Raw genomic sequence first — 45,034 nt, 5'->3', positions numbered from 1 at the left:
GATGACATCGCCCACCGCGATGTCCGGGTAAGGCGAGCCGCTGCCGGACGCGGACCTGATGACAATCGGCACTCCCGCTTCGGCAACGTCTTTGTCCACCCCGCCGTTGACGATTTCCGGGGGAATGTACATGTACAGGTTGGAGTGACCAAGGCCCGGGTCGATGTCCTGGCCACCGGGGAGTTCCAGTTTGACGAAGAGGTTGAGGGGCTTGTCCGGACGCTCTTCTTTTTGATTGGGCTGTTTGATTTCGTAGGTGAGTTCGTAAGAACCTGACTGCAGATGACGGGGAGCCACCCACAAGAGGGTCGGTTGCTTGAGCTCGGCTTCGTCAATGATGGGACGCCCGTCGACCTCACGGTCATTGAGCAGCAGCTTGACGGTATCTCCAACGGCCTTGCTGGCCCAGACGGGGATGACAACAAGCAGGCCGAGGTCGGGAAAAGTGAACACCGCCGCCCGGTTGATCCCCCACTGGCCGGAAGGCAGGAGGCGCCCGAGCACTAGCGGGTCCAGCAATGAATGGGGGGCAGAGATTTTCATCTTGGGCTGAACGAGCATGGTCGGAACTCCAAGCGAACTGTCGGGAGACAAAGGGCGTGGAGTTATTCAGCGCTGAAGATGACGGCTCTGGCTACTGTCAGAAATTACAGGTACGAGGCCTTTTCGGATGAGCGGTAAGGCATGGCCCGACGGATAAAAAGACGCTTCCCGGCCTCCCTTGGCGCCTTCTGTGTCAGTCGCGGGCAGTGCCTGCAGGGCTTGAATGAGAGGGTTGCCAGCCGTACCGGCCTCTTCGCGAGCAAGCCCGCTCCCACAGTTTTAGCCGGGTGTTGCTGTAACCATCGGCTCAGCGCATTTCGATGTGGGCGCGGGCTTGCTCGCAGCGGCAGTTCCTGCCGATCAGGCACTATCAAGCGGCGTGGGGTGAGCCGGGCAGGGTGGCGGTATGTTCAGGCGAATACATCCAGCGCATCAACGAATGCCGGCCGCTGATCCCCAGTTTGATTGCGGCGCGCTTGAGGTAACTTTCCACCGTGTTGACCTTCAACTGCAACTGCTCGGCCAGCTCCGGTGCGGTACGCCCGGCGAGCAGGCCGATGCACACCTCGGTTTCGCGATTGGACAGGCTCAGGCCCAGTTGCTGTAAACGCTCGTTGAAACGCAGCCGCAGGTTTTCCAGGCCCTGGTGCGCGCCATCAGCGCTGGGCGACGGGTCTTCGGTGTTGGTCTGCTGGGGTTGCAGGGCGTGAATGTGTTTTTCCACCATCGGCAACAGCACCGGAGATATGTCCTGCAACAAACTCTGCTCCTGAGCCGAGAATCGTTGCGACTGGTCGTTGCGATACACCGAAATCACGTAGCGGTAGCCGTCCTTGCGCCGGGTCAGGTGTAGCTGCGAGGCGTCGGCGCTGGCCGCGTCTGGCGTGTCTATCGGCTCGCTCGAGCGTGCGGCAATCTGTTCGCAGAATACCGTTTCAGCCTGCTGGGCCGAGTCTTGGCAGGTTTCCGGCGAGTTGCGATGGACGGGGCGGCCCACCGGCTCGACGCGCATCTGGCGAATGTGTGTGGCGTCCACCGCCAGTTGTGTCTGGATCAGGTCATGCAGCATCCGCGGAAAGTGCCGGCTGCCGGTGCTCGCAATGACTTTACCGATGTGGGGAAACAGGTGTGAATTCATAAACATCATCCATGAGTTGCAGGTGAAACAGTCCCATTCCTGACCTGCGTCGAGCATGTTCCCTGGTCGGCGCAAATGTCAGGATGTGGATCCTATCCTAGTACAACGTTTGAAAGACGGTTTAATGAAGGTGTTATTAGCTCATAACCCGTCGCCATCGACTTTGCTTGCAATCAAGTTTACGCGTCACTTGATTGTCCGCTTCAAGTTGACAGTGAAACGCTTTTCAACCGATTTATCGGTTCCGGTCGTGTCAGTAATCTGTGCCCATGTTCAACGCAACGCCAACTACCTCAACCAAGAAAAGGGATTCAAACATGAGCACTGCAACCTACAACCGCCTGAACAAAGACGACGCCGTAGTCCTGCTGGTCGACCACCAGACCGGTCTGATTTCTCTGGTTCAGGACTTCTCGCCGAACGAGTTCAAGAACAACGTCCTGGCGCTGGCCGACCTGGCAAAATTCTTCAACCTGCCGACCATCCTCACCACCAGTTTCGAACAAGGCCCCAACGGCCCACTGGTTCCGGAACTGAAAGAAATGTTCCCCGATGCGCCGTACATCGCCCGCCCAGGCCAGATCAACGCCTGGGACAACGAAGACTTCGTCAAGGCGATCAAGGCCACCGGCCGCAAGCAGATCATCATCGCCGGTGTCGTGACCGACGTCTGCGTCGCATTCCCGACTCTGTCGGCACTGGCCGAAGGCTTCGATGTGTTCGTCGTCACCGACGCCTCCGGCACCTTCAACACCACCGTCCAGCAAGCCGCGTGGAGTCGCATGACCCAGGCCGGTGCACAAATGATGAACTGGTTCTCGGTCGCCTGTGAGCTGCACCGCGACTGGCGCAACGACATCGAAGGGCTGGGCAATCTGCTGTCGCAGCGGATTCCGAACTACCGGAACCTGATGAACAGTTACTCGGCGTTGACCGCGCAGCGAAAGTGACTGCAGCGTTGTGAACGTGAAAGCCTGCCCTGAAAAGCAGGCTTTCTTTGTTTGCGCCGCGGCATCAACGTTACTACCCGGCGCGATGAACCGAGCGCTGGCTTCTGCGGTTTTTTTGATCAGACTCAGCTGGGTTTTCCCTGACGTTTACGGCTAATCTGCGCACTCGCTGACGACAACAAGACAAAAACAGGAGTCACTGATGCAACCGATCCGTCTCGGTCTGGTGGGCTACGGCAAGATTGCCCAGGATCAACATGTTCCGGCGATCAACGCCAATCCCGGATTTCGTCTGGTGGCGGTCGCCACGCAAGGTAAACCCTGTGCCGGGGTGGAGAACTTTCACTCGTTGAGCGAGTTGCTGGAGAACGGCCCCGAGGTGGATGCGATTGCGTTTTGTACGCCGCCGCAAGGTCGGTTCGCACTGGTGCAGCAGGCGCTGGCCGCCGGCAAGCATGTGTTGGTGGAAAAACCGCCGTGCGCCACGCTGGGCGAGGCGCTGGCCCTGGTCAGTCAAGCGCAGCAACAGGGTGTCAGTGCGTTGTTCGCCTGGCATTCGCGCTACGCCCCCGGCATTGAAGCCGCCCGCGACTGGCTCGCCAGCCGCACATTGCAAAGCGTGCAGATCGACTGGAAGGAAGACGTGCGCAAGTGGCATCCCGGGCAGACGTGGATCTGGCAACCCGGTGGTCTGGGCGTTTTCGATCCGGGCATCAATGCCTTATCGATAGTCACCCGTTTGCTGGCGCAGCCATTGTTTGTCGAAGCCGCCGAACTGCGCGTACCGGAAAACTGCCAGTCGCCGATTGCCGCGTCGATCAAGATGTCCGACGCGAACCGACTCGACGTGCAGGCCGAGTTCGATTTCGACCACGGTCACGACGAACTCTGGAGCATCGAGATGCGCTGCGCCGAAGGAGTGCTGCGCTTGGATAACGGCGGGGCGCTGCTGAGCATCGACGGCGTGCGCCAAGTGGTGTCGGAAGAGGGCGAGTACACCGCGGTGTATCGGCACTTTCAGCAACTGATTGGCGATCGGGCCAGCGACGTCGATCTGCAGCCTCTGCGGCTGGTGGCTGACAGTTTCTTTGTCGGCAGCCGGGTGGCAGTCGAACCGTTTTATGACCCGGCACGTTGATCAGTTGAAGCGGGAGAGCTGTCGCGTGATGACCGCGAACCTGAGCGTCAGGCCTAAGCTAATGCAAAAAGGGTATTTGTTCGTGGTTTTTAAGATCGTTTAGTTTTGTCTCACGACGAATCAAACGCATCAAACCGATAGACCCCCGATTGCCATGACGGCACACGCTGAATCGATCAAAGGCTCTTCAGGTTTGGTTCACACGGGAGTGAATCATGCCGCATACCCTCGATATCACCACGCTGCCGACGCTGGACCTTTCGTTGTTCGAAGGCACCGCGCAACAGCGTTATGAATTTCTTGAAAACCTGCGTCACGCCGCGCGTGACGTCGGCTTTTTCTATCTCACCGGCCATGGCATCGACAGCCACCTGCTCAAGCAGGTGCAGGATCACGCCCGGCAGTTCTTCGCCTTGTCCGAGCACGAAAAGACCGCCGTCGGCATGATCAATTCGCCGCATTTTCGCGGTTACAACCGTGCCGCTTCCGAGATCACCCGTGGTCAACCCGACTGGCGTGAGCAGTTCGATCTCGGCGCCGAGCGCGAAGCGTTGCCGCTGGACGCGGACAGTCCGTTGTGGGCGCGCTTGCAGGGGCCCAACCAATGGCCGGCGGCGCTGCCAGAGCTCAAACCGCTGCTGCTCGAATGGCAACAGGCGATGACGCGCATGGCGTTGCGCCTGCTGCGTGCCTTCGCCCAGGCGCTGTCGCTGCGGGCGGACGCGTTCGATCAGTTGTACGGCGACAAGCCCAACGAACACATCAAATTGATGCGCTATCCAGGCCAGGCCGCCAGCGCGAGCCAGCAGGGCGTCGGCGCGCACAAGGATTCCGGGTTCCTCAGCTTTCTCCTGCAAGACCAGCAGGCCGGGTTGCAAGTGGAGGTCGAGGAGGGGCGCTGGATCGATGCGCTGCCCCGCGACAACACGCTGGTGGTGAACATCGGCGAACTGCTGGAACTGGCCACCAACGGCTATCTGCGCGCCACGGTGCATCGGGTGGTGTCGCCGCCCGCAGGCAGCGAACGCTTGTCCATCGCCTTCTTCCTCGGCGCGCAACTCGATGCTGTGGTGCCGCTGTATCCGTTGCCCACCGCGCTGCTGCGCGAAGCGCGTGGCCCGGCGAGTGATCCGCTCAATCCGTTGTTTCGCGATGTCGGCTGGAACTACCTCAAGGGTCGGTTGCGTTCGCACCCCGACGTCGCCCGGCGCTTCTATGCCGACGCGCTGATGCCCGCCGCACCGGCTCGTAAAACCGCCAACGCCTGATTCATCACTCGCTCAAGGACTCCGCTCATGTTGAAAAAAGCAGGTTTGACCCTGGCCGTGCTCGGCGCGCTGGTGACTTCGTTCGGCGCGCACGCACTGGAGCCGTTGCGCGTGGCCGCCGACCCGGTGCCCCACGCGCAGATTCTCGCGTACATCCAGACAATCGATCCGCAACTCAAGCTCAAGGTCATCGAGATTCCCAACGGCGTGAACTCCAACGAGCTGTTGGTGCATGGCGATGTCGATGCCAATTACTTCCAGCATCTGCCGTACCTGAAATCCCAGGAACAAGCGCTGGGGCAGAAACTCGCGGTGGCCGCCACGGTGCATATCGAGCCGTTGGGCATCTATTCGCGCCGGCACAAAAGCTTCGCCGAGGTGCCGGAAAAAGGCACCGTCGCCGTGCCCAACAACGTCACCAACCTGAGCCGTGCGCTGTACCTGTTGCAGGACAACGGCCTGATCAAACTCAAGCCCGGCTTCAAGGATCCGGCAGCCGATCAGGCCACGCCCAAGGACATCGCCGAGAACCCGAAACAGCTGAAGATCCTTGAAATCGAATCGCCGCAAATTCCTCGGGCCCTGGACGACGTCGACCTTGCGGTGATCAACGGCAACTACGCGCTGGGAGCCGGACTGGTGCCGGCCCAGGATGCGCTGGGGCTGGAAAAGGCCGAGCACAATCCGTACGCCAACATTCTGGTGACCACGCCGACACTGCAGAACGATCCGCGCATTGCGCAACTGGCCAAAGACCTGACCTCGCCGCAAGTGGCGAAATACATCACCGATAACTTCAAGGGTTCGGTGATTCCGGTGGAGGATGGCAAGCCATGATCGTCGTCGAGCAGTTGAGCAAGACCTACCCGTCGGCGCCGGCACCAGCACTGGATCAGGTGTCGCTGAGTATTCCCGACGGCGCGATCTACGGCATTCTCGGGCGCAGCGGGGCGGGCAAGTCGACCCTGTTGCGTTGTCTCAATCTGCTCGAACGCCCGGACAGCGGGCAAATTCTCATCGACGGCGTGGACCTGCTGACCTTGTCGCCCAGCGACCTGCGCCGCCAGCGGCAGCGCATCGGCATGATTTTCCAGGGCTTCAATCTGCTGCACTCGCGTACCGTCTTCGACAACATCGCCGTGCCGCTGGAAATCGCCAACGTCGGCAAACCGTGGCGCCATGTGCGGGTGCGCGAACTGCTGGAACTGGTCGGTTTGACGGACAAGGCGCAAGCCTTTCCCTCGCAGTTGTCCGGTGGGCAAAAACAACGGGTGGGGATCGCCCGCGCGCTGGCTGCCGAGCCTGCGTATCTGCTGTCGGACGAAGCCACCAGTGCGCTGGATCCGCAAACCACGGCGTCGATTCTTGAGCTGCTGCGCGACATCAATCGGCAACTGGGCGTGACCATAGTGCTGATCACCCATGAGCTGGAGGTGGTCAAGTCGATCTGCGATCACGCGGCGTTGATGGCGGACGGGCGCCTGGTCGAGTCCGGCCCGGTGCCGCGTTTGCTCGCCGATGCGCAATCGAGTCTCGGCATTTCGTTGCGTCCGACCTGCGGCCTGCCGCTGGGCCACGACATTCCCGGGCTCAGCTTCCTCAAGCAATACGGCGTGCGGGCGGCCCAGTCATGAACCGCACGATCAACTGGGATGAAATCCTGCAACTGGTGTTCAACGCCACCGGCGAAACTCTGTACATGGTCTTGCTCGCGGGGCTGTTCACGCTACTGATCGGTTTGCCGCTCGGGGTGTTGCTGTTTGTCAGTCGCCGCGACGGCCTGTGGCCGCTGCCACGGCTCAATGCCGCGCTGGGTTCGCTGGTCAATCTGGGGCGCTCGCTGCCGTTTGTGGTGATGTTGATTGCACTGATTCCGCTGACCCGACTGGTGGTCGGCACCACCCTCGGCAGCACCGCTGCGGTAGTGCCGATCACCATCGGCGCGTTTCCGTTTTTTGCGCGGATCGTCGAGAACGCGCTGGATGAAGTCGACAAGGGCCGAATCGAAGCGATCCTCGCCATGGGCGGCGACATCCGTCATGTGATTTTCAAAGTGCTGCTGCCCGAAGCGCTGCCCGCGTTGCTGGCGGGGATCACTCTGACGCTGGTGATGCTGATCGGTTTTTCATCCATGGCCGGGGTGATTGGCGGTGGCGGCCTCGGTGATCTGGCGATCCGTTATGGCTATCAGCGTTTCAACAATGAAGTGATGGTCGCCACCGTGGTGGTGCTGGTCATTCTGGTGCAGGGCGTGCAGAGCCTGGGCGACCGGCTGGTGCGTTCGCTGGCCCATCGACGTTAAGGAATTTTATGAGTGTCGTCGTGGCCCGCGCGCCGCTGATTCAGGTGCGTGAACTGAGCAAAACTTTTGGCTCGAACCGCGCACTGGATCGCGTCAGCCTGCAGATTCATCCCGCCGAAGTGGTGGCGTTGCTCGGTGCCAACGGTGCCGGAAAATCGACGCTGGTGAAAATTCTCGCCGGCAGCCAGCGCGCCGATGGCGGCGAGATTTACATCGACGGCCAGCCCCGGCAATTCAGTTCGCCGCTGTCGGCACGCCGGGTCGGGATTGTCGCGGTGCATCAGCAGATCAACGAGGGCATTGCGCCCGGTTTGAGCGTGGCGGAAAACCTGCTGCTCGATGAGTTGTGCAAGCCCGACGCAGACTTCTGGCTCAATCGCCAACGCTTGCTGGAACGCGCCGCGAGTATCGCCGCCGGGCTGGGTCTGGTGTTGCCGCTGGAGCAGCCGATTGAACACCTGGGCCAGGCCGAACGGCAGTTGGTGGTGCTGGCGCGGGCCTTTGCCTTACAGCCGCGCCTGCTGATTCTCGATGAACCGACCGCAGCGTTGTCGGATGCCGAGGCGCAGCGCCTGTTTGGTCTGATCGACACTTTGCGCGGTCGTGGGGTGGCGATTATCTACATCTCTCATCGCCTGTCCGACCTGCAACGGGTAGCGGACCGCGCCATTGTCCTGCGCGATGGGCGACTGGCCGGAGAATTCAGCGCACGGCGGTTACCCGAGGCGGTGCAGGCGATGCTCGGGCAGGCGCTGGACGGGCATGTCTACACGCCCGGCAGCGTGGGCCGAAAAGTCCTTGGTGTGCGCGGTTTGCAGATTTTGCCGCGCTCCAGGCGTTTCGATTTCGACCTGCACCAAGGCGAAGTGGTGGTACTGACCGGGCTGCTCGGCGCTGGCAAAAGCGAGATCGCCGAAGTGCTGTTCGGCTTGCGCAAAGCCGTGGCTGGCAGCCTGCAACTGGACGGCATGGACTGGCTGCCGGGTTCGCCAAGGGCGGCGATTCGCAGCGGTGTGTTTCTCGCGGCGGAGGATCGCGCCAGTCAGTCGCTGGTGCCGGATTTCTCTCTTCGCCGGACCCTGACGCTGCCGTTTCTGCAGCGCTTCACCCGTGCCGGGTTCATTCGCAACCGCGCCGAAGCTGCAGCGGTCGAGGCGCAAGTCGCGGCGCTGGGGATCAAGACCGCCGGCATCGAGGTGCCGATGAGCGCGCTGTCCGGCGGCAATCAACAGAAGGTCGTGCTTGGCCGCTGGCTGCTCGGGGACGGGCGGGTGTTGATTCTCGACGAGCCGTTTCAGGGCGTCGACGTGCGCGCTCGCCGCGAGATCGGCCAACTGTTGCGCGACAGTGCCGGCGGCCGCGCGACCCTGGTGATTTGCGCCGATGTCGATGAAGCTCTGGAAATCGCCGACCGCATTCTGTTGGTGCGCGATCACGCGGTGGTCGCCGAATACCCGCGCGCCGGTCTTGAACGCGCGACCCTGGTCGCTGCGCTGGCCGGCAGCGACGCTAGCGAAAATCCCTTTCATGCCACGCCAAGGAGCAGAGCGAGTGCCTGATTCGAGTTCATTGTTGTCGTCCGCTACGGCACCCGCCGAGCGCCTGTTGCACGCGCTGATCCGCTACGGCCTGTTGTGGCTGCTGGCGCTGATCGTGGTGTTTTTCAGTGTCGCGGAGCCGGCGTTTTTGCGCGTCGGCAATCTGTTCAGCATCTTGCAGTCGGTGTCGATCGTCGCACTGCTGGCCCTCGGTGTGACCCTGACCATGGCGGTCGGCGGACTTGATCTGTCGATTGGGGCGGTGGCGGCGATGAGCCTGATGATCGCCAGTTACGTGATGGTGGTGCTCGGTTGGGGCGCGGTGCCGGCGGTGCTGATCAGTCTGGCCGGTGGCGCACTGGTCGGGCTGCTCAATGGCTGGCTGATCGTCAAGCTGCGGGTGCCGGACATTCTCGCGACGCTGGGCAGCATGTTTCTGGTGATCGGCGTGCAACTGATTCCCACGGGCGGACGCTCGATTGCGGTGGGCATGACCTTGCCCAGTGGCGTGGAAACCGAGGGCACGTTCAGTACGGCGTTTCTCGCCCTCGGCCGCGGACGCTTGTGGGAAGTGGTGCCGGTGCCGGTGTTGATCACCGCGCTGGTGGCGCTGGCGGTGTGGCTGTTTCTTGAGCGCACGCGCATCGGCCGGTTGTTTTATGCGATTGGCGGCAACGAGCAGGCAGCGCGATTGGCAGGCGCGCCAGTGCAGCGCTTCAAGTTGCTCGCGTACGTGCTCTCGGCGTTGCTCGCCTCGCTCGGCGGGTTGCTGTTGGCGGCGCGCCTGGGTCGGGGTGATGTCAGCTCCGGCAACGGTCTGGTGCTCGACGCCCTCGGCGCGGCGCTAATCGGTTTTGCCGTGCTCGGAGCGAAGAAGCCCAATGCGTTCGGCACGTTGGTCGGCGCACTGTTGGTGGCGTCGCTGCTCAACGGTCTGACCATGCTCAACGCGCCGTACTACGCGCAGGATTTCGTCAAGGGACTGGTGCTGGTGCTGGCCCTGATGTTCACCTTCGGCCTCGCGCATCGGGCGCGCTGAGCCGGTTCATTTGTCGCTGCAAGGAAGATGTATGCACGGTTCAATCAAGCAGTTCGCACGCCATTGCCTCGCCGGCGCGGTGCTCTCGGCGTTGGCTTTGAGCGCTCAGGCCAAGGCATTGCCGGGTGCTCCGGCGCCGTTCGATAAAGGTCAGGTGCAAATCGCGCTGGTCGGCTATCTGTTTTCCGGGGACTTTCCCGAGGCGTATCTGCGCGGCGTGGAGAAACAGACCGAGGCGCTGGGGGCCAATCTGCGGGTGTTCGATGCGCGGCAGCAGGCGGCGAGTCAGGGCGAGATGATCGATCAGGCGATCGACCTCGGCGTCGACGGGATCATCGTGCAACTGGGCCTGGCGGAAACCCTCAAGGGACCGATTGACCGGGCGATCGCCAAAGGCATCAAGGTGGTGGCGTTCGACGTCGATCTGAACAGCCCGCAAGTGACTCAGGTCGAGCAGGATCACCATGCACTGGCGCGACTGGCGCTGGATCAGGCGGTGAAGGACAACGGCACGCGGTTCGATGCCGGTTACGTGTACATCAGCGGCTTCACGCCGATGGAGCGCCGCGACGAGATCTGGAGTCAGGTGAAAAAGGCCAATCCGGGCATCATCGAGAAGGCGCGTTTCGGCACGCTCAACCCGCCGATTGCCAACTCGGTGGCGGATCAGGCCAGCGCGGTGTTGCGCGCCAATCCGGATATCAGCGTGATCTTCGCGCCGTTCGACGAGTTTGCCAAAGGCGCGAAGATCGCCGTCGACGAGGCCGGGCTGGGGCGCAAGGTGAAGATCTACAGCGCCGACATCTCCACCGCCGACATTCAGATCATGAAAGAACCGGACAGTGCCTGGGCGGCGACCGCCGCGGTCAATCCGCAAGTGGCGGGGGCGATCAGCGTGCGCAGTCTGGCGATGTTGATTGCCGGCGAAAATCCGGGACATCAGGTGTTGGTGCCACCGACCCTGATCACCCGTCAGCAGTTGCTCGATCTGGACGTGAAAAACGTCCGCGACCTGGCGCAGAAACTCCCGGCGTTCGGTGATACCGCCAACGTGGCGCGGGCCGAGTGGATTCCTGTGGCGAACTGAATGCCGCCGTTATCAGCGGGTGATGCGCTGTATGCGCGGCAGGCATTCTGGCGCGCTTGGGAGTGAATATGCACAACAAAGCCATGCGCTTGCGCAACAGCCGCGCACCCAAGGCTGATCCGGCGCTCGGTCAACGCTTGCCGCCGGGGCAGGTGTTGACGGAGCGGTTCCCGATCCTCCACGAAGGCACGGTGCCGGAGTATGAGTTGGCAACCTGGTCACTGCGCCTGTTCGGCAAGGTCGGGCGTGGCGTCGAGTTGAGTTTTGCCGACCTGCAGGGTTTGCCGCAACGCCAGTTGCAATGTGACATTCATTGCGTCACACGCTGGTCGAAGTTCGACACGCAGTGGAGCGGGGTGCATCTGCAGGATTTGCTGAGCGAGCTCGATATCCAGCCCGCTTCACGTTTTGTCATGGCCCACGCCGATCACGATTACCAGACCAACCTGTTGCTGGACGACCTGCTGCACCCGGACAGCCTGCTCGCCACCCATTACGCCGGCCAACCCTTGACCGCTCGGCACGGCTGGCCGCTGCGGCTGGTGGTCGCCGGGCGCTACTTCTGGAAGAGCGCCAAATGGTTGCGCGGTCTGGAGTTTGTCGACGAAGAACAACCCGGTTTCTGGGAGCGCAACGGCTTTCACCTGCACGCCGATCCGTTTGCGGAACAACGCTTCAGTGCGCAGGCCCTGGACATCGCCGCGGATGCCTGGCTGGAAAAGGAATTCGACTAAAGGTTTGCGCATGTTTGCAGTCAACATCTCGGGTGACTGGACTGGCCCCTTCGCGAGCAAGCCCGCTCCCACATTGGATCTGCGGTGGATGAAAGCAATGTATTCACCCCGATCAACCTGTAGGAGTGAGCCTGCTCGCGATGGGGCCCGGACATTCAACTGCTTCGGTGGCTGATATACCGCTATCGCGAGCAGGCTCACTCCTACATTGGATCTGTGATGGATGATAACTATGCGTTTACCCCGATCAACCTGTAGGAGTGAGCCTGCTCGCGATGGGGCCCGGACATTCAACTAATTTGGTGGCTGATACACCGCTATCGCGAGCAGACTCACTCCTACATTGGATCTGTGGTGGATGAGAAGTCAGTGTTCACCCAGTCAAACCTGTGGGAGCGGGCTTGCTCGCGAAGGGGCCAGCCCAGTCGATATTTTCGGTGACTGAACGATAGCTATCGCGAGCAGGCTCACTCCTACAAAAGATCTTTGTCTGATCTCGAGTTAGTTGGTGTTAGTTAGGGTTTAAGTGTTTGCCCAGCAACACTTGTGTTGCTCAAAAAACAAATAGTCGGCCCGATCTAACCTAAGTGTTATTGGTTCTTTTACGGCGGGCCTCCGCCCATCTAGCATCGGTGTTCAAGGGGAAATAACTAACTTTGGGGATTCTGCGCTTAACCAACTCAATACGTTTAACCAGTCTTCACCGCCTTCCTGATTTCTACAACTACAGCAGACATTGCCGCGCATTGATTGCCGACCCTTTATTGTCGGCAACGGCCGGGTATTAGCTGCGATAAAGGAGCTGTCCCATGTATCAGCGTTCCCGTTCATTACTGGCCATCGCGGTGGTCGGTGCGATCTGGCAAGTTCCGGCGCAAGCCGAAGACACTTCCACCCGCGTTGACGATGACACACGGCTGGGTACCGTGCTGGTCACTGGCACCCGTGGCACTGCTCGCACGGTTCTCGATTCTCCGGTGCCGGTTGACATATTGACTGCCGCCGACCTCAAGTCCACCGGCGCGGCCGACGGTGAACTGGGCCAGGCGCTGCAAACGTTGCTGCCATCGTTCAGCATGCCGCGTCAGTCCAACTCCGGTGGCGCCGACCATGTGCGCGCCGCACAGCTGCGCGGCATGAGCCCGGATCAGGTGCTGGTGCTGGTCAACGGCAAGCGCCGTCACACTTCGGCGGTGGTCAACGACTCGTCGAAAATCGGTCGCGGCACGGCACCAGTGGACTTCAACTCGATCCCCATCAGCTCGATCAAACGCATCGAAGTGCTGCGCGACGGCGCCGGGGCGCAGTACGGTTCCGACGCGATTGCCGGGGTGATCAACATCATCCTCGACGACGCGCCCGAGGGCGGGGAAGTGTCCACCAGTTACGGCGCGTTTCACACCCATCAGGACGCCATCGGCAGAACCACCACCGACGGCCAGAACAGCGTGACCACCGCGAAGATCGGCACGCGCCTGGGAGAAGAGGGCGGGTTCATTCGCGGCGGCACCGAGTACAAAAATCGCAACCCGACCAACCGCGCCGGTTTCGACGGTTTTGCCGATACCCCCGAGCAGCGCAACTACGTGATGGGCGACGGCCTGGCGCGGGACGTCAACCTGTGGTTCAACAGCGAACTGCCGCTGGCCGGCGGCAAAGCCTACAGCTTCGGCACTTACAACCAGCGCCACACCACCGGCGCCGAATTCTATCGCTACCCCTACGAGCAGCCGCAGTTCTATCCCAACGGCTACCTGCCGCAGTCGCTGGGCGACAACAAGGACATTTCCGCCACCGCCGGCTTCAAGGGCATGATCGGCGAAAACTGGGACTTCGACAGCAGCGTCACCCATGGCCGTAACCGCTTCGACGGATCCACCCGCCGCACCCTTAACGTCAGCCTCGGCGAGGACTCGCCGACGAAATTCGACACCGGCGATTACGAGCTGCGCCAGACCACCACCAACCTCGATTTCAGTCGCGAGCTGCGCTTGGGCGGACGCTCGTTCGTGCTGGCGCTGGGCGGTGAATATCGCTACGAAAACTACCTGACCTACGCCGGTGACGCGGCCTCGTACATTGGTTCCGGCGCTGACGGCGCCAACGGCCTGCGCCCCAGCGAAGAGTCGGACCTGGACCGCAACGTGTTTGCTACCTACGCCGAGTTGTCGGGCGATCTGACTGACCGCTTTTTCGTCGACGCCGCCACCCGCTGGGAACATTACGATGATGCCGGCAGCAAACTCACCGGCAAGCTCAGCGGTCGCTACAAACTGACCGAGCAGTGGGCGCTGCGCGGTGCGGTGTCGAACAACTTCCGCGCGCCGTCGCTGGCGCAGAGCGGGTTCCAGAACACCACCAGCAACTTTGGTGAAGGCGGCACACTCACCGACATCCGTGTGCTTTCGGTCAACGATCCGATCGCCCGCGCGCTGGGGGCCGAGAAGCTCGATCCGGAGACTTCGAAGAACTTCAGCCTCGGCGTGACCTTCCAGCTCAACGAACGCTTCGACGCTTCGCTCGATGTGTTCCGCATCGACGTCAAGGACCGCATCACCCTGTCGCAGCGCATTGGCAGCGACGCCATGGAGCAATACATCAACGACAACTTCGGCGTGGCCGGGGTCCATGACGTCAACTTTTTCACCAACGCCGCCGACACCAGCACCCACGGTGCCGAACTGGTGCTCAACTACCATCAGCCGCTATACGAAGGGCAACTGGGCCTGACCACCGCGTACACCTACAACCACACCAAAGTCACCAGCACCAAAGGCACTCCATCGCAACTGACGGCGTTGGGCATCGGCAACGATGCACTGGTCGGCGTTGAAGAAACCAACACCCTGACCGACGCCGCGCCCAAGGATCGCTTCGTGTTCAGCGCCAACTGGGCCAGCGAACACTGGGGCCTGCTCGGGCGTCTGACCCGTCAGGGCGAGACCACTCGCGTGTTCGACTTTGGCGACTCGCAACCGGAGCAGACCTATGGCGCGGTGTGGCAACTGGATGCCGAGGTGACCTACAAATTCACCCCGAAATTCAGCGTCGCCCTGGGCGGCAACAACCTCACCGACAACTACCCGGAGCGCTCCGGCTCGGCGATCAATTACGGCGGCAACCTGCCGTATGACGTGCTGTCGCCGATCGGCACCAACGGCGCTTATTACTACGCCAGCGCCACTTACGGCTTCTGAGCCGATTCGCCATGGATGGCGGATCTTCTGCGGGACTCTGCATGAATCACTCCAACGGTCCCAAGCGTCACCTGCCGGTAATGCAGGCGTTGCTGATCACGCTGGGCATGGTGATCACCACCGACATCCTCAAGACCGCGCCGACCGTGGCGCTGAACGTCGGGCCTGCCTGGTTCTACTGGATCTGGGTGCTCGGCGGCCTGGCGTCGATGGCCGGGGCGTTGTGCTTTGCCGAAATGGCCACGGCATTTCCACATCCTGGCGGCGACTATCACTTTCTGCGCACGGCCTATGGCGAGCGCATGGGTTTCCTGTTCGCCTGGTCGCGCTTTTCGGTGATGCACACCGGCTGGATCGCCTTGTCGGCGTTCATGTTTGCCGATTACGTCAATGCCGTGGTGCCGCTCGGTCGGTACGGCTCGGGCCTGTTTGCTGGCGGAGTCATCGCTGCGCTGGTATTGCTCAATCTCACTGGCAAGCACATCGGTTTCATCACCCAGACCTTGCTGGTTGGCTTGTTGGCGCTGGGCTTTCTGAGCATCGCCAGCGCCGGTGTGTGGCTGGCGTGGCAGGGGATTGAGGCAGCGCCACCGAACATTTCGGTCACGCCGGAAAACACCGGTATGGCCGGGTTTTCGGCGGCGATGATTTTTGTGTTTCTGGCGTTCGGCGGCTGGAGCGATGCGGCGACCTTGTCGGCGGAAGTGCGCGATGGCCGACGCGGAATATTCATCGCCATGCTCGGTGCGCTGACGGTGCTGATGGCGATTTATCTGGCGCTGAACTGGGCGTTTGTGCGAGGCCTGGGATTCGCTGGACTGGCGGCGAGCAATGCACCGGCGGTGGAACTGTTGAACCATGCATTCGGCGCGCCGGGGGTGCTGCTGATTCTACTGATGGTCGGCATCGCGGCCATCGCCACTATCAACTCGACCTTGCTGGTCGGCGCCCGCACCACCTATGCCGCGGCTCGCGATGTGCCGCAGTTGCGTCGCTTCGGTGAGTGGCACGAGCGCGACGGCGTGCCGCGCAAGGCCTTGCTGGCGGAGGGCGCGGTGGCGTTGTTGCTGGTGCTGTTCGGCAGTTTCACCCAGAGCGGCTTCAACACCATGGTCGAGTACCTGACCCCAGTGTATTGGTTGTTTCTGAGCTTCAGCAGCCTGGCGCTGATCATCCTGCGCCGGCGTTTTCCCGATGTGCCGAGGCCGGTCCGGGTGCCATTGTATCCTCTGGTGCCGCTGCTGTTTTTCGGACTGTGCCTGTACATGCTCTATTCGAGCGTGACGGTGGTGGGGTGGGGCGCGTTTCTGGGGATTGGCGTGTTGCTGGTCGGCGCGCTGCTGCTGGCGGGATTGAGCCGCCTGGCGTCGACGCCTCGGCAAGCTCTCGGCCAGATCAGCGATTAGAACGATACGTCGGCCGGTTGCGACAGACGCAGTACCGACAGGTCCCCGGTAATGCGTTTGTACGCCAGACGAATCGCCTCGATGTTTCCGGCGTTCTGCGGATTGTTCTCGTGCAGGATCACAATCACCTTGGTGCTCAGCCTCTCCGGCTCCTTCGCCCCATGATCACGCCACTGCCCATAGGCATCGAACACGGTGAAACCGTCGGGAAACCGCGACGTCACTTCCTTGTCGAGAAACTCGCGCCAGCGCGTCGGGCTCACTGCACCGTCCTTGCCATCCACGGTGCCCACCGAGAAGTACAGTTCGGTGCGAATCCATTGCGCCTGCGCCGGGCGCGAGGCGTCGCCTTGCAGGGTCGAACTGGCAGGGTCTTTGGTGTGCACCGAAATAGCAGGAGGACTGGCGCACCCGGCGACAGCGACAAATATTGCAGCCAGTAACAGGCGTCTTTGCATGGAACATCCCTTTTTATGAGTTAAGTGCAGACGCGCAATTATAAGGGGCGAGGTTAATAGCGATAAAAGATTAAAAAGTGGTTTTCTGATTGATTGATGGAATAAGAAAAATAATCGCCCGTGTTAGACCGATAATTTCTTTCGGTTATTTATATAGCGTTGTTTTACATATCCATGATGTCGGATTCGCTGTCAGTACATTTGCTCTTTCTGTCATGGCGTCTACTCTGCTGCTCCAACAGTTCAACGCGCGCGGAACGCTGCGCTTGAGCGGTTTGAACATCGGATTTTGCTGTTCGATGGGCATCTTGTTCCGGTTGCTCCAGTCCATAGAATCAGCGCCATCAACTTTTCATCCAGTTCTTAAATCCTCAGGGAGCTACACCATGATGAACGCCATGCAGATGCAAATGCCAATGAACGCCAACATGCCGATGATGCCAATGACCGGCATGCCGATGATGATGGCGACCATGAGCTGCGAAATGATGGACGACGGCATGATGTGCAAGATGATGCCTGCCGCCGGCATGGACATGGCCATGTTCAAGAACAGCGGCGAAATGATGCAGATGATGATGGACTGCGGCATGCCGATGATGATGCATTGCGGCAACATGAGCATGATGTGCATGTCTCAGGCGGCCATGGCCATGCCGATGATGAACATGATGATGCCGATGCCGATGATGGGCATGCCGATGCCATCGATGAAGTGCGTGATGGAATGCACCATGATGGCTGACTGCATGATGTGCAAAATCATGCCGATGCCCGGCATGAGCATGGACATGATGAAAAACTGCTGTGCTCTGATGATGAAAATGATGAACGACTGCAGCATGCCGATGATGATGAGCTGTAACGGCATGCCGATGATGTGCTGCACCTGCTGATCCCGGCAGCGCAAAAAATGCCCCCGACGGCCTCAGGCCTCGGGGGCTTTTTCATTCTGTTGACCAACACTTATCCAGCCATCACCACAAACCCCTGTGGGAGCCAGCCTGCTGGCGATAGCGGTGAGTCAGGCAACGCAAATGCTGAATGTGCCGACCTTTTCGCGAGCAGGCTCGCTCCCACAAAGGGGCGGTCAGTCCAGGCGTTCGGGGTAGGTCACGACCAGATAGGCCACGGCCTCGCTGTCCGCGGGGTTGCGGTAGCGGTGGGGTTGGTCGGCGTAAAACAGAATCGAGTCGCCGGTGGAGAGCAAATAGCGTTCGTCATTGACGCTGATTTCCAGCACACCTTGAGCCACCACCAGGTTTTCCTGTACGCCCGGCCCATGGCCCTCGGACAGATCCTCGCCCAATGGACTCAAACGCAGTTCATAAAATTCCGACTGCCGCGCCACGTCGAACGGGAACAGCGCACGGCTGACAAAAGCACCGCTGGCACTCACCAGCCGTTTGCTCTGGCTCGCCGACAACACCGCCACGCCCTCAAAGGCACGATGTTCGAGGAACGCTGCCACCGACACCTTCAAGCCCTTGGCGATTTTGCACAGCACCTTGATTGACGGCACGCTGCGCCCGGACTCGATCTGCGCCAGCATTGCCCGACTCACACCACATTGACGCGCCAGTGCATCAAGCGACAAATGCCGTTTGGCGCGCAAGCGTTGCAAATTCTGCGCGACCCGTTCGCAGATCGGGTCTTCTTCCAGTGCTTCGAGGCTGTTCAGATCCAGCACAGGTTCGTCGGCGCTCGCCAGAAAGCGCGAGGGATCACGCGCGTTCACGCTTGGCGAGGCTCGGTCGAACGACTGGCTTGCACCCACTGAAAGGCCTGGTAACCGGCGTTGCGCGCATACATTTCCCACATGGCCCGAGCAGCTTGCTGGGCCTGGCGGCGTTTGCGGTAGGCGACGAAGTCGATCAGGTTGGCAGTCGGGTTCATGGCGCACTTCACTGTGATCAATGAGGGATTGACTCAGAGAGTACGCAATAATTTTTATAACGATAAATAATGATTTTGTATTTATTAATGCTTTTAAGTTCTTTGGCGAGGGCGTCGCTCAGCGCCCCTCATGCTGCTTGCGATAAGCCCCCGGTTGCACCCCCACCGACTTGGCAAACGCCCGGGTAAACGCGGCGATCGACTGATAGCCCACCGCCGCGCACACCTGTTCCACCGTGTGATTGGCCTGCAGCAACTGACAGGCATGCCGCATGCGCAACGCCAGCAGCACTTGCCCCGGCGATTGGCCGGCCAGCTCATTGAAGCGTTTGAAAAACGCCGAGCGCGACAGGCCGATACTCGCCGCCATGCTCTCCAGCGACCACGGCAATTGCGGCTGTTCGATCAACTGATCCAGCAACGGCGCGAACTGCGGATTGCGCGCCAAAGCCACGAGGCCGCCGAGGTTTTGGTTGTCGGCCATCTGTTGGCGCAACACGTACAGGAACAGCAGATGACTCAAGCGTTCGAGCAGCGCAGAGGAGGGCGCCGGCAGGCGTTCGCACTCTTGCAGGATCAACTCGAACAAGGCTCGCGCCGCGCTCGAAGAAGGATCGCCCGCGCGCAGGATGATCCAGTCCGGCAGGCCTTCGATGATCAGCGACGACAGCCCGGACTTGAAATGAAAGAACCCGCAGACCAGCCCGACGCCATCCTGTGCCTGACTGTCGAGCGCGGTCATGGCCCTGCGCGGCAGCGTTTGGGCGAGGGCCGGCTCTTCGGCGCTGGAGAGGCGGTAATTCAGATCGCGCAGCAGAAATACCGCATCTCCGGCGTTCAACGCTATCGACTGCTCCTGCCCGTCAATGTGCAGCCAGCAGCGGCCCTGCACGATCAGATGAAAACTGGCGCGCGCCATCCCGTGCGTACTCGCATGCCAGCCACCGCAGTAACGCCCGACGTGAAACAGGCTGGCATCGAGTTCGAGGCTTTCTAATAACCAATCAACCAGGGGGCTGGACGAAATCATCTAATGGAAACACTCAGGAGCAAGTAATCGCTACTTTAGAATATGGATCGAAATTTTTATAACCAACAGACTGGCCGGACACTCAACAGCAGGAGTCTACTCCATGTCGCGCGTCACTCTTCACACCGTGCAAAGCGCTCCCGAAGCCGCCAGACCGTTTCTGGAAAACGCTCAGAAGAACTCCGGATTCATTCCGAACCTGTTGGCCGTGCTGGCCAATGCCCCGGCCGCGCTGGAAACCTACGTTACGGTATCGGCGCTCAATGGCAAGTCCGAACTCAGCCTCGCCGAGCGCGAAGTGGTGCAACTGATTGCGGCCACCCACCATGGTTGCGATTTCTGTGTCGCAGGTCATACCGCCGTGGCGCTGAATAAGGCCAAACTGCCGCCGGAAGTGGTCAGTGCGCTGCGTGAGAAAGCCACCGTGCCCGTGGAAAAACTGGAAACCCTGGCCGCGTTTGCCCGCGAAGTGATTGCCACCCGGGGCAAGGTCAGCGATCAGACCTTCAACCAATTCAAGGCTGCCGGCTACACCGAAGGCAATGCGCTGGAAGTGATCCTCGGCATCAGCCTGGCGACCCTGTGCAACTTCGCCAACGTGTTCGCCGACACTCCGCTCAACCCCGAGCTGGCGCCGTATCGCGCGTAATCGGCCAGCGCTTCATGCCGCATCGTCTATGGTTGATGCGGCTGCGTACAAGGAGAGAAACGAGATGCTCAATCCGGCATTGACGCAATGGCTGGAACACAACGCCCAGGCACTGGATGCGGGCGACGGCGATCCACAACAGGTGCTGACGCAACTGGCGCAGGCCGGCGTGCTACGGGTCGGCATCAGCCCGGCGCTGGGCGGCAGCAATGGTCACGTCAGTGATGCCGTGGAAACCCTGGCTGCCGTCGCCAGCCATTCATTGGCCGCGGCGTTTGTGTTCTGGGGCCAACGGGCCTTTATCGAATACCTGCTGCACAGCCCCAACACTGCGCTGAGGGAAAAACTGCTGCCGGCGTTACTCAGCGGCGAACTGGCCGGCGCCACCGGTTTGTCCAACGCGATGAAATACCTGTCGGGCATCGAGGCCCTGCAAGTGCGTGCCGCCAACACCTTAGACGGCTGGACCCTGAACGGGCGCCTGCATTGGGTGACCAATCTGCGCCAAAGCGGCTTCGTGGTGGCGGCGGCAATAGAGCACGAGGAGGGCGGTTCGCCGTTCGTGCTGGCGATCGCCGATGACGCTGCCGGCGTACAACGTTCCGCCGATCTGCAACTGATGGGGCTGCAATCGAGCAACACGGCTGCGATCGATTTCGCGCAAGTGGCGGTCGGACGCGAATGGCTGCTGCATGACGATGCGCGCAAGTTTCTGCCAGCGGTGCGCCCGGCGTTCCTTGGCTTGCAGTGCGGCATGGCGATTGGTCTGGCGCGACGGGCGCTGGCCGAGGTCGAAGGGCATTTGCAGGACGGCCGTTCGATTCTGCTGGAGCCGTTGCAGGAACAACGCGAGCAACTGGCGCAGAGCGTCGATGCGCTCAAGCAAGGTTTGCACGACGGGCGTTTCCTGACCCAGCCGGGCGCCTTGTTCCAGATCCGCATCGCGCTGGCCGAATCCGCCGCCAACGCCGTGCAACTGGAACTGCAATCGAGCGGCGGCAAGGCTTATCTGACCGAGCACGGCAGCGGTTTCGCCCGGCGCTGGCGCGAGTCGGCGTTCGTGCCGATTGTCACCCCGAGCCTGGTGCAATTGCGCGCTGAATTGCAGCGGCAGAAACGGGAAGCGACGGCATGATTGCGCCGGTGCTGGAAGCGCAGGGCATCAGCCTCGGCTACCCACGGGAGCAGGGCTGGCACACCGTGCTGGAACACTTCGACCTGCAATTGCAGCCCGGTGAAGTGGTGACCATTCTCGGCCCCAGCGGTGTCGGCAAATCCAGTCTGCTGCGAGTGCTGGCGGGTCTGCAGGCGCCACAACAGGGTCGGGTGAGCCTGCTTGGCGAGCCACTGACCGGCGCACATCCACGGGTGGCGGTGGCGTTTCAGGACCCGAGCCTGTTGCCATGGCTGACTTTGGAAAAGAACGTCGCCTTCGGTCTCGATTTCGCTCGCCAGCCGCACCTCACGGCCGAGCAGCGCAAGGCGCGGATCGACCACGCCATCGCGGCGGTCGGCCTCGAACATGCGCGTCAGCAGCACCCGGCGCAGCTGTCCGGCGGCATGGCCCAGCGCACCGCGTTGGCGCGGTGTCTGGCGCGGCAGCCGCAGGTGCTGTTGCTTGATGAACCGTTCGGCGCGCTGGATGAAATCACCCGCGCCGACATGCAGCAGTTGCTCCTGCAACTGATTGCCGAGCACCACACCGCCGCCGTGTTGATCACCCACGACATCGACGAAGCCCTGCTGCTTTCCGAGCGGATTCTGCTACTGGGTAACAGCCCGGCGCACATCCTCGGCGAGTGGCGCATCGACCTGCCTCAGCCGCGTGCCGAGCTGGTCGAGGAACTGGGCGCGCTGCGCATCGACATCCTCAAAACCCTTCGGCGGGCGAGCCGCAATCCCCTTACTCAACCTGTGCCCGCTACGTCGGAGATTGATCATGTGCCTGGACGACTTCACTCACACACGTCGTGACTTCCTCAAACTCAGCGCGCTGCTGACCGCTGGCGGCGCGTTGCCGTTGCTCAACAGCCTGAACGCCCGCGCCGCGTCCGAGCCGAACGCGCCGGTGCGCATCGGTTATCTGCCGATCACCGACGCCACGCCGTTGCTGGTCGCGCACAACAACGGCCTGTTCGAGGCCGAAGGCATTCAGGCCGAGCGCCCGGTGCTGCTGCGCAGTTGGGCACAGGTGATCGAGGCGTTCATTTCCGGGCAGGTCAACGTGATTCACCTGCTGTCGCCGATGACCGTGTGGGCGCGTTACGGCAGCAAGGTGCCGGCCAAGGTCGTGGCGTGGAACCACGTCGGCGGCTCGGGCCTGACCGTCGCGCCGGGCATCACCGAGGTCAAGCAACTCGGCGGGCAATCGGTGGCGATTCCGTTCTGGTATTCGATTCATAACGTGGTGGTGCAGCAGCTGTTCCGCGATCACGGGCTGGTGCCGGTGAGCAAGTCGGCGAGCGCCGCGCTGGCGCCGAACGAGGTCAATCTGCTGGTGCTGCCGCCGTCGGACATGCCGCCGGCCCTGGCGAGCAAACGCATTGCCGGCTACATCGTCGCCGAGCCGTTCAACGCCCTGGCCGAGGAACTCAAGGTCGGCCGAGTACAGCGCTTTACCGGCGACGTCTGGCGCAATCACGCCTGCTGCGTGGTGTTCATGCACGAGCAGGATCTGAACAACCGCCCCGAGTGGTCGCAGAAAGTGGTCAACGCCATCGTCAAGGCGCAGGTCTGGACCCGCGACAACCGCGCCGAGGCGGCGAAACTGCTGTCCAAGGATGGCGCCAATCGCTACACGCCGCACGCGCAACCGGTGCTCGACCGGGTGCTGTCGCCGGCCACTAGCGACCGCGAGCAGTATCTGGCCAGCGGCGCGATCCAGCACAGCCATTGGGACGAGCAGCGCATCGATTTTCAGCCGTACCCGTTCCCCAGCTACACCGAAGAACTGGTCAAACGTCTGAAGGACACGCTGATCGAGGGCGACAAGGGGTTCCTTGCCAACCTCGATCCGCAGCAAACCGCCAGGGATCTGGTAGACGATCGCTTCGTGCGTAATGCCATTGCTACAGTCGGCGGGATGAAGGCATTCGGATTACCGGAAAGCTTTGATCGCAGCGAGGAGTTCAGCCTCTGATGCGTCAGCGATCTTCTTCGACCGTTCATGGTTTGTTGGGTGTGGCGGGGCTGTTGGGCCTGTTGCTGCTGTGGTGGCTGGGCGTACACGTGTTCGGCGGCAACGACAGCCTGGCGCTGCGCTTTTCACCCGAGGCAACCCTGGCCAGCCTTGGCGAACTGCTGCTGCGCCCGGAGCTGTACGAGCATGTGCTGGTCAGCCTGAAGCGGATTTTGGTCGGTCTGCTGCTGGCGCTGCTTATCGGCGTGCCGCTGGGCTTGATGATCGGCAGTTACCGACATCTGGAAGCGGCGACCACGCCGGCGTTTCAGTTTCTGCGGATGATCTCGCCGCTGTCGTGGATGCCGGTGGTGGTGATGCTGATGGGCGTTGGCGATCAGCCGATCTACTTCCTGCTGACCTTCGCTGCGGTGTGGCCGATCCTGCTCAACACCGTGGCCGGCGTGCGCCAGCTCGACCCGCGCTGGCTGCAACTCAGTCGTAGTCTTAGCGCCACCCGTTGGGAAACCCTGCGCAAGGTGATCCTGCCCGGCGTGCTCGGCCATGTGCTGACCGGGGTGCGGCTGTCGATCGGCATTCTGTGGATCGTGCTGGTGCCGTGCGAGATGCTCGGCGTCAGTGCCGGGTTGGGCTACTTCATCCTCGATACGCGTGATCGACTGGCGTATTCGGAGTTGATGGCGATGGTGCTGCTGATCGGTGTGCTGGGCTTTGCGCTGGATGCGTTGGCGCGCTGGCTGCATCGGCGCTGGGCGCCGGCCTGAGCCTCTTCGCGAGCAGGCTCGCTCCCACAATGGATTAATGACAAGCATGCATTCTGTTTTCTAGCGCAGAACCCCTTGTGGGAGCGGGCCTGCTCGCGAAAGTGGTGTGTCAGTTGTCGGAGATTTTGCCTGTGCCGGCCTCTTCGCGAGCAGGCTCGCTCCCACAATGGATCAATGATAAGCATGCATTCTGTTTTTAACGCAGAACCCCTTGTGGGAGCGAGCCTGCTCGCGAAAGTGGTGTGTCAGTTGTCGGAGATTTTGCCTGTGCCGGCCGCTTCGCGAGCAAGCCCGCCCCCACAACGGATCAATGGCAAGCATGCATTCCGTGTTCAGCGCAGAGCCCCTGTGGGAGCGGGCTTGCTCGCGAAAGCGGAGTGTCAGTCGCCGGAGATTTTGCCTGTGCCGGCCTCTTCGCGAGCAAGCCCGCTCCCACAATGGATCAATGACAGGCATGCATTGCGTGTTCAGCGCAGAGCCCCTGTGGGAGCGAGCCTGCTCGCGAAGGCGGGGTATCAGTCGCCGGAAATTTTCCCTGTGCCGGCCTCTTCGCGAGCAGGCTCGCTCCCACAGTGGATTTCTGACAGCCAGCGATGGGGCCAAGTCAGCCAGCACAATGGCCAGGCTGATATTCATTGTATGGGCCACCGCTAACCCATGTGGGAGCGGGCTGTTACGGGGCGGAGGCTGGTTTCGCCAAAGCAATCCCCGCATCCCCCAACCGCTTGAGTATCTCGAACAGCAGATCACTCTTGGTCCCGCCGACAATCCGCGGGCTGCCGACGTAGCCGGTCACCGTCAAGGTGATGCCATCCGGCGACAGCTTGCTGAAGCGCACGTACGACGCCGGTTTGTCGAGGATGTTTTCGTTTTCGCGGTAGGTGTTCAGCAGCAGTTCCTTGACCTGTTCGGGGTCGATGTCCAGCGGAAACATCAGCTCCAGGCTCGCCACCCCCTGGGCGCTGCCGCCGAGGGTGACGTTGCGCAGGTTCTGCGAGATCAGTTGCGAGTTGGGCACGATCACGATGGAGCGGTCGCTGAGCTGGATTTCCGTGGCGCGCACGTTGATCCGGCGGATGTCGCCCTCGACGCCGCTGATGCTGATCAGGTCGCCGACCTTCACCGGGCGTTCGGTGAGCAGGATCAGCCCGGAGACGAAGTTCTTGACGATCTCCTGCAAACCGAAACCGATCCCCACCGAGAGCGCACTGACGATCCACGCCAGATTGGTCCAGCGCACGCCCAGCGACGACAGCGTCAGGAGGATGACCGTGGCATAACCGATGTTGGAAAACAGCGTGCTCAGCGACGCGCACATGCCCGGATCCATGTCGGTCTTGGGCAGGAATTCATTGTCGAGCCAACGGCGCAAAGCGCGGATCAGGTAGATGCCGATCAGCAACGCCAGCACGGCATTGATCAGATGCGCCGGAACGATGTTCAGCTTGCGCAATCCGGCGCCGCCGAGAATGCCCATGACATTGCTGGTCAGTTGCCCGAACGTGGTGCCGATGCCACCGACGAACAGGGTGATCACCGCCAGCAACAGCAGCCCGGCGCGGCTGGCACCGGACAGCACAATCGAAATCTGCTCCAGCCGCCGGTCGCCCATGCCCAGGGTCTGCTTGATGGTCTTGCCGGCCGAGTAGCGCGGCGAAAACAGGTATTCGCAGGCGTCCTTGACCACCTGCACCAGCAAATAGAACCCGGCCAGCACGATATAGGCCCAGACCAACTCATAGGTGACGAAGCGGGCCAGCGACACGTAGCCGGTGAGCAAGGCCAGCGCCGATATGCACATGCACACCGTGGCAATGCTGTAGATCGCCCCGGCAAACGTGCTGCCGGCCTCCGGTTCATTGGCGGTGAGCAACGCTTTGCGCACTTTGCCGACGCGCAACAGCAGCGGCACCAGAATCACGATCACCACGATGGCAATCACCCCACGCTGGGCGATCACGATCTGGCTGCTCATGCCGGTGGCGTTGCTGACCTGCACCAGCGTTACCAGCACCAGCAGAGTGGCAGCGAGAATCCTTGGATAGGGCCGCAACGCCAGCGCCACCGAGTCGGCTATCGCCGGCAGCCGCCATGAAGGATGCTGAGTCGACAGCAGCGCGCGGCTCAGCGCGGTGATCAGGACACAGGCGTAAACGGCTTTTTCGAACTCCTCGGAAAAAGTCTGCAGCATGGGCGTCAAAGGTTCGTGGCGGGTGCAGGCATAGAACAGCAGATGCAGGGCGATGGCCGTGGTGCCCAGGGTCGCCAGTGCCGAGGCGAATGCCAGCGCGCTGCGGCGCAGGCGACCCTCCGGCATGCGGTGGATGCACAACCAGGTCAGCCCGCGCTCGGCGAATCGGCGGCCGACAGTCCAGAAAGCCAGCGCCAGCAGCACCAGCACACAGGTGAAAAAGCGCTGCCCCGGTGCCCAGACTGTGGCCCAGGTGATGCTGACCTGATCGATGAAAAACTTCAGGCGCTGACGGTCATCCGGCTCCGGCACCACCAGCGGCGACCAGAAGGCCGGACTCAGAATGCTGTCGGTGCGCAGCGTCAGTTCGCTTTCGAGCAGTGTGCGGCGAATGCCGGCGATTTGCGTGATCAGCTCGGCGGCGCTTTGTTTGAGCGCGGCAAGGCTTTTGAGCGTGGCATCGACCTTGTTTTTCTGCTCGCTGAGCTGCGCCCGTTGCGCGGCGATTTCCGCCTGTTCGGCGGCAATCTGCGTATCCGGTGCTGCGCCGAGCACCCCCAGTTGCACCGCCAGTTGTGCCTGCTGCGGCAACAACGACGCCGACAACCGATCGACATCCAGAATGAACGTCTGCACCCGGTCCTGCGGGCCTTCGAGCTGGTTGTAATTGTTCGCGGCGGAAATCTGCTGCTTCAGCCCGTCGAGGCGCAACTGCAAGGCTTGCAGATCACTTTGCGAAACCTCCACCAGCGGCGCCGCAGCGGTCGCCGAGGGCGCCGGCAAATCTGCCGCCCACAACGCCGAACCGCCCGGAGCGAGCAGGAGCAGCGCGACAAAAAACAATGACTTCAATGTGTTGCGCATGAGAGGGGCCGGTTCTCGTTGATCGCACAAGCTATGAGGTTAGGTGATCGAACCGGGCATGGCGGAAAATTTCGGGGGGAGCAGGGCATGCGTTTCAAAAAAACTCGGTGACAGGCATGCTATGGCTCACGCCAATGTTCGGACGTCAGGGATAGTCAGCTCCATGTGGAAAGTTTTGTTGCAAAGACTCACCGGAAAAACATCCACCACTGCAAAAACCGAACGCTCAGTAGATCCAGTAGATCCAGTGGATCCACCAGAAGTATTGCCAGTGCGTGACTGGAAGTGGCTGGTCACGTCCTGGGATGGATTCGACCGGGAGGCCGGTCTACGGCAAATCCGCTCGTCGCAGTCGATCGAGCGGCTGGCGTCCATTATCGTGCGGCTCAACGACTGGGTGCCGCAGGTACGCGCGGCGGCCAGAGACGCTTTCGCAGACTATCTGACACCCGAGTATGGCCCTTGGCTGATCGCCAAGACTCCCGCCATCCTTGCCCTTGAGCAGCGCCGACGCGAAGACCATGGCGTTACCATCCAAAAGCTTGAAGCGCTGCTGGCAACACCTGAGTGCCTCGCGCAAACCACGGCGGCCTTCGAAACCAGCCGTGGCGCCTGTACGCGGTTGTTTTTCAGGGTACTCGCTCAGACAAAGCGCGCAGATGAGCTGGAGGCGTTTCTTGTCGCGAGCCTTCATCATGCAGATTTCAGTGTGCGGCGGGCTGCGCTCGGCGGGCAATGGCGCTGCCTCTGGAATCGGCGCAGAAGGCCATTGCCTATGGACTCGCCAGCAACAGCAGCATTCTCAGGCGCCTGTCGTTTCTGCAAGCCATTGAGCTGCAAACGGATCGCACACGACTGATCGAAGACTTTCTGACCGACCCATCGTCTGCAGCAAGATCGACTGCACTCTGGGCCGCCAGAAAGTATGGCGTCGACCCGTTGCAGGTACTTCAAGCGCAACTGGCAGGCGAGATTCCCGCTACCAAAGCCCGTTGGCTTGGCGTACTCGGGTTGGCGCAGTCGCTTGGCATGGCGATCCCGCAAGGGTGGATGAACGCGGCCCTCAGCCAAAACAGTGGCGAGGTTCGGGCACTGGTCCTGAGCCTCGAAGGAGAGGGCAGGCCTGATTTACTAATCGCGGCGATCGCGGATCCGTCACGCCCGGTGTTCGAGGCCGGGGTACGCGGCCTGCGCCCGCAGCCATGGAAAGTCATCGAGTCAGCATTCAGCGCTCAGCTCGAGACCCTCTGGCCAGCGCTGTCCGCCTCTCGACGTCAGGCACTGCTTGAACTGATGCCCAAATGGACACAGGCCGGGTATCTGTTGCAGCAGCTGTCTCGCACACCTGCTGAACCTTCCGTGCTTGAGCAGTTGCGTGCATGGGTCTATGGCCAGACTTACTCGATTACTGACCGCGAAACATCGGAAAGCGAGCGTGCCCGAGTTGTCGCGAAACTGACTGCGCTTGAGAAGGACGGGGTATTGCCGACAGGGTCGGTTGCCAGGCTAACATGAAGTTGATGTCAGGCAGGCATGAGTGCCCGAACCCGGATAGGTTGAATCGGGGAAGGTCTGCTACGCGGTTGGATCCGGATCACGGCTGCTGTCTGTCATGGCCTGTCCACGACATTTCGATATGCGTGTCCGTCGCCCCAGTCCTGCGAAAGCCCAGCCGTTCATAGAGCTTCTGCGCCAGAGTGTTCGTGCGAAAAGCGCCTAATCGCAAGGGCACTTGACGGGCAGCGGCTTGCAGCTGGAGGTTCTTCAGAATGCGCGACCCAATACCCTTGCCTTGGTACTCGGGCGAAATAGCGATGTTCTGAACATGGATTCGATCTTCCTTGTCCAGAATCTGCACATAGCCAACAATCCGGCCGTTTTGTTCAATAACCGAAGTGGCTGCGCAGGCGAATTCCGTTGCGAAATTTGCGCGTTGCCAACTCTCATCCCAGCCCCATATTTTCTCGATGTGTTCGCGGAAGACTGCTCGATGCAAGTCGAAGAGGGCTGGCTGGTCGCTATCGGTGGCGGGGCATAGCGTCATGCGGGTCTCTGATTTGTGCTTTTGACTTTTGCTGAGGCTAGCGGCTGCAACAATAAACGGCAATTCGGATAGATCATGGCCCGCAGCATCTGACTGACCCAAAATCACTCAAAGCGCCACCCGCTGCAGAAACCTGCTGACCTCCAGCGAATACGCCCCCGGATGCGAGAACCTGAACATATGCCCGGTTCTCGGCATGACGACTTCTTGCGCGGTCTTTATCCCCTTCAGCAGAATCCCTGCAGCCTCTTTGCCGATCAGCTTGTCTTCCTCGGGCGTAAGGATCAGCGTCGGCACGTCGATCTTTGCCAGCAGGGCGGTGTAGTCGACTTTCTCGATCGAGCGCACGCGGTTGACGTAGGCCTTGTGTGGGGTTTGCTTGATGAAGAAGGCGCGGCTGTTGGCGGCTGACCAAGGGATTTCGCCTTCCTTGTCGAACGACGAAGCCAGTTGTGCGGCGTGGAAGCGCAGGGTGGTCTGTCGATAAAACGGCCCGGGGAAGAACGGCGCCAGCGCGGCCAGCGTTTTCAGCAGGGGCGAGGTGATCGGGTTTTTGGCGAAACCGCCGGACAGCACCAGGCCCTTGAGGCCTTTTGGCTGGCGCGTTGCAACCGCGATCGAGGCGACCGCGCCGTAGGAGTCGCCCACCAGCACGTAGCATTCGAGATCTTTCACTTGATCAACGATGAAGTTGGCGAGCGTTTCCAGATCAGCGACGTCGTCCGGTAAGCGCAACGTACGCATGGCGTGGTGCTGCAAGTGGCTGAGTTGGTTGAGCTGCCACGGCGCACCGGCGAAGCAAGGGACCATGACCAGCGTGGGCTCGGTTTGCATGAGAATTCCAGGGATGTTGAACGGATGTCCGCACTCTAGGAGCACCGAGGCGCGCGATCCAATGGCATTGGTGCAGCCTCTCGATGCACGAGATCGATCGTCAGTCGCCGATCAGCATTCTGGTCATCCATTCAACCGCCGGCTCGTTGGCGCGCCCGCGTGCGCGGACGACGAAGACCTCCCAGGTCGGTAGCGGCAAAGGCAATTCGAACAGGCTCAGTTGTGCGGTTTCCTGCATCTGCAAGGCGACACGTTCGGCGACCACGGCAATCGATTCCGATGCGCCAACCATGAATGGCACTGCGAGAAAACTCGGGCAGGTGACGCTAACCTTGCGGCTGCGACCGAGCTGTTCCAGCGCGTCATCGACAGCGCCCCGCGCGTCGCCCCGGGGCGAAATCAGAACGTGCGGCAGACGCGTGAAGTCATCCAGTTCCATATGCAAATGTTTGCCGCGCTTGACCAATGCCGGGTGCCCTTTGCGGGCGATGCCGACGAATTGCTCCTTGTGCGCGAGCTGGCAATCAAAGCGTTGCGGCACTTGCGCAAACGAACCCGAACCCAACACCAGGTCGATCTCGCCGGCGTCCAGTTGGCGCATCGCCGCCTCGCCATCCACCGGCCCGAGTTTCAGCACCACCTCCGGCGCCGCAACCTGAATTTTCGCCAGCGCCGGGGCGATGACGGTCAGCACGGCGTGATCGGTGGCCGCTATCCGCAGTGTCGCCTGCAGACGCGCTGGATCGAACGGCCCCCGTGGGCTGGCGACCAGCCGCACCGATTCGAGCACCGCCGCCACTCTGGGCATCAGCTCGATGGCCAGCGGCGTCGGTGCCATGCCGCGAGGGTTGCGAATGAACAACTGATCATCAAACGCCGTGCGCAAACGCGACAGGGCATGGCTGGTGGCTGACTGCGACAAATGCAGGCGCTGCGCCGCACGACCGACGTGCCTTTCCGCCCAAAGCGCCTCTAGAACCACCAGAAGATTGAGGTCGAAACGCGTCAGATCCAGCGGCTTCATGGGGTGTTGGCCTTTTCATCATTCGATGTTCGCCACTTTCCTACAGCCACTGGCTGAAAGCTACAGCCCGATCTGTCCTTGCAGGCATGCAGGCGTGGTCGCCTGAGAAGGTATAGGGCGAGACGACGCGGTTGTTCAGCCGTCCTTTCCGTGGCGCGTAGCCGGTGTATCAAATGCCCGTCGATGTCGCCTGCAATGTACCCATGACAATTTTTTGATTGTGATGAGCGGCAGATTTTACGATGAGTCATCGCCCATTTAGAGACTCACCATGCACATCGCCATCCTGACCTTTGAAGGCTTCAACGAACTGGATTCGCTTATCGCGTTCAGCATTCTCAACCGGGTCAAACAGCCCGATTGGCGCGTGTCGATCGCCAGCCCGACGGAAAAAGTGCGCTCGATGAATGGCCTGGTAATCGAGGCTCAGGTGTCATTGGAGGAAGCGAGCGACGCGGACGCGGTGTTGGTGGGCAGCGGAAGTCTGACCCGGGATATCGTGGCGGATACCGAGCTGATGGCGCGGCTACGGCTCGATCCGCAGCGCCAGCTCTTGGGCGCCCAGTGCTCGGGCACGCTGATCCTGGCAAAGCTCGGCCTGCTCAATGACGTCCCAGCCTGTACCGATCTGATCACCAAGCCCTGGGTGGAGGAGGCCGGTGTGGCGGTGCTCAATCAGCCGTTCATGGCCAAGGGCAATGTCGCCACCGCTGGCGGATGCCTGTCTTCACAATATATGGCGGCCTGGTTCATCGCCCGCCTGGCCGGTGTGGAGGCCACCCGCAACGCGTTTCATTATGTGACGCCCGTTGGCGAGAAAGAGCTCTACATCGATCGGGCGATCGCGAACATCGAGGCGTATCTGTAAAGCACGTTTAATCGACGCCTGAAGCAGCGAATCAGCTCTCGCGGGTTTCAACCGGTTCGGCCGCCGCTTCGGCAGCCAGTTTCGCGCGGTCGGCCTTGCTGATGTACTTGGGCTTTTTCGGCGCCAGTTTGGCGCTGGCCTTTTTGGCCTTTTCCTTGAACAACTGCTGCAGTTTCTTTTGGCGGTTCATGTTTCTACTCAATTTGAAAGTACGGTGATGAGGATGGCAGCCTGAGCACTAAGCCCGAGGCTCGAGATAAGGCTTCACGGCATCCTCAAGAATATCCACCAGCTCGGGATCCATGAAGCGATAGTCATCTGGAATATCCAGCGTGTGGATCGGCTTGTGCTCAAGTAATCGGGTGTATTCGGCTTGCAGGCGATTGAGGTGCTTGCGTTCCATGACAAAGATGACATCGGCCCAGCGGATATCCGCCGGGCCGATGGGTTTGCGTGCGTTGGGGCTGGTGCCTGCCGAGCGGGCTTCGAAACCGGGCCGACGGCGCCAGATCGCCTCCGCCGTCGGACTGCGCCATTGGTTGCGGCTGCACACGAACAGGAGATTGGTCACACTTGATCCAGCAATTGGCGGGTGGTGCGGATGGGATAGCTCATGCCCAGTTGGCGCGCCCTGGCGAGTTTGTCGGCACGGGTATACATCAGCTTCCAGTTCTTTGGCGGTTTGAACTTCAGCGGATTAGCCGCTTTGCCGTTGCCGCGTTTACGGGCCTGATGACGTCGCCAGGCGCGGGTTCTTTCCATGCTTCATTTCCTCGTGAGTGCCGGGTTCAGCAGCCGCGGTAATACGAGTTGTGGGTATGGTAAGCGTGAATCGACGCAGTGGCTAGGTGGTTGAGCCGTTGCAGCCTTGCCTCTGCAGCCACTGGTCACACCGACGCAGTAAGACACTGCCCGGATTTGAAATACCCATCATTGCCCGCTAGAGTCGCGCCCCTTGTCCGGCCAGCAGCGCCGGCGATGGCTGGGGAAGAGGGCGGCAGTTGAACGAACACACATTGTCCATGCGACTGGAGCGGGTGGCGGCGCATGTACCGGCCGGCGCGCGCTTGGCGGATATCGGCTCGGATCACGGCTATCTGCCGGTGGCCCTGATGCGCCGTGGCGCCATCGTTGCGGCGGTGGCCGGCGAGGTGGCGCTGACGCCGTTCCATGCCGCGGTGCGTACGGTGCGCGACAACGATCTGCAGCAGCACATCAGCGTGCGTCTGGCCAGTGGTCTGGCGGCGATCGAGCCTGATGACGGAATCACCGCGATCAGCCTCTGCGGCATGGGCGGCGAGACGATTCGCGACATTCTCGACAGCGGCAAGGCGCGCCTGCGCGGGCACGAACGACTGATCCTGCAACCCAACGGCGGCGAGCAACCCCTGCGCCAATGGCTGATGGACAACGGCTACCGCATCCTCGATGAGGAAGTGCTGCAGGAAAACCGCTTCTTCTACGAAATCATCGTCGCCGAGCGCGGCGCACCGCTGAGCTACAGCGCCGAACAGTTGTACTTCGGCCCGTTGCTGATGCAGACGCGCAGCCCGGCATTCATCGCCAAATGGCAGCGCTTGTTAAGGCAGAAACAGAAAACCCTGAACAGTTTCAAACAGGCGCGCCAGGCTGTGCCCGAGGAGAAGCTGCAAGACATTGCGCGGCAGGTTCAGTGGATTACCGAGCTGCTGGCGTGATCTGGCATGTTGGCGCTGGCGGCTTTCAGGTTTAAAGTCAGCTTCAAGGTTAACGTGCTGCGGAGTCGGACATGAGAATTGGTGAACTGGCAAAAATCAGCGGACTGGCGCCATCGCGTATCCGTTTTTACGAGGCGAGCGGGTTGATCACTTCGGTCGCGCGCAAAGCCAATGGCTATCGCGATTACGCCCCCGACACACAGTGGGTGTTGCATATCATCACCGGCGCGCAGGCGGCAGGTTTCTCCCTGGAGGAAATCCGTCAGTTGATGCCGATGAACGCGAGTGGCTGGCAGCATGACCAGTTGCTCAGTGGCTTGAAGCAAAAGGTCGAAGAAATCGAAGTCCTGCAGCAACGGCTGGCGCAGAACAAGGAACAACTACTGCTGGTCATCAAGGGGATTGAGGGCAAACCTGCGGGGATGGCGTGTGCGGACAATGCGCAGAGGCTGATCCAACGGCTGTGCGAAGAAGGCGTGGCTTCTGCGCCCGACAAGCAGCCAGCAGCTGCGGCAAGAAAAGCAAACGCCCGTCAGACATCCAGAGCCTGACGGGCGTTACCGCTTTCAGCGATTGCCAACCAGCGTGGCAAGCGGTTTTGGCGCATAGAGCGCACTCTGGAACTCAGGGACATATTCGTACTTGAGCATTTTCCCCAGCTTCAAGTCGCGCAAGTAGTTCGACAGGCTGCCATCGCCCAGTGTCAGCGTGGCGGCATCCGCGTCCCGGCTGGAACCGTGGCTGAGTTGGCGCGACACCGCGTAGCCATAGGCCAGTCGGCCCTGGTGATCGAGGTTGGTGAAACTGCTGGTGACGATATCCTCATCGCGCGACAGTTTGTCGAGCTTCTTCGCGGTGAAGGACACGTCCGGTTTGCCGGTCTGGCTGTCGCTGATCTCATAGATCACCGATTGCCCGTTTTCTTTGCGATCAATCCCGGTCAGCCATTTCGGCAGGTTGTAACCGACGACTCCGCGCACCCGTGCCAGCTCGGTATTGACCGGCAACTTGAGCACATAACCCCAGAAGTCTTCTGACATCGATTGGCCAATCAACGTCAGCGGGCCCAGGTTGGCTTTGCCGGGTTTGTTGGTGATGATCGACACGGCAACTTCGTTATAGGCGTCGTTATCGCAATGCTCGTAGGTGTACGCAGTGAATGCGATCAAGCCACGTCCTGGCCAGACTTGCAGCGGTTGCACGGTGGCCAGTATTTCGGGCGGCATCAACGCTCGGAGTCGCTCGAGGTCGGCCGTGTAGATCGCCGTGACACGACTGTTCTGGTAGTAGAAGTTTGGGGAATAGGACTCGAAGCCAATGTCGACCTTGTGCTTTTCCAGTCCTTTGAACCAGCTCAAATCAACGCCCGGGACTTCGGCGGCAATCACCGACAACGGCGGATTGGAGCGAAAGCGGTCATAGAGGCCACCCTTGACGACGGGTACTGAATGGCCGGCAATGTCGATGGTGGTGGTCTCGGTCAGGTCGGGCATTTCAGGTGTCTCCGCCAACGCAGCGTTGGCAAAAGTGGTGATCAGCAATCCTGTTAAAACGGCGCTTGCGAGTTTCAATCGGACTTTCTCCGGTGGGTAGGCACTACAAAAAGATTTAGCGCGTTCGTTCGTCGGCGTTGAGCACCGCCATCACGGCTTCAGCTACGGCTTTGGGTGATTGAGGGTTCTGGCCGGTCACCAGTCTTCCATCGGTAATGGCAAATGAAGTGAACGGCAGCCAGCCCTTGCGGTAGTGCGCGCCCTGGCTCACCAAGCGGTCCTCAAGAAAGAATGGCACCTGATTTTTCATGCCCGAGAGCAGCTCTTCGCGGTCAGAGAAACCGGTGATGTTTCGGTTCTTGATGATCAATTGGCCTTGGCTGTCCTTCAGATCCAGCAGACCCGCTACGCCATGGCACACGGCCGACACGATGCCGCCCTGGTTGTAGATGGTTTCGGCGACACGGCGCAGGTCAGGGTTGTCGGGAAAGTCCCACATGACGCCATGGCCCCCGGTGAAGTAGATGACGCCGAAGCGGGACGGATCGACCTCGGCGATCGGCAGCGTATTGGCCAGGCGCGCGCGGAACGCAGGGGACTGCAAATGCTCCCGCGCAGCCTTGTCCATGTACAACCAGCCCAGACTGCGTTCGTCCAGAGGCACCGCGCCACCCTTGGGGCTGGCAAACACAGTGGTGTAGCCGGCGGCTTCCACCACATCGGTGAAGTGGGTCAGTTCGGTCAGCCACAACCCGGTGGTATCGGTTCGAGAGGGATAGCTGGCGTGATTGGTCATGATCACCAGGATCTGGCGATCCTTGGTAGCCGCCGACTCAGCATTTGCAAACGTCATGAAAGCACCACCTATCAATAACAGGGCAGAGGAAACAAGGGTCTTGAGCATCTTCCGGGCTCCATCGAGCAAGCAGGTCAGCGCATGCTCACCTTAAACCTCGCTTTAAGGTCAACCCCGCTGCTGCGAATAATTTGTGCTGATGCCACCGGACTTTTGCTTGACCCTCAACCTGACTTTAACGCTAGCGTCTGAAGCTGATTGGGCAAGGCAATAACGCCGGTCATCAATCCACTCAGGAGCCAGGCATGAGTCAGCAAGACCAACCGGATACACCGATGAAATGGATGATTTATGGCGCCAACGGCTATACCGGCGAGCTGATCGCTCGCGATGCCGTCAGGCGTGGACTCAGGCCGGTGTTGGCCGGACGTAGCTGCGACAAGGTCGAAGCGTTGGCCCGGGAACTGGGTCTCGAAGCCCGGGTGTTCGGTCTGGACGACCCTGCGCGGTTGCTGGCGCAGATCAAGGGCCACGGTTTGATTCTGCATTGCGCGGGGCCGTTTTCCGCGACCGCCGCGCCGATGATCGAGGCTTGCCTGCGAGCCGGCGCACACTATCTGGACATCACTGGCGAGATTGCCGTATTCGAACATGCGCAGTCTCTAAATGAGCGGGCGCGGGTAGCGGGGTCAGTCATTTGCCCCGGCGTCGGCTTCGATGTAGTCCCGACCGATTGTGTCGCCGCCGCCCTGAAAGACGCGCTGCCGGATGCGACGCATATGGCGCTGGGCTTCGATTCACGTTCGAGCTTTTCACCCGGCACTGCCAAGACTTCAATCGAAGGCCTGGCGCAGGGTGGCAAGGTCCGACGCGACGGCAAGATCGTTTCCGTGCCGCTGGCCTATCGGGTACGGCGTATCGATTTCGGTGCCGGGGAGAAGCGGGCGATGACCATCCCCTGGGGCGATGTGTCCACCGCCTGGCACACCACCGGCATCGCCAATATCGAGGTGTTCATACCGGGTTCGGCGGGGATGATTCGCGGCGCCAGGCTCGCCAACTGGATTCGTCCGTTGCTGGGACTGTCGTTTGTGCAGCGGCTGCTCAAGGCGCGCATCGGCAAGACAGTGACCGGCCCGGATCAGGCAAAGCGTGCTGACCAAGGCACCTATGTGTGGGGCGAGGCCCGCAATGCGCGCGGTGAAAGCAAAGTCGCCCGCGTGCACACCGCAAACGTTTACAGCCTGACGATCGACGCTGCGTTGGCGGTGGTCGGCTATCTGTTGCAGGCACGTCCGCCCGGCGGTGCCTACACACCTGCGCGGTTGCTGGGCGCGGATCTGGTGACGCACTTGCCTGGGTCGAGCGAAATCAACATTGAATGACCTTGAAAAAAGTCGTTGACCTTCAAGTTCACTTCAATCTTAAGGTGGCCTCATCTCCAGTTGAGGACTGCCCCATGAATGTGTTCGACGCCCTGACCTTACCCAACGGTTCAACCATCAAGAACCGCATCGCCAAAGCCGCCATGGAAGAAAACATGGCGGACGCCGACCAGGCGCCCTCTGCAGAACTGATGCGTCTGTATCAGGCATGGGCCGACGGTGGTGCCGGGCTGATTATCACCGGCAACGTGATGGTCGACGGCCGCGCCATGACCGGGCCGGGTGGCGTGGTGCTGCAGGATGATCAGCAACTCGACAAGTTCAAGCGCTGGGCGCGGATCGGCCGTTCTGCCGGTGCGCAGTTCTGGTTGCAGATCAATCATCCGGGGCGCCAGATGCAGTCCAACCTCGGGCAGAAAACCTGGGCGCCGTCAGCGGTGCCGCTGGAGCTGGGCAAACTGTCCAAGCGTTTCGCCACGCCCCACGCCATGACCGCCAGTGTGATCGAGGACGTCATCCAGCGCTTTGCCAATACCGCACGCCTCGGTGAACAGGCGGGGTTCACCGGCGTGGAAATCCACGCCGCCCACGGCTATCTGTTGAGCCAGTTTCTCTCGCCACTGACCAATCAAAGGACGGACGAGTGGGGCGGCTCTTTGCAGAACCGCGCGCGGTTGTTGGTCGAGATCGTCAAGGCAGTCAGGGCGGTGGTTTCTGCAGAGTTTGCCGTAGCGGTCAAACTCAATTCCGCCGATTTCCAGCGCGGCGGATTCACCGCTGACGACGCGAAAAAGGTGGTTGAGTTGCTCAACGATCTGGGCGTGGATCTGGTGGAACTGTCCGGCGGCAGCTACGAAGTCCCGGCCATGCAGGGTGAGGCGCGCGATGGTCGAACCCTTGCTCGCGAGGCCTATTTTGTCGAATTTGCCCGGGACCTGCAGACCGTTGCCAAAATGCCAGTGATGGTCACCGGCGGCATCCGCCGTCGTCCGGTTGCCGAAAGCGTCGTGCAGAGTGGTGTGGACATGGTCGGCATCGGTACCGCGTTGGCCATCGATCCGTACCTGCCGCGTGACTGGCTGCAGGGCAAGGACAACGCCCCGCAATTGCCGCCGATCACCTGGAAAAACAAGGCCATCGCCGCGCTGGCGAACATGGCGGTGGTGAAGTTTCAGCTGGGTAAACTCAGTCGGGCGAAAAAGCCTGATCCGGGGGTGTCACCGTTACGCGCGCTGATTTTGCAGCAGATCGCCATGGCGTTTCGCACTCGGCAATATCGGCGCTGGATGGAAAAGCGTTCGGCGTGAGTCGCAAGGCATTTCAATCTTGACGTTGGCGGACGCTCTGAGAAGAGCCCGCCAAGTCAACCGATGGCAAACTGTGGGCGCAGTTTTCTTATTTCGGGCCAAGGTCATACGGTCGCAGATCGCTAGAATGCGGTTTTGAAACTTCAGCATGGATGCGCAAGCGCTCGTCCAAAGGAGATATCCGTGATAACAGGGCAGTGTCTTTGCGCTGCAGTACGCTTCTCCCTCACAGTGGAACCGCGCTTTTTCTATCGCTGCCACTGCTCACTGTGCCGCAAACAAACCGGTGTCGGGTTCAACCTCGCCACTCTGGTAAGCGCTCGGGACTTTCGTTGGGACGCAGGGCAGGACGCGATCAACAGTTGGGTCAAACCCAGCGGCTACAGAAACGACTTCTGCGCACAGTGCGGCTCGACCGTGCCCAACCCGCTTCGCGAATCGCCTTACGTGTGGATTCCGCTCGGACTGCTCGATGAGGATCTGAGCATGGAATGCGTTGGCGATTTCTGTGTGGACGATGCCATGTCATGGGATACGCAGCTTTCAACGCAGAGTTATCACGGGGCGGTGGAGTCACTGGCGTTTCTTCTGCAAAAACTCCGGGTCAATCCTGATTGACCCGAAGCTCGCGCTGCAATTACTTCCTTAGATACGCAAACATGTGCTGCACATAATCCGCCTTGCTCAGCGGCACACCGTTGTGGCGCAGGATGTTGTAGGCACAGCACACTTTGCGCCGGAGCCTCCCCACGACATTTGCCTTAGGCTCAATGATTGGCAGCGTCGCTCAACTGTTGAAGCTCAAGTTGCCTGGCAGCACTCGCTTCGAGGGCCGCACGCTCAACATCCAGATACCGATGGATGCTTTGGAGGTTGGCAATTTTCTGTTTGATTTCGGCCATCTTCTTTTCAATCAGCTTCGCGCCGTCAGCACAGTCGATCAGCTTGTTGCGCTGCGCATCCAGAATCTCGCCTATTTCCCCCAAGGAAAATCCCATGCTTTGCGCGCGCTGGATAAAGTCCAGATCCTGCAGGGTTTGCTCGGTATATACACGATAATTGTTGGTTTGCCGCAGCGGTGAGATCAGGCCGATCTGCTCGTAGTAACGCAACGTATGACGGCTGGCGCCGCTGCGAGCCTCGAGTTCGCCGATTTTCATGAAAACACCGCTTGACTGTAGAGTTGGGTCGATACTTTACGCTTGATTTCTCACCTTCAACAAGGAGCAGGGAAATGAGCGTGGAGTGCTTTGTCACGGGGGGAACCGGCTTCATCGGTCAACATTTGCTGGCGAACCTGAGTGCAAAAGGTCACACCCTCCGGGTGTTGATGCGTCGCCCGGAGCGGCTGGCTGCGTTGCGCGAGCAAGTTGATAATTTGGGCGGGTGCGCAACACGGGTATTTGCCGTGGCTGGCGATCTGGAACAGGACAATCTCGGGCTGAGCCTGGCTGATCAGGAGGTGCTGAGGCGCGCCAGCGTCATATTCCACCTGGGCGCCCACTTCGCATGGGGGCTTTCGATGGAGCAGTCTCGTGCGGTGAATGTGGAGGGGGCAAAGCGTGTGGCGCTGTTGGCGGCTGAGCAAAAAAGCCGTTTAGTGATGATCGGCGGCTACATGCTGAACAATCATGAACATCTGCAACGCATCGGCATTGATCCTCGTCAGCCGGAGTTGACGAACTGGCCCGCCGTCTACCGACGTGTCGGTGGATACGAGGCAAGCAAGCTGGAGGCGCATTTTGGGACCCAGCAGGTCATGTCCGCCAAGGGTGGTGAGATGACCGTTGTCCACCCTGCGACGGTCTGTGGCCACAGCCGCACCGGGCATATCGTTGACGGTCAGCCGCTGGTGGCGCTGATACGCAACCTGGTGCAGGGCAAGCTGACTGCGGTGCCCGGTACCGCCGAGCACTGGCTGCCACTGGTCACCGTGGATTATCTGGTCGAACTGGTGGCTGTTTGTGCTTTTGATCCTGCCATGGTGGGCGAGGAACTGCTGGCGCTTGATGATCAAACGCCAAACTTGCGAGAACTCCTGGCACAGGTGGCTAAACCTTTGGGCTTGAAGTCTCCCAAACATCATATTTCACTCCGACTGCTGAAGTGGCTACTGAGTATTCCTCCGGTCGCGTGGTTTTTGAATACAAAACCCGAAGCCCTGGACTTTATCCAGACCACTCGTTTCAACACCGCGGCGGTCGAGCAATTTGCCAACAGGCATGGAATAGCCAAACCGGATATACGTCAGGCTTTGCAGCACACGGCAACGTTCGTCAACGCGTATTGCATAGCCAAGGGCCAGGCACTCTGACGTCTCCCTTGGGCGGCGCCGTCGATACAGGGCGGCATGCTATCGAACGACAATTCAGCGACAAGGATCGTCACCGCGCAGCCTCGGATGCGCGGCAGGATCTTGTTTCGCTACTCACGGAACTATCGTTAGACCAACGTCGGTTTTACAACGCAAACGTAGTCCCGCGAGTATTCACAAACAATGAGTAGATCGAGTGACTACTGGCCATGAACAGTCGATTGCCTTCGCGCCCGCCGAAGCACAGGTTCGGGCAGCGCTCTGGCAGCGAAATGTGCCCGATGGCCCTGCCCTGCGAGTTGAAAACACGCACGCCGTCGAGTTTTTCCAGGTCGGCCTTGGGATCACCATTACCGCCCCAGCCGCACCACAGGTTGCCCGCTTCGTCGCACTTGATGCCGTCAATCGCGGCATAGTCCAAGCCTTCGATGTGCTTGCGGCGTTCACCCAGGGTGCCGTCGTCTTTCACCGTAATCGCCCAGATCAAGCGATTGGGCTTGGCGCGACCTTCGACGACATACAGGGTCTTTTCATCGGGAGAAAAGCACAGGCCGTTGGGGCCGTTGAGGTCGTCGATTACCCGAGTGACTTTTTGGCTCTCACCGTCGATGCGGTACACGGCGTGGGGTTGGGTCGGGGTGACTTTGTGGCCTTCGTAGTTGTTGCCGGTCTGGAATGGCGGGTCGGTGAACCAGATCGAGCCATCACTTTTGCAGACGATGTCGTTGGGCGAGTTGAAGGGCTTGCCGTCGAAACTGTCGGCCAGCACGGTGATCGTGCCATTGTGTTCGGTGCGCGTGATGCGGCGCCCTTCGCTAGTGGTGGTGGAGCCTTCGCAAACGATCAGACGCCCCTGTCGATCCCGGCACATGCCGTTGGAGAAGTTTGAGTGTTCGCGGTACACCGTGAAGGAGTCGGTGATTTCGTCCCAGCGCATGATGCGATTATTGGGGATGTCGCTGACCAACAGATACCGGCCATCACCGACCCACACCGGTCCTTCGGCCCAGCGCATGCCGGTGGCGAGCTTTTCAACACTGGCGTTGAAAACGCGTAGTTCCAGGAAACTGTCGTCGAGGATATGAATCAGTGGATCAGGATAGCGCTGACTCAAGGGTTCGGCGGCATCGGAGAAGCGGGGCAGTGCGGCGCTGCCGACAGTGGCGAGCGTGGCGGAAACAGCGAGCGACTTTTTCAGGAAACTGCGGCGGGTATTGCCTTTCGCTTGATCAAGGCTTTCAGGCTTGGCGGACAGGAATGAGTCCATGTAGCGATCTCCGTGGTTTTATTTTTGTTGAGGAGACGTAGTAATACCCTGTGATAAGACATCGTACAAGTTGATATGGCATCGCCAGTGCTGCATGTTATCCCGGTGACTGGAATCGATCTGGCCGATACGGCGCTACCTCTACCCACGCTGTCTTGCCTGGCCCGGTGATATCAGGGAAGCTGCGCCGAATCCGGTTACGGGTCAGTTGTTGAATTGTTCAGGGAAGCGTTGATGGCACTCAGGGTGTTGGTGGTTGGCGGGTATGGAAACTTTGGCAGGATCGTTTGTCGGCATCTGATCGACATGCCGGGCGTCGAACTGGCGATCTCGGGGCGCGATCCGCAGAAGCTGGAGCGCAAGGTTGCTGAGTTGGGGGCGAGCTGCGAGCGCTGGTGTGGTGATGCGATGGGCGCCGGTTTCACCGCTGCTCTGCGCGCAATGAATATTCAACTGGTGATTCACACGGGCGGCCCGTTCCAGGGGCAATCCTATGCGGTGGCCGAAAGCTGCATCGAGGCGGGCGTCAACTATTGCGATCTGGCGGACTGCCGGACGTTCGTCAATGGCATCGGCGTACTCGATGCACGGGCGAGCGAGGCCGGTGTCGTCATCCTCAGTGGTTGCAGTTCGGTGCCGACGCTGTCGTCGGCGATCATCGATGAGCAGCGCCATCACTTCAAACGCATCGACTCGATCGAACACGGCATTTCCTCGTCAGCGAAAATGCCGGGGTTGTCGACGATCGAGGGTGTACTGGCGTATGCGGGCAAACCGATCCGCCAACTGCGCAATGGTCAAGTGCATGAGGTGATGGGCTGGGAAGACCTGACCCTGCGCAAGCTGCAGAACCTGGGCACTCGTGCGCTGGCCAATGTTGATGTGCCGGACATGGACATCTTTGCCAGCCGGTTTGGTGCGCACACATTGAGTTTCAAGGCAGGCGCTGGCCTCAAGCTCGGCGGCGTAGCCAATTATCTGTTTGCGCTGGCGATGAGGAAAGGGCTGGTGCGTGACCACAGGGTGTGGGCGGCCCGGTTGCATCGCTGGGGGACATGGTTTGAGCGTTTCGGTGATGGCAAAAGTGCAATGTATATAGATGTGCGAGGTGTCGGTTTGAACGACCAACCGTTGTCGATGACGGCCCAACTGACTGCGCTGAATGACAAGGGGCCGGAGATCCCTAGTTGTGCTGCCGTAGCTCTGGCCGCGAAGATCGCCCGAGGTTACTTGCCCGAACCGGGGGCTCGTCCATGTGTTGGTGAGATCAGCGTGGACGAATACATGGCAGCGATCAACGATCCGCAGAATCTTGGCCTGTCCGTGATGTTCTCTGACGGGATGCGTTGAGCATGCTTTATCTGAGCGTGAAGTACGTGCATGTCATCGCTGCGATTTTCCTCTTCGGCTTCGGCATGGGTTCCTATCTGTACCTGATCGCCGCCAGTCGCACGGCCAATCCGCAATTGATCGCACATGTGGCGAAGATGGTCGTGCGCTATGACGCCTGGATCACCACGCCGGCGGGCTTCATCCAGATCGCGACGGGTTATTGGCTGACAAGGCTTTCCGGGTTGCCCTTGACCACGGACTGGGTGCTGATGTCGCTGATCCTGTTCTTTATAGTGGGCTCGCTTTGGTTGCCGGTGCTGTTGCTGCAGAAACGTTTGCTGGGGATGGCGGCGGACGCGGTGCAATGTGGCGCAAGGCTTGATGCTGATTACCGGGCTGTTTATCGGCAGTGGTTCTGGATGGGCGTTTGCGGGTTTCTCGGGATGTTCGTGATTGTCTTGATGATGGTGACGAAGATGACGCCGGGGCAGTGGCTGCAGTTGATGTAGCTGAGCATTCACATTGGCGACTTGAGAAAGCGTCGTTCGTGATCGGGGTCGGGTAACAGGCAGGTGTCGTACTTGCCGAAGATCCGATAGCGATTCAGTGCCACGCGGTCGTAGGTCCAGTCTCTAAGTGCTCGTGGGAAAACTCGCAGAAGCGTGATCGGCGACCAACGAGCCGGCAGTTGTGCAATCACTTCGAAGAACGCATCGGAGCGCACCCAGTAATGCTCGTCGCGGATCACCGCCATAGTGTCGAATTCGTCCACCGGGAGACCGGCCCATGCCAGCAAGGCCTGACCTTCTGGCGATTGCACTGCCGCCAGGCGCACTCGTTGTTTGTTGTCGTGGCGAATCAGAAAACGCGCCCAGCCGTTGCATAGCTTGCAGACGCCGTCGAACAGCACCACGGTCTCGCCTGGATTGAGCAGGGGCGCTGGGGTAGGGCGTATTCGGGAGCCGGGCAAGGGCCGGGATCCAGGAAGTTGGGCTGTCATTGTGAGACATCATCCGAAGGCGTTGTTTTAGGCGATGGACCGTATGCTGCGCATCTGTTGACGGTGCGTCTATATATAAGCAGGCTTTTTCGGTGCATTGATAGAAAACTGGAATTAACGGTTGACGGCAGATTCAGGAGGTCTATAATTCGCCCCACTTCCGGCGCAGTCGAAATGGAAAACTCCTTGAGATTCAACGAGTTACGCAGTTTTCGACAGCGGCTTGCTTCAGTTCATCGAAGCCTGGAAGGAGTTGAAAGAGCGGTGATGTTTGGCTCTTCTGACGGTTCGATCTTCTCGGTCGAAAGCGGAGAAAAAGAGGTGTTGACAGCGGCGTGTAAC

The 45,034-nt window shown here is 60.5% G+C and carries 46 protein-coding genes and 1 pseudogene; 28 read left to right on the top strand and 19 right to left on the bottom strand.

Annotation, left to right across the window (positions count from 1 at the left end; translation table 11 throughout):
* Nucleotides 1-561, bottom strand: a pseudogene (locus ACM6I7_RS11295) (hypothetical protein); the annotation flags it as partial.
* A 352-nt stretch (nucleotides 562-913) separates the two neighbouring features.
* On the bottom strand, nucleotides 914-1,681 hold the full coding sequence (locus ACM6I7_RS11290) for a helix-turn-helix transcriptional regulator (RefSeq protein ID WP_414888589.1): 768 nt from the start codon (nucleotides 1,679-1,681) through the stop codon (nucleotides 914-916).
* 317 nt (nucleotides 1,682-1,998) lie between these two features.
* Between ACM6I7_RS11290 and ycaC the strand changes: the two genes are divergently transcribed.
* From ycaC to ACM6I7_RS11230, 12 genes are all read left to right on the top strand, one after another.
* A complete protein-coding gene (gene ycaC, locus ACM6I7_RS11285) occupies nucleotides 1,999-2,631 on the top strand; it encodes an isochorismate family cysteine hydrolase YcaC (RefSeq protein WP_414888588.1) in 633 nt (210 codons plus the stop codon).
* 202 nt (nucleotides 2,632-2,833) lie between these two features.
* Nucleotides 2,834-3,769 (top strand): Gfo/Idh/MocA family protein, encoded by a 936-nt coding sequence (locus tag ACM6I7_RS11280; protein ID WP_414888587.1) that lies wholly within the window; start codon nucleotides 2,834-2,836, stop codon nucleotides 3,767-3,769.
* Between the two features lie 215 nt (nucleotides 3,770-3,984).
* Nucleotides 3,985-5,037: an isopenicillin N synthase family dioxygenase gene (locus tag ACM6I7_RS11275; protein WP_414888586.1), complete on the top strand. Its 1,053-nt coding sequence runs from the start codon at nucleotides 3,985-3,987 to the stop codon at nucleotides 5,035-5,037.
* Nucleotides 5,038-5,064: 27 nt separating this feature from the next.
* Entirely contained in the window at nucleotides 5,065-5,874 is an 810-nt protein-coding gene (locus tag ACM6I7_RS11270; RefSeq protein WP_414888585.1) for a MetQ/NlpA family ABC transporter substrate-binding protein, read from the top strand.
* Nucleotides 5,871-6,671, top strand: coding sequence for a methionine ABC transporter ATP-binding protein (locus ACM6I7_RS11265; protein ID WP_183785173.1), 801 nt, complete (start codon nucleotides 5,871-5,873; stop codon nucleotides 6,669-6,671). Before ACM6I7_RS11270 ends, ACM6I7_RS11265 begins: the two co-directional genes overlap by 4 nt.
* On the top strand, nucleotides 6,668-7,339 hold the full coding sequence (locus ACM6I7_RS11260; RefSeq protein WP_414888584.1) for a methionine ABC transporter permease: 672 nt from the start codon (nucleotides 6,668-6,670) through the stop codon (nucleotides 7,337-7,339). The genes ACM6I7_RS11265 and ACM6I7_RS11260 overlap by 4 nt, the downstream gene beginning before the upstream one ends.
* Before the next feature lie 8 nt (nucleotides 7,340-7,347).
* Nucleotides 7,348-8,898 (top strand): sugar ABC transporter ATP-binding protein, encoded by a 1,551-nt coding sequence (locus tag ACM6I7_RS11255; protein ID WP_414888583.1) that lies wholly within the window; start codon nucleotides 7,348-7,350, stop codon nucleotides 8,896-8,898.
* Nucleotides 8,891-9,916: an ABC transporter permease gene (locus ACM6I7_RS11250; protein ID WP_414888582.1), complete on the top strand. Its 1,026-nt coding sequence runs from the start codon at nucleotides 8,891-8,893 to the stop codon at nucleotides 9,914-9,916. The genes ACM6I7_RS11255 and ACM6I7_RS11250 overlap by 8 nt, the downstream gene beginning before the upstream one ends.
* A gap of 31 nt (nucleotides 9,917-9,947) precedes the next feature.
* On the top strand, nucleotides 9,948-11,003 hold the full coding sequence (locus ACM6I7_RS11245) for a substrate-binding domain-containing protein (RefSeq protein ID WP_007966380.1): 1,056 nt from the start codon (nucleotides 9,948-9,950) through the stop codon (nucleotides 11,001-11,003).
* Between the two features lie 68 nt (nucleotides 11,004-11,071).
* Nucleotides 11,072-11,737, top strand: a complete 666-nt coding sequence (locus ACM6I7_RS11240; RefSeq protein WP_414888581.1) for a sulfite oxidase-like oxidoreductase — start codon at nucleotides 11,072-11,074, stop codon at nucleotides 11,735-11,737.
* 809 nt (nucleotides 11,738-12,546) lie between these two features.
* The gene (locus ACM6I7_RS11235; protein WP_414888580.1) at nucleotides 12,547-14,934 is read left to right on the top strand and encodes a TonB-dependent receptor plug domain-containing protein; all 2,388 of its coding nucleotides are present in this window, start codon (nucleotides 12,547-12,549) and stop codon (nucleotides 14,932-14,934) included.
* Nucleotides 14,935-14,975: 41 nt separating this feature from the next.
* Nucleotides 14,976-16,340 carry an APC family permease gene (locus ACM6I7_RS11230; protein WP_097087865.1) on the top strand — a complete coding sequence of 455 codons (1,365 nt, stop codon included), beginning with the start codon at nucleotides 14,976-14,978 and terminating at the stop codon, nucleotides 16,338-16,340.
* Here the strand turns inward: ACM6I7_RS11230 and ACM6I7_RS11225 are convergent.
* Nucleotides 16,337-16,798 carry a DUF3574 domain-containing protein gene (locus tag ACM6I7_RS11225; protein ID WP_097087863.1) on the bottom strand — a complete coding sequence of 154 codons (462 nt, stop codon included), beginning with the start codon at nucleotides 16,796-16,798 and terminating at the stop codon, nucleotides 16,337-16,339. The genes ACM6I7_RS11230 and ACM6I7_RS11225 overlap by 4 nt on opposite strands.
* 386 nt (nucleotides 16,799-17,184) lie before the next feature.
* On the opposite strand from ACM6I7_RS11225, the gene ACM6I7_RS11220 reads away from it, so the two are divergent.
* Nucleotides 17,185-17,694 carry a hypothetical protein gene (locus ACM6I7_RS11220; RefSeq protein ID WP_007966376.1) on the top strand — a complete coding sequence of 170 codons (510 nt, stop codon included), beginning with the start codon at nucleotides 17,185-17,187 and terminating at the stop codon, nucleotides 17,692-17,694.
* A gap of 194 nt (nucleotides 17,695-17,888) precedes the next feature.
* Here ACM6I7_RS11220 and ACM6I7_RS11215 read toward each other — a convergent pair whose 3' ends face one another.
* The 3 genes from ACM6I7_RS11215 to ACM6I7_RS11205 form a co-directional block, all read right to left on the bottom strand.
* The gene (locus ACM6I7_RS11215) at nucleotides 17,889-18,479 is read right to left on the bottom strand and encodes a helix-turn-helix domain-containing protein (RefSeq protein WP_177325665.1); all 591 of its coding nucleotides are present in this window, start codon (nucleotides 18,477-18,479) and stop codon (nucleotides 17,889-17,891) included.
* 53 nt (nucleotides 18,480-18,532) lie between these two features.
* Entirely contained in the window at nucleotides 18,533-18,694 is a 162-nt protein-coding gene (locus ACM6I7_RS11210) for a hypothetical protein (RefSeq protein WP_007966374.1), read from the bottom strand.
* A 118-nt stretch (nucleotides 18,695-18,812) separates the two neighbouring features.
* Nucleotides 18,813-19,724: a cupin domain-containing protein gene (locus ACM6I7_RS11205; RefSeq protein WP_414888579.1), complete on the bottom strand. Its 912-nt coding sequence runs from the start codon at nucleotides 19,722-19,724 to the stop codon at nucleotides 18,813-18,815.
* Nucleotides 19,725-19,827: 103 nt separating this feature from the next.
* On the opposite strand from ACM6I7_RS11205, the gene ACM6I7_RS11200 reads away from it, so the two are divergent.
* From ACM6I7_RS11200 to ACM6I7_RS11180, 5 genes are all read left to right on the top strand, one after another.
* The gene (locus ACM6I7_RS11200) at nucleotides 19,828-20,373 is read left to right on the top strand and encodes a carboxymuconolactone decarboxylase family protein (RefSeq protein ID WP_223009380.1); all 546 of its coding nucleotides are present in this window, start codon (nucleotides 19,828-19,830) and stop codon (nucleotides 20,371-20,373) included.
* 64 nt (nucleotides 20,374-20,437) lie between these two features.
* Nucleotides 20,438-21,508: an acyl-CoA dehydrogenase family protein gene (locus ACM6I7_RS11195; protein WP_414888578.1), complete on the top strand. Its 1,071-nt coding sequence runs from the start codon at nucleotides 20,438-20,440 to the stop codon at nucleotides 21,506-21,508.
* Nucleotides 21,505-22,347 (top strand): ABC transporter ATP-binding protein, encoded by an 843-nt coding sequence (locus tag ACM6I7_RS11190; protein WP_414888577.1) that lies wholly within the window; start codon nucleotides 21,505-21,507, stop codon nucleotides 22,345-22,347. Before ACM6I7_RS11195 ends, ACM6I7_RS11190 begins: the two co-directional genes overlap by 4 nt.
* Nucleotides 22,313-23,512: an ABC transporter substrate-binding protein gene (locus tag ACM6I7_RS11185; RefSeq protein WP_414888576.1), complete on the top strand. Its 1,200-nt coding sequence runs from the start codon at nucleotides 22,313-22,315 to the stop codon at nucleotides 23,510-23,512. The genes ACM6I7_RS11190 and ACM6I7_RS11185 overlap by 35 nt, the downstream gene beginning before the upstream one ends.
* A complete protein-coding gene (locus ACM6I7_RS11180; RefSeq protein WP_097087854.1) occupies nucleotides 23,512-24,276 on the top strand; it encodes an ABC transporter permease in 765 nt (254 codons plus the stop codon). Before ACM6I7_RS11185 ends, ACM6I7_RS11180 begins: the two co-directional genes overlap by 1 nt.
* Before the next feature lie 673 nt (nucleotides 24,277-24,949).
* On the opposite strand, the gene ACM6I7_RS11175 is transcribed toward ACM6I7_RS11180, so the two are convergent.
* On the bottom strand, nucleotides 24,950-27,331 hold the full coding sequence (locus ACM6I7_RS11175; protein WP_414888575.1) for a DUF3772 domain-containing protein: 2,382 nt from the start codon (nucleotides 27,329-27,331) through the stop codon (nucleotides 24,950-24,952).
* 735 nt (nucleotides 27,332-28,066) lie between these two features.
* Here ACM6I7_RS11175 and ACM6I7_RS11170 point away from each other — a divergent pair.
* A complete protein-coding gene (locus ACM6I7_RS11170; RefSeq protein WP_414888574.1) occupies nucleotides 28,067-28,846 on the top strand; it encodes a hypothetical protein in 780 nt (259 codons plus the stop codon).
* A 79-nt stretch (nucleotides 28,847-28,925) separates the two neighbouring features.
* Here the strand turns inward: ACM6I7_RS11170 and ACM6I7_RS11165 are convergent, their stop codons facing one another.
* From ACM6I7_RS11165 to ACM6I7_RS11155, 3 genes are all read right to left on the bottom strand, one after another.
* Nucleotides 28,926-29,483 carry a GNAT family N-acetyltransferase gene (locus ACM6I7_RS11165; RefSeq protein WP_414888573.1) on the bottom strand — a complete coding sequence of 186 codons (558 nt, stop codon included), beginning with the start codon at nucleotides 29,481-29,483 and terminating at the stop codon, nucleotides 28,926-28,928.
* Nucleotides 29,484-30,209 (bottom strand): alpha/beta fold hydrolase, encoded by a 726-nt coding sequence (locus ACM6I7_RS11160; protein ID WP_414888572.1) that lies wholly within the window; start codon nucleotides 30,207-30,209, stop codon nucleotides 29,484-29,486. It abuts the gene before it with no gap.
* Between the two features lie 100 nt (nucleotides 30,210-30,309).
* A complete protein-coding gene (locus ACM6I7_RS11155) occupies nucleotides 30,310-31,233 on the bottom strand; it encodes a LysR family transcriptional regulator (protein ID WP_414888571.1) in 924 nt (307 codons plus the stop codon).
* Between the two features lie 271 nt (nucleotides 31,234-31,504).
* Here ACM6I7_RS11155 and ACM6I7_RS11150 point away from each other — a divergent pair, with 271 nt between their 5' ends.
* Nucleotides 31,505-32,101 (top strand): DJ-1/PfpI family protein, encoded by a 597-nt coding sequence (locus ACM6I7_RS11150; protein WP_096797689.1) that lies wholly within the window; start codon nucleotides 31,505-31,507, stop codon nucleotides 32,099-32,101.
* A 31-nt stretch (nucleotides 32,102-32,132) separates the two neighbouring features.
* On the opposite strand, the gene ACM6I7_RS11145 is transcribed toward ACM6I7_RS11150, so the two are convergent.
* The 3 genes from ACM6I7_RS11145 to ACM6I7_RS11135 are packed head-to-tail and all read right to left on the bottom strand — an operon-like array spanning nucleotide 32,133 to nucleotide 32,863.
* Complete coding sequence (locus tag ACM6I7_RS11145) at nucleotides 32,133-32,291, bottom strand: DUF2986 domain-containing protein (protein WP_081730283.1); 159 nt, start codon at nucleotides 32,289-32,291, stop codon at nucleotides 32,133-32,135.
* A gap of 48 nt (nucleotides 32,292-32,339) precedes the next feature.
* Nucleotides 32,340-32,672 carry a low molecular weight protein tyrosine phosphatase family protein gene (locus ACM6I7_RS11140; RefSeq protein WP_247268667.1) on the bottom strand — a complete coding sequence of 111 codons (333 nt, stop codon included), beginning with the start codon at nucleotides 32,670-32,672 and terminating at the stop codon, nucleotides 32,340-32,342.
* On the bottom strand, nucleotides 32,669-32,863 hold the full coding sequence (locus tag ACM6I7_RS11135) for a hypothetical protein (protein ID WP_414888570.1): 195 nt from the start codon (nucleotides 32,861-32,863) through the stop codon (nucleotides 32,669-32,671). The genes ACM6I7_RS11140 and ACM6I7_RS11135 overlap by 4 nt, the downstream gene beginning before the upstream one ends.
* Nucleotides 32,864-33,102: 239 nt before the next feature.
* Between ACM6I7_RS11135 and ACM6I7_RS11130 the strand changes: the two genes are divergently transcribed.
* Together ACM6I7_RS11130 and ACM6I7_RS11125 are read left to right on the top strand one after the other, a co-directional pair.
* Nucleotides 33,103-33,798 carry a tRNA (adenine(22)-N(1))-methyltransferase gene (locus tag ACM6I7_RS11130; protein ID WP_414888569.1) on the top strand — a complete coding sequence of 232 codons (696 nt, stop codon included), beginning with the start codon at nucleotides 33,103-33,105 and terminating at the stop codon, nucleotides 33,796-33,798.
* A 71-nt stretch (nucleotides 33,799-33,869) separates the two neighbouring features.
* Complete coding sequence (locus tag ACM6I7_RS11125; RefSeq protein WP_096797692.1) at nucleotides 33,870-34,349, top strand: MerR family transcriptional regulator; 480 nt, start codon at nucleotides 33,870-33,872, stop codon at nucleotides 34,347-34,349.
* 15 nt (nucleotides 34,350-34,364) lie between these two features.
* Here ACM6I7_RS11125 and ACM6I7_RS11120 read toward each other — a convergent pair whose 3' ends face one another.
* Together ACM6I7_RS11120 and ACM6I7_RS11115 are read right to left on the bottom strand one after the other, a co-directional pair.
* Nucleotides 34,365-35,369 carry an acetoacetate decarboxylase (ADC) gene (locus tag ACM6I7_RS11120; RefSeq protein WP_097087843.1) on the bottom strand — a complete coding sequence of 335 codons (1,005 nt, stop codon included), beginning with the start codon at nucleotides 35,367-35,369 and terminating at the stop codon, nucleotides 34,365-34,367.
* Between the two features lie 37 nt (nucleotides 35,370-35,406).
* Entirely contained in the window at nucleotides 35,407-36,144 is a 738-nt protein-coding gene (locus tag ACM6I7_RS11115) for a type 1 glutamine amidotransferase domain-containing protein (protein WP_414888568.1), read from the bottom strand.
* 248 nt (nucleotides 36,145-36,392) lie between these two features.
* Between ACM6I7_RS11115 and ACM6I7_RS11110 the strand changes: the two genes are divergently transcribed.
* The 3 genes from ACM6I7_RS11110 to ACM6I7_RS11100 all read left to right on the top strand — a co-directional run bounded on the left by ACM6I7_RS11110 (nucleotide 36,393) and on the right by ACM6I7_RS11100 (nucleotide 39,397).
* A complete protein-coding gene (locus ACM6I7_RS11110; RefSeq protein WP_414888567.1) occupies nucleotides 36,393-37,472 on the top strand; it encodes a saccharopine dehydrogenase family protein in 1,080 nt (359 codons plus the stop codon).
* A 74-nt stretch (nucleotides 37,473-37,546) separates the two neighbouring features.
* Nucleotides 37,547-38,779 (top strand): NADH:flavin oxidoreductase/NADH oxidase family protein, encoded by a 1,233-nt coding sequence (locus ACM6I7_RS11105; RefSeq protein WP_414888566.1) that lies wholly within the window; start codon nucleotides 37,547-37,549, stop codon nucleotides 38,777-38,779.
* 183 nt (nucleotides 38,780-38,962) lie between these two features.
* The gene (locus ACM6I7_RS11100) at nucleotides 38,963-39,397 is read left to right on the top strand and encodes a GFA family protein (RefSeq protein WP_414888565.1); all 435 of its coding nucleotides are present in this window, start codon (nucleotides 38,963-38,965) and stop codon (nucleotides 39,395-39,397) included.
* Between the two features lie 19 nt (nucleotides 39,398-39,416).
* On the opposite strand, the gene ACM6I7_RS11095 is transcribed toward ACM6I7_RS11100, so the two are convergent.
* Both ACM6I7_RS11095 and ACM6I7_RS11090 read right to left on the bottom strand, forming a co-directional pair.
* On the bottom strand, nucleotides 39,417-39,554 hold the full coding sequence (locus tag ACM6I7_RS11095) for a DUF1993 family protein (RefSeq protein WP_414888590.1): 138 nt from the start codon (nucleotides 39,552-39,554) through the stop codon (nucleotides 39,417-39,419).
* Complete coding sequence (locus ACM6I7_RS11090; RefSeq protein WP_027614191.1) at nucleotides 39,547-39,939, bottom strand: MerR family transcriptional regulator; 393 nt, start codon at nucleotides 39,937-39,939, stop codon at nucleotides 39,547-39,549. The genes ACM6I7_RS11095 and ACM6I7_RS11090 overlap by 8 nt, the downstream gene beginning before the upstream one ends.
* A gap of 74 nt (nucleotides 39,940-40,013) precedes the next feature.
* Here ACM6I7_RS11090 and ACM6I7_RS11085 point away from each other — a divergent pair, with 74 nt between their 5' ends.
* On the top strand, nucleotides 40,014-41,093 hold the full coding sequence (locus ACM6I7_RS11085) for an SDR family oxidoreductase (protein ID WP_414888564.1): 1,080 nt from the start codon (nucleotides 40,014-40,016) through the stop codon (nucleotides 41,091-41,093).
* 145 nt (nucleotides 41,094-41,238) lie between these two features.
* Here ACM6I7_RS11085 and ACM6I7_RS11080 read toward each other — a convergent pair whose 3' ends face one another.
* Nucleotides 41,239-42,360, bottom strand: a complete 1,122-nt coding sequence (locus ACM6I7_RS11080) for an SMP-30/gluconolactonase/LRE family protein (protein WP_103369717.1) — start codon at nucleotides 42,358-42,360, stop codon at nucleotides 41,239-41,241.
* 234 nt (nucleotides 42,361-42,594) lie between these two features.
* On the opposite strand from ACM6I7_RS11080, the gene ACM6I7_RS11075 reads away from it, so the two are divergent.
* Nucleotides 42,595-43,710: a saccharopine dehydrogenase NADP-binding domain-containing protein gene (locus tag ACM6I7_RS11075; RefSeq protein ID WP_414888563.1), complete on the top strand. Its 1,116-nt coding sequence runs from the start codon at nucleotides 42,595-42,597 to the stop codon at nucleotides 43,708-43,710.
* Between the two features lie 2 nt (nucleotides 43,711-43,712).
* Nucleotides 43,713-44,201 (top strand): DUF2269 family protein, encoded by a 489-nt coding sequence (locus ACM6I7_RS11070; protein ID WP_414888562.1) that lies wholly within the window; start codon nucleotides 43,713-43,715, stop codon nucleotides 44,199-44,201.
* Nucleotides 44,202-44,209: 8 nt separating this feature from the next.
* On the opposite strand, the gene ACM6I7_RS11065 is transcribed toward ACM6I7_RS11070, so the two are convergent.
* The gene (locus ACM6I7_RS11065) at nucleotides 44,210-44,662 is read right to left on the bottom strand and encodes a thiol-disulfide oxidoreductase DCC family protein (RefSeq protein WP_139054607.1); all 453 of its coding nucleotides are present in this window, start codon (nucleotides 44,660-44,662) and stop codon (nucleotides 44,210-44,212) included.
* Nucleotides 44,663-45,034 lie beyond the last annotated feature (372 nt).

Origin of the sequence: Pseudomonas sp. IT-93MI4, from assembly GCF_949767635.1 — a bacterium.
GTDB lineage: Bacteria > Pseudomonadota > Gammaproteobacteria > Pseudomonadales > Pseudomonadaceae > Aquipseudomonas > Aquipseudomonas putida_A.
This window is presented reverse-complemented; position numbering and strand designations above follow the sequence as displayed.

Excerpts from the sequence above, each read along its gene's own strand:
- ACM6I7_RS11290 (WP_414888589.1), bottom strand. The coding sequence starts at position 1,681 with ATGAATTCACACCTGTTTCCCCACATCGGTAAAGTCATTGCGAGCACC.
- ycaC (WP_414888588.1), top strand. The coding sequence starts at position 1,999 with ATGAGCACTGCAACCTACAACCGCCTGAACAAAGACGACGCCGTAGTC.
- ACM6I7_RS11280 (WP_414888587.1), top strand. The coding sequence starts at position 2,834 with ATGCAACCGATCCGTCTCGGTCTGGTGGGCTACGGCAAGATTGCCCAG.
- ACM6I7_RS11275 (WP_414888586.1), top strand. The coding sequence starts at position 3,985 with ATGCCGCATACCCTCGATATCACCACGCTGCCGACGCTGGACCTTTCG.
- ACM6I7_RS11270 (WP_414888585.1), top strand. The coding sequence starts at position 5,065 with ATGTTGAAAAAAGCAGGTTTGACCCTGGCCGTGCTCGGCGCGCTGGTG.
- ACM6I7_RS11265 (WP_183785173.1), top strand. The coding sequence starts at position 5,871 with ATGATCGTCGTCGAGCAGTTGAGCAAGACCTACCCGTCGGCGCCGGCA.
- ACM6I7_RS11260 (WP_414888584.1), top strand. The coding sequence starts at position 6,668 with ATGAACCGCACGATCAACTGGGATGAAATCCTGCAACTGGTGTTCAAC.
- ACM6I7_RS11255 (WP_414888583.1), top strand. The coding sequence starts at position 7,348 with ATGAGTGTCGTCGTGGCCCGCGCGCCGCTGATTCAGGTGCGTGAACTG.
- ACM6I7_RS11245 (WP_007966380.1), top strand. The coding sequence starts at position 9,948 with ATGCACGGTTCAATCAAGCAGTTCGCACGCCATTGCCTCGCCGGCGCG.
- ACM6I7_RS11240 (WP_414888581.1), top strand. The coding sequence starts at position 11,072 with ATGCACAACAAAGCCATGCGCTTGCGCAACAGCCGCGCACCCAAGGCT.
- ACM6I7_RS11235 (WP_414888580.1), top strand. The coding sequence starts at position 12,547 with ATGTATCAGCGTTCCCGTTCATTACTGGCCATCGCGGTGGTCGGTGCG.
- ACM6I7_RS11230 (WP_097087865.1), top strand. The coding sequence starts at position 14,976 with ATGAATCACTCCAACGGTCCCAAGCGTCACCTGCCGGTAATGCAGGCG.
- ACM6I7_RS11225 (WP_097087863.1), bottom strand. The coding sequence starts at position 16,798 with ATGCAAAGACGCCTGTTACTGGCTGCAATATTTGTCGCTGTCGCCGGG.
- ACM6I7_RS11220 (WP_007966376.1), top strand. The coding sequence starts at position 17,185 with ATGATGAACGCCATGCAGATGCAAATGCCAATGAACGCCAACATGCCG.
- ACM6I7_RS11210 (WP_007966374.1), bottom strand. The coding sequence starts at position 18,694 with ATGAACCCGACTGCCAACCTGATCGACTTCGTCGCCTACCGCAAACGC.
- ACM6I7_RS11205 (WP_414888579.1), bottom strand. The coding sequence starts at position 19,724 with ATGATTTCGTCCAGCCCCCTGGTTGATTGGTTATTAGAAAGCCTCGAA.
- ACM6I7_RS11200 (WP_223009380.1), top strand. The coding sequence starts at position 19,828 with ATGTCGCGCGTCACTCTTCACACCGTGCAAAGCGCTCCCGAAGCCGCC.
- ACM6I7_RS11195 (WP_414888578.1), top strand. The coding sequence starts at position 20,438 with ATGCTCAATCCGGCATTGACGCAATGGCTGGAACACAACGCCCAGGCA.
- ACM6I7_RS11190 (WP_414888577.1), top strand. The coding sequence starts at position 21,505 with ATGATTGCGCCGGTGCTGGAAGCGCAGGGCATCAGCCTCGGCTACCCA.
- ACM6I7_RS11185 (WP_414888576.1), top strand. The coding sequence starts at position 22,313 with ATGTGCCTGGACGACTTCACTCACACACGTCGTGACTTCCTCAAACTC.
- ACM6I7_RS11180 (WP_097087854.1), top strand. The coding sequence starts at position 23,512 with ATGCGTCAGCGATCTTCTTCGACCGTTCATGGTTTGTTGGGTGTGGCG.
- ACM6I7_RS11175 (WP_414888575.1), bottom strand. The coding sequence starts at position 27,331 with ATGCGCAACACATTGAAGTCATTGTTTTTTGTCGCGCTGCTCCTGCTC.
- ACM6I7_RS11170 (WP_414888574.1), top strand. The coding sequence starts at position 28,067 with ATGGCGCTGCCTCTGGAATCGGCGCAGAAGGCCATTGCCTATGGACTC.
- ACM6I7_RS11160 (WP_414888572.1), bottom strand. The coding sequence starts at position 30,209 with ATGCAAACCGAGCCCACGCTGGTCATGGTCCCTTGCTTCGCCGGTGCG.
- ACM6I7_RS11155 (WP_414888571.1), bottom strand. The coding sequence starts at position 31,233 with ATGAAGCCGCTGGATCTGACGCGTTTCGACCTCAATCTTCTGGTGGTT.
- ACM6I7_RS11150 (WP_096797689.1), top strand. The coding sequence starts at position 31,505 with ATGCACATCGCCATCCTGACCTTTGAAGGCTTCAACGAACTGGATTCG.
- ACM6I7_RS11145 (WP_081730283.1), bottom strand. The coding sequence starts at position 32,291 with ATGAACCGCCAAAAGAAACTGCAGCAGTTGTTCAAGGAAAAGGCCAAA.
- ACM6I7_RS11135 (WP_414888570.1), bottom strand. The coding sequence starts at position 32,863 with ATGGAAAGAACCCGCGCCTGGCGACGTCATCAGGCCCGTAAACGCGGC.
- ACM6I7_RS11125 (WP_096797692.1), top strand. The coding sequence starts at position 33,870 with ATGAGAATTGGTGAACTGGCAAAAATCAGCGGACTGGCGCCATCGCGT.
- ACM6I7_RS11115 (WP_414888568.1), bottom strand. The coding sequence starts at position 36,144 with ATGACGTTTGCAAATGCTGAGTCGGCGGCTACCAAGGATCGCCAGATC.
- ACM6I7_RS11110 (WP_414888567.1), top strand. The coding sequence starts at position 36,393 with ATGAGTCAGCAAGACCAACCGGATACACCGATGAAATGGATGATTTAT.
- ACM6I7_RS11105 (WP_414888566.1), top strand. The coding sequence starts at position 37,547 with ATGAATGTGTTCGACGCCCTGACCTTACCCAACGGTTCAACCATCAAG.
- ACM6I7_RS11090 (WP_027614191.1), bottom strand. The coding sequence starts at position 39,939 with ATGAAAATCGGCGAACTCGAGGCTCGCAGCGGCGCCAGCCGTCATACG.
- ACM6I7_RS11085 (WP_414888564.1), top strand. The coding sequence starts at position 40,014 with ATGAGCGTGGAGTGCTTTGTCACGGGGGGAACCGGCTTCATCGGTCAA.
- ACM6I7_RS11080 (WP_103369717.1), bottom strand. The coding sequence starts at position 42,360 with ATGGACTCATTCCTGTCCGCCAAGCCTGAAAGCCTTGATCAAGCGAAA.
- ACM6I7_RS11075 (WP_414888563.1), top strand. The coding sequence starts at position 42,595 with ATGGCACTCAGGGTGTTGGTGGTTGGCGGGTATGGAAACTTTGGCAGG.
- ACM6I7_RS11070 (WP_414888562.1), top strand. The coding sequence starts at position 43,713 with ATGCTTTATCTGAGCGTGAAGTACGTGCATGTCATCGCTGCGATTTTC.